At 34.9% G+C, this 57,671-nt stretch carries 58 protein-coding genes and 1 pseudogene (2 of these 59 cut by a window edge); 6 read left to right on the top strand and 53 right to left on the bottom strand.

Going from position 1 to position 57,671, the window contains the following annotated elements; translation table 11 throughout:
- The 5 genes from ehuB to JOD29_RS02240 form a co-directional block, all read right to left on the bottom strand.
- Positions 1-642, bottom strand: the 5' portion of a protein-coding gene (ehuB, locus tag JOD29_RS02260) for an ectoine/hydroxyectoine ABC transporter substrate-binding protein EhuB (RefSeq protein WP_124761809.1). The gene continues 252 nt to the left of window position 1, outside the view; 642 of the gene's 894 nt are visible here — the first part of the coding sequence; it begins with the start codon at positions 640-642; its stop codon lies beyond the left edge, outside the window.
- 258 nt (positions 643-900) lie between these two features.
- Complete coding sequence (locus JOD29_RS02255) at positions 901-1,971, bottom strand: homoserine dehydrogenase (RefSeq protein WP_124761811.1); 1,071 nt, start codon at positions 1,969-1,971, stop codon at positions 901-903.
- Between the two features lie 294 nt (positions 1,972-2,265).
- Entirely contained in the window at positions 2,266-3,474 is a 1,209-nt protein-coding gene (locus JOD29_RS02250; RefSeq protein WP_124761813.1) for a cystathionine gamma-synthase family protein, read from the bottom strand.
- A gap of 13 nt (positions 3,475-3,487) precedes the next feature.
- Positions 3,488-4,465, bottom strand: coding sequence for a cyclodeaminase (locus JOD29_RS02245; RefSeq protein ID WP_124761815.1), 978 nt, complete (start codon positions 4,463-4,465; stop codon positions 3,488-3,490).
- A 13-nt stretch (positions 4,466-4,478) separates the two neighbouring features.
- On the bottom strand, positions 4,479-5,666 hold the full coding sequence (locus JOD29_RS02240; protein WP_124761817.1) for a M24 family metallopeptidase: 1,188 nt from the start codon (positions 5,664-5,666) through the stop codon (positions 4,479-4,481).
- Positions 5,667-5,900: 234 nt separating this feature from the next.
- On the opposite strand from JOD29_RS02240, the gene eutB reads away from it, so the two are divergent.
- Together eutB and JOD29_RS02230 are read left to right on the top strand one after the other, a co-directional pair.
- On the top strand, positions 5,901-6,914 hold the full coding sequence (gene eutB / locus JOD29_RS02235) for a hydroxyectoine utilization dehydratase EutB (RefSeq protein ID WP_124761819.1): 1,014 nt from the start codon (positions 5,901-5,903) through the stop codon (positions 6,912-6,914).
- A 33-nt stretch (positions 6,915-6,947) separates the two neighbouring features.
- Positions 6,948-8,561: a PucR family transcriptional regulator gene (locus JOD29_RS02230; protein ID WP_124761821.1), complete on the top strand. Its 1,614-nt coding sequence runs from the start codon at positions 6,948-6,950 to the stop codon at positions 8,559-8,561.
- Between the two features lie 57 nt (positions 8,562-8,618).
- On the opposite strand, the gene JOD29_RS02225 is transcribed toward JOD29_RS02230, so the two are convergent.
- From JOD29_RS02225 to JOD29_RS02200, 6 genes are all read right to left on the bottom strand, one after another.
- Positions 8,619-9,098, bottom strand: a complete 480-nt coding sequence (locus tag JOD29_RS02225; RefSeq protein WP_124761823.1) for an SRPBCC family protein — start codon at positions 9,096-9,098, stop codon at positions 8,619-8,621.
- 110 nt (positions 9,099-9,208) lie between these two features.
- Positions 9,209-9,916 carry an ABC transporter ATP-binding protein gene (locus tag JOD29_RS02220; RefSeq protein ID WP_124762661.1) on the bottom strand — a complete coding sequence of 236 codons (708 nt, stop codon included), beginning with the start codon at positions 9,914-9,916 and terminating at the stop codon, positions 9,209-9,211.
- Positions 9,917-9,935: 19 nt separating this feature from the next.
- A complete protein-coding gene (locus JOD29_RS02215; RefSeq protein ID WP_124761825.1) occupies positions 9,936-10,706 on the bottom strand; it encodes an ABC transporter ATP-binding protein in 771 nt (256 codons plus the stop codon).
- A 10-nt stretch (positions 10,707-10,716) separates the two neighbouring features.
- A complete protein-coding gene (locus JOD29_RS02210) occupies positions 10,717-12,012 on the bottom strand; it encodes a branched-chain amino acid ABC transporter permease (RefSeq protein ID WP_124761827.1) in 1,296 nt (431 codons plus the stop codon).
- Between the two features lie 10 nt (positions 12,013-12,022).
- Entirely contained in the window at positions 12,023-13,003 is a 981-nt protein-coding gene (locus tag JOD29_RS02205) for a branched-chain amino acid ABC transporter permease (protein WP_124761828.1), read from the bottom strand.
- Between the two features lie 80 nt (positions 13,004-13,083).
- Entirely contained in the window at positions 13,084-14,298 is a 1,215-nt protein-coding gene (locus JOD29_RS02200) for a branched-chain amino acid ABC transporter substrate-binding protein (RefSeq protein WP_124761830.1), read from the bottom strand.
- Positions 14,299-14,585: 287 nt separating this feature from the next.
- On the opposite strand from JOD29_RS02200, the gene JOD29_RS02195 reads away from it, so the two are divergent.
- Positions 14,586-14,903, top strand: a complete 318-nt coding sequence (locus tag JOD29_RS02195; protein WP_124761832.1) for a MerR family transcriptional regulator — start codon at positions 14,586-14,588, stop codon at positions 14,901-14,903.
- Between the two features lie 85 nt (positions 14,904-14,988).
- Here the strand turns inward: JOD29_RS02195 and JOD29_RS02190 are convergent, their stop codons facing one another.
- The 17 genes and pseudogenes from JOD29_RS02190 to JOD29_RS02110 form a co-directional block, all read right to left on the bottom strand.
- A complete protein-coding gene (locus JOD29_RS02190; protein WP_124761834.1) occupies positions 14,989-16,152 on the bottom strand; it encodes an amidohydrolase in 1,164 nt (387 codons plus the stop codon).
- Positions 16,153-16,301: 149 nt separating this feature from the next.
- On the bottom strand, positions 16,302-17,072 hold the full coding sequence (locus tag JOD29_RS02185; protein WP_124761836.1) for an ABC transporter ATP-binding protein: 771 nt from the start codon (positions 17,070-17,072) through the stop codon (positions 16,302-16,304).
- A gap of 34 nt (positions 17,073-17,106) precedes the next feature.
- Positions 17,107-17,277, bottom strand: a complete 171-nt coding sequence (locus JOD29_RS02180; protein ID WP_158610504.1) for a hypothetical protein — start codon at positions 17,275-17,277, stop codon at positions 17,107-17,109.
- A gap of 34 nt (positions 17,278-17,311) precedes the next feature.
- A complete protein-coding gene (lepB, locus tag JOD29_RS02175; RefSeq protein WP_124761838.1) occupies positions 17,312-17,863 on the bottom strand; it encodes a signal peptidase I in 552 nt (183 codons plus the stop codon).
- Between the two features lie 91 nt (positions 17,864-17,954).
- Complete coding sequence (locus JOD29_RS02170) at positions 17,955-18,533, bottom strand: GNAT family N-acetyltransferase (RefSeq protein WP_124761840.1); 579 nt, start codon at positions 18,531-18,533, stop codon at positions 17,955-17,957.
- A gap of 92 nt (positions 18,534-18,625) precedes the next feature.
- Positions 18,626-19,168, bottom strand: coding sequence for an NADPH-dependent FMN reductase (locus JOD29_RS02165; protein WP_124761842.1), 543 nt, complete (start codon positions 19,166-19,168; stop codon positions 18,626-18,628).
- Positions 19,169-19,351: 183 nt separating this feature from the next.
- The gene (locus JOD29_RS02160) at positions 19,352-19,894 is read right to left on the bottom strand and encodes an NADPH-dependent FMN reductase (protein ID WP_124761844.1); all 543 of its coding nucleotides are present in this window, start codon (positions 19,892-19,894) and stop codon (positions 19,352-19,354) included.
- Positions 19,895-20,129: 235 nt separating this feature from the next.
- Complete coding sequence (locus JOD29_RS02155) at positions 20,130-20,561, bottom strand: MarR family winged helix-turn-helix transcriptional regulator (protein ID WP_124761846.1); 432 nt, start codon at positions 20,559-20,561, stop codon at positions 20,130-20,132.
- Between the two features lie 305 nt (positions 20,562-20,866).
- Positions 20,867-21,184 carry an ArsR/SmtB family transcription factor gene (locus JOD29_RS02150; RefSeq protein WP_124761848.1) on the bottom strand — a complete coding sequence of 106 codons (318 nt, stop codon included), beginning with the start codon at positions 21,182-21,184 and terminating at the stop codon, positions 20,867-20,869.
- 1 nt (position 21,185) lies between these two features.
- Positions 21,186-21,614 (bottom strand): SRPBCC family protein, encoded by a 429-nt coding sequence (locus tag JOD29_RS02145; protein WP_124762663.1) that lies wholly within the window; start codon positions 21,612-21,614, stop codon positions 21,186-21,188.
- 93 nt (positions 21,615-21,707) lie between these two features.
- Positions 21,708-23,642 (bottom strand): FUSC family protein, encoded by a 1,935-nt coding sequence (locus JOD29_RS02140; protein ID WP_158610505.1) that lies wholly within the window; start codon positions 23,640-23,642, stop codon positions 21,708-21,710.
- A gap of 196 nt (positions 23,643-23,838) precedes the next feature.
- A pseudogene (locus JOD29_RS02135) lies at positions 23,839-24,842 on the bottom strand (LLM class flavin-dependent oxidoreductase).
- A 124-nt stretch (positions 24,843-24,966) separates the two neighbouring features.
- The gene (locus tag JOD29_RS02130) at positions 24,967-25,419 is read right to left on the bottom strand and encodes a DUF4064 domain-containing protein (protein WP_124761852.1); all 453 of its coding nucleotides are present in this window, start codon (positions 25,417-25,419) and stop codon (positions 24,967-24,969) included.
- Between the two features lie 31 nt (positions 25,420-25,450).
- A complete protein-coding gene (locus JOD29_RS02125) occupies positions 25,451-25,930 on the bottom strand; it encodes a nucleoside 2-deoxyribosyltransferase (RefSeq protein ID WP_124761854.1) in 480 nt (159 codons plus the stop codon).
- A 55-nt stretch (positions 25,931-25,985) separates the two neighbouring features.
- Positions 25,986-26,330 (bottom strand): fluoride efflux transporter FluC, encoded by a 345-nt coding sequence (locus tag JOD29_RS02120; protein ID WP_124761856.1) that lies wholly within the window; start codon positions 26,328-26,330, stop codon positions 25,986-25,988.
- Positions 26,330-26,683, bottom strand: a complete 354-nt coding sequence (locus JOD29_RS20775; protein WP_124761858.1) for a fluoride efflux transporter FluC — start codon at positions 26,681-26,683, stop codon at positions 26,330-26,332. The genes JOD29_RS02120 and JOD29_RS20775 overlap by 1 nt, the downstream gene beginning before the upstream one ends.
- A gap of 61 nt (positions 26,684-26,744) precedes the next feature.
- On the bottom strand, positions 26,745-27,248 hold the full coding sequence (locus JOD29_RS02110) for a DUF1648 domain-containing protein (protein WP_124761860.1): 504 nt from the start codon (positions 27,246-27,248) through the stop codon (positions 26,745-26,747).
- 152 nt (positions 27,249-27,400) lie between these two features.
- Between JOD29_RS02110 and JOD29_RS02105 the strand changes: the two genes are divergently transcribed.
- Positions 27,401-28,063, top strand: a complete 663-nt coding sequence (locus JOD29_RS02105; protein ID WP_239585513.1) for a DedA family protein — start codon at positions 27,401-27,403, stop codon at positions 28,061-28,063.
- On the opposite strand, the gene JOD29_RS02100 is transcribed toward JOD29_RS02105, so the two are convergent.
- The 4 genes from JOD29_RS02100 to mce form a co-directional block, all read right to left on the bottom strand.
- Positions 28,060-28,575 (bottom strand): chemotaxis protein CheW, encoded by a 516-nt coding sequence (locus JOD29_RS02100; RefSeq protein ID WP_124761862.1) that lies wholly within the window; start codon positions 28,573-28,575, stop codon positions 28,060-28,062. The two genes, JOD29_RS02105 and JOD29_RS02100, sit on opposite strands and share 4 nt — an antisense overlap.
- 16 nt (positions 28,576-28,591) lie before the next feature.
- Positions 28,592-29,704: a M20/M25/M40 family metallo-hydrolase gene (locus JOD29_RS02095; RefSeq protein WP_124761864.1), complete on the bottom strand. Its 1,113-nt coding sequence runs from the start codon at positions 29,702-29,704 to the stop codon at positions 28,592-28,594.
- A gap of 164 nt (positions 29,705-29,868) precedes the next feature.
- Positions 29,869-31,416, bottom strand: a complete 1,548-nt coding sequence (locus JOD29_RS02090) for an acyl-CoA carboxylase subunit beta (RefSeq protein ID WP_124761866.1) — start codon at positions 31,414-31,416, stop codon at positions 29,869-29,871.
- A complete protein-coding gene (gene mce / locus JOD29_RS02085) occupies positions 31,417-31,833 on the bottom strand; it encodes a methylmalonyl-CoA epimerase (RefSeq protein ID WP_124761868.1) in 417 nt (138 codons plus the stop codon).
- Between the two features lie 126 nt (positions 31,834-31,959).
- Between mce and prli42 the strand changes: the two genes are divergently transcribed.
- Positions 31,960-32,052, top strand: a complete 93-nt coding sequence (prli42, locus tag JOD29_RS20535; RefSeq protein ID WP_158610506.1) for a stressosome-associated protein Prli42 — start codon at positions 31,960-31,962, stop codon at positions 32,050-32,052.
- A 44-nt stretch (positions 32,053-32,096) separates the two neighbouring features.
- Here the strand turns inward: prli42 and JOD29_RS02075 are convergent, their stop codons facing one another.
- The 10 genes from JOD29_RS02075 to JOD29_RS02030 form a co-directional block, all read right to left on the bottom strand.
- The gene (locus tag JOD29_RS02075) at positions 32,097-33,071 is read right to left on the bottom strand and encodes an aromatic acid exporter family protein (protein WP_124761870.1); all 975 of its coding nucleotides are present in this window, start codon (positions 33,069-33,071) and stop codon (positions 32,097-32,099) included.
- Positions 33,072-33,254: 183 nt separating this feature from the next.
- Positions 33,255-33,695 (bottom strand): BrxA/BrxB family bacilliredoxin, encoded by a 441-nt coding sequence (locus tag JOD29_RS02070; RefSeq protein WP_124761872.1) that lies wholly within the window; start codon positions 33,693-33,695, stop codon positions 33,255-33,257.
- 188 nt (positions 33,696-33,883) lie between these two features.
- Positions 33,884-34,969, bottom strand: coding sequence for a methylmalonyl Co-A mutase-associated GTPase MeaB (gene meaB, locus JOD29_RS02065; RefSeq protein WP_124761874.1), 1,086 nt, complete (start codon positions 34,967-34,969; stop codon positions 33,884-33,886).
- Positions 34,966-37,116 carry a methylmalonyl-CoA mutase gene (gene scpA, locus JOD29_RS02060; protein ID WP_124761876.1) on the bottom strand — a complete coding sequence of 717 codons (2,151 nt, stop codon included), beginning with the start codon at positions 37,114-37,116 and terminating at the stop codon, positions 34,966-34,968. Before scpA ends, meaB begins: the two co-directional genes overlap by 4 nt.
- Complete coding sequence (locus tag JOD29_RS02055) at positions 37,113-38,813, bottom strand: methylmalonyl-CoA mutase family protein (RefSeq protein ID WP_338088264.1); 1,701 nt, start codon at positions 38,811-38,813, stop codon at positions 37,113-37,115. Before JOD29_RS02055 ends, scpA begins: the two co-directional genes overlap by 4 nt.
- A gap of 118 nt (positions 38,814-38,931) precedes the next feature.
- Positions 38,932-40,263: a dihydrolipoamide acetyltransferase family protein gene (locus tag JOD29_RS02050; protein ID WP_124761880.1), complete on the bottom strand. Its 1,332-nt coding sequence runs from the start codon at positions 40,261-40,263 to the stop codon at positions 38,932-38,934.
- Positions 40,264-40,281: 18 nt separating this feature from the next.
- Positions 40,282-41,265, bottom strand: coding sequence for an alpha-ketoacid dehydrogenase subunit beta (locus JOD29_RS02045; RefSeq protein ID WP_124761882.1), 984 nt, complete (start codon positions 41,263-41,265; stop codon positions 40,282-40,284).
- The gene (locus JOD29_RS02040; RefSeq protein WP_124762667.1) at positions 41,266-42,216 is read right to left on the bottom strand and encodes a thiamine pyrophosphate-dependent dehydrogenase E1 component subunit alpha; all 951 of its coding nucleotides are present in this window, start codon (positions 42,214-42,216) and stop codon (positions 41,266-41,268) included. It lies immediately after the preceding gene.
- 168 nt (positions 42,217-42,384) lie between these two features.
- Positions 42,385-43,809: a dihydrolipoyl dehydrogenase gene (gene lpdA, locus JOD29_RS02035; RefSeq protein WP_124761884.1), complete on the bottom strand. Its 1,425-nt coding sequence runs from the start codon at positions 43,807-43,809 to the stop codon at positions 42,385-42,387.
- A 194-nt stretch (positions 43,810-44,003) separates the two neighbouring features.
- Positions 44,004-45,098, bottom strand: coding sequence for a Leu/Phe/Val dehydrogenase (locus JOD29_RS02030; protein ID WP_124761886.1), 1,095 nt, complete (start codon positions 45,096-45,098; stop codon positions 44,004-44,006).
- A 288-nt stretch (positions 45,099-45,386) separates the two neighbouring features.
- On the opposite strand from JOD29_RS02030, the gene JOD29_RS02025 reads away from it, so the two are divergent.
- A complete protein-coding gene (locus JOD29_RS02025) occupies positions 45,387-45,629 on the top strand; it encodes a DUF2627 domain-containing protein (RefSeq protein WP_124761888.1) in 243 nt (80 codons plus the stop codon).
- 325 nt (positions 45,630-45,954) lie between these two features.
- Here the strand turns inward: JOD29_RS02025 and JOD29_RS02020 are convergent, their stop codons facing one another.
- The 11 genes from JOD29_RS02020 to xseB form a co-directional block, all read right to left on the bottom strand.
- Positions 45,955-46,683, bottom strand: a complete 729-nt coding sequence (locus JOD29_RS02020) for a glycerophosphodiester phosphodiesterase (protein WP_124761890.1) — start codon at positions 46,681-46,683, stop codon at positions 45,955-45,957.
- Complete coding sequence (locus JOD29_RS02015; RefSeq protein WP_239585539.1) at positions 46,683-48,251, bottom strand: DUF342 domain-containing protein; 1,569 nt, start codon at positions 48,249-48,251, stop codon at positions 46,683-46,685. Before JOD29_RS02015 ends, JOD29_RS02020 begins: the two co-directional genes overlap by 1 nt.
- 266 nt (positions 48,252-48,517) lie before the next feature.
- Positions 48,518-48,775: a phage holin gene (locus JOD29_RS02010; RefSeq protein ID WP_124761894.1), complete on the bottom strand. Its 258-nt coding sequence runs from the start codon at positions 48,773-48,775 to the stop codon at positions 48,518-48,520.
- A gap of 300 nt (positions 48,776-49,075) precedes the next feature.
- Positions 49,076-49,867 (bottom strand): sporulation transcription factor Spo0A, encoded by a 792-nt coding sequence (gene spo0A / locus JOD29_RS02005; RefSeq protein ID WP_124761896.1) that lies wholly within the window; start codon positions 49,865-49,867, stop codon positions 49,076-49,078.
- A gap of 274 nt (positions 49,868-50,141) precedes the next feature.
- Positions 50,142-51,089, bottom strand: coding sequence for a SpoIVB peptidase S55 domain-containing protein (locus JOD29_RS02000; protein WP_124761898.1), 948 nt, complete (start codon positions 51,087-51,089; stop codon positions 50,142-50,144).
- A 220-nt stretch (positions 51,090-51,309) separates the two neighbouring features.
- Positions 51,310-53,004 carry a DNA repair protein RecN gene (recN, locus tag JOD29_RS01995; RefSeq protein ID WP_124761900.1) on the bottom strand — a complete coding sequence of 565 codons (1,695 nt, stop codon included), beginning with the start codon at positions 53,002-53,004 and terminating at the stop codon, positions 51,310-51,312.
- 58 nt (positions 53,005-53,062) lie between these two features.
- The gene (ahrC, locus tag JOD29_RS01990; RefSeq protein ID WP_124761902.1) at positions 53,063-53,512 is read right to left on the bottom strand and encodes a transcriptional regulator AhrC/ArgR; all 450 of its coding nucleotides are present in this window, start codon (positions 53,510-53,512) and stop codon (positions 53,063-53,065) included.
- 211 nt (positions 53,513-53,723) lie between these two features.
- Positions 53,724-54,542 (bottom strand): TlyA family RNA methyltransferase, encoded by an 819-nt coding sequence (locus JOD29_RS01985; protein WP_124761904.1) that lies wholly within the window; start codon positions 54,540-54,542, stop codon positions 53,724-53,726.
- Positions 54,539-56,440 (bottom strand): 1-deoxy-D-xylulose-5-phosphate synthase, encoded by a 1,902-nt coding sequence (gene dxs, locus JOD29_RS01980; RefSeq protein WP_124761906.1) that lies wholly within the window; start codon positions 56,438-56,440, stop codon positions 54,539-54,541. The genes JOD29_RS01985 and dxs overlap by 4 nt, the downstream gene beginning before the upstream one ends.
- Positions 56,441-56,636: 196 nt before the next feature.
- Positions 56,637-57,518: a polyprenyl synthetase family protein gene (locus JOD29_RS01975; RefSeq protein WP_124761908.1), complete on the bottom strand. Its 882-nt coding sequence runs from the start codon at positions 57,516-57,518 to the stop codon at positions 56,637-56,639.
- Positions 57,518-57,671 carry the 3' portion of an exodeoxyribonuclease VII small subunit gene (gene xseB / locus JOD29_RS01970; RefSeq protein ID WP_124761910.1) on the bottom strand. Its footprint extends 80 nt past the window's final position, so only the last 154 of its 234 coding nucleotides appear in the window; the start codon falls outside the window, past its right edge; it ends in the stop codon at positions 57,518-57,520. The genes JOD29_RS01975 and xseB overlap by 1 nt, the downstream gene beginning before the upstream one ends.

Below are 57,671 nucleotides of genomic sequence, written 5' to 3'. Positions count from 1 at the left end.
AGACTCTAAGGCCATCTTTACTGTCATTTCAGTACCAGTTGTAGCATCTGCACGTCCAGCTTGAATTGCAGAGAAAGTTGCTGGAATATCTGGAGCTGTCATAATTTGATCTGGACTTACCCCTTCTTCTTGTAAAAAGCCAATCTCAGTTGTACCTTCCATTACGACTACTTTTAAATCTGGGTTTGAAGCAATATCTTTATAACTTTGAATATTGTTAGGATTATTAGCAGCTGTTATTAATCCTTCTCCATATTTCATTTCAGGCTCACTAAATAATACACGTTCACAACGATCTGGCTTAATGGCCATCCCTGCTGTAATTACATCAAACTGACCTGCTTGTACACCTGGAATTAGTTGACTGAAGTCAGCTAATTGTGCATCAACATTTTCAATTCCTAATTCTTTAAACACAGCTTTTGCGATGTCTACATTCGCACCTTTTAGTTCACCGTTTTCTTCATAGGCATAAGGTTTTTCATTGGCGAACCCAATTTTCACAGTACCCGATTGTTGTAACTGTTCCAATTTACTTTTCGCAGGATCAGCAGATGTTTCAGTAGTTCCTTCAGATCCACCACAAGCTGCTAGAACAAGTAACATCAAACCTATCAATATAGTAAACAAGCCTTTTTTCATTTAAAAACCCCCTATTATATGTTTTCAATTTCAATATTTGATAGCTAAAAATTCTGTTTTACAATTATCAAAAACTATAAAAAATATACCTATCACATTTTTCTGAATTTACAGAAAATTTTAGTTAAACTAGAAACATACAACTATAGGTTCATCAACTCTTATATGGAAAAAGTTTTTTCTCTCTCTCTACAAATTCCAGATTGTTTAACCTACACCACAGTAACCGAACTAAAATAACTTATTATGTTCTCATCACTAATAGGATTGGGATACTTCAACTGAAGCTAGTGATTTTCGAAGATCGATATTAATTAAATCAATTAAAATAGAGAAACCAGTTTCTACTTTTCCAGCACCTGCGCCGATTAGCGTAATGGGACCAGCTAAATCGCATAGATACGTAATCGCATTTGTCGCTCCAGTAATATTAGCTAATGGATGATACAAGGAAACCATCTCTGGTTTTACAGAAGCAATCACGCGATCTCCCTCTTTTTTAAGTTTCGCAATCAGCTTCCACTTTTTCCCCTCAGCTTTTGCCATTTCAATATCCTCACTTGTTAAATGAGAAATACCCACTCGTTCTACGTCTGTAATTGTCAAAGGATGTTTAAGTATGACATTTGATAAGATGACAATTTTGTATAGTGCATCAAATCCTTCAACGTCACTTGTTGGATTTGCTTCTGCATATCCTAATTTTTGTGCTTCTTTTAAAGCTTCTTCGTAGGATAATCCTTCTTCCATTCGAGTGAGCATATAATTCGTTGTTCCATTTAAAATACCTTGAATTTCCGTTATATTGTTACCTGCTAGAGATGTTTCAGGCATTCTTAAGGCGGGTGTACCACTCATTACAGAACCTTCATACCCCCATTGGACATGTTGTTTTTCAGCCAAAGCCTTTAATTCACCATAAGCCAATGCGACAGGACCTTTATTACTCATAATGACATTTTTACCATGTTCAAAAGCACATTTACAATGATCGATTGCAGGTTGACCTGTTTGTATGTCTGTAAAAGTAACCTCTACAATCGTCTCTGCATTCGATTGTTTTATAGTTTCAAAACTGTTTAGCCCACGGACTAAACCGATTTGGTGTGGATAATTATCAAAATTCCCATTTTCTTTAATGCATCTTAATAATTCTTCAATTGAAAGTCCCTCTGGATGATAGATAGATCCCTTCATCATATCGCTTACTGCTACAATAGAAATATCTAATCCATACTGTTCCTTAAGAAAGCCATATTTCTGTTGTACAATTTCTGCGAATCCTTGACCAACAACACCAAAACCCAATAGTGCTATGCGATGTACCATACTTCTATTCACTTCCTTAAATGAGGATATTTTTTTCTTTTTTGCGGTAATACCACTTCTTAATGCAAAATTTTTGTAAAACCGTTTATTTAAAATATTGTGTGGAGATCTCATGAATATTAGTTGTATTCCAAAATTTGCTTAGTATTGTTGCTACTACAGTCAATTGAAATATGAGCGTCATGCCTATATGCATACATGACGCCATATTTTAGAGGAAAATGAATGAGATGTCTTTATATGATAGGAAGAGCATCCATATTTGTTAAAAAGGGATAGTTGCCCTTTCCCGTGTTATTTTCCGACAAGCACAGTTTGCTCTTTTAAGATCGCAAATGCTTGTTGAAGATCTTGAATTAAGTCTGCTGTATCTTCAATACCTGCTGAAATTCGAACTAACCCTTCTGGAATACCTACTGCAGCTCGTTCTTCTGGTGTACATTCAACATGGCTTGTTGTTCTAGCAGGACCATAAGTTGTCTCTACTGCACCTAAATTTGCAGCACGATTAGCATATTGAAGATTTGGTAATAAAATTCTTACAGCATCCATACCGCCTTTTACAGCAAAGCTTAGCATACCACCAAAGCCTTTCATTTGTTTCTTAGCGATATCATGATTGATATGTGACTCTAACCCTGGATAATAAACTGCTTCTACTAACTCTTCTTGTTCTAAGAATTGCGCAATAGCCAATGCATTTTTTTGTTGTTGCTCAACACGTAATTTTAATGTTTTCATTCCACGTAATAGTTGATATGCTGCCCACGGGTCCAACGTTGCCCCATTAATTTCACGGTAATGGTAAATTGGTTCAATCAACTCTTTAGCTCCACAAACGACACCACCAAGAGCATCTGCATGACCACCTAAAAATTTCGTAGCACTATGTAACACAAGATCTGCTCCAAGTTCAAGTGGATTTTGATTGATTGGTGTAGCAAATGTATTATCAACTACGACGATTGCTCCTGCTTCTTTACCTTTTCTTGCCATTCTTTCAATATCAGTAATTTTAACTGTTGGGTTTGTTGGTGTTTCCAAATAAAGAATTTTGCAACCTTTTTCAAGTTCTTTTTCAATCGCTTCGTGATTTCCTGTTTCACATAAAGCTACTTCAATGTTTAGTTGTGGTAAAAATTCAGTAAAAATTTTGTTTGTACCACCATAAGTATCTTTGATTGAAACGATTCGGTCCCCAGGTCTCAGGAATGTATAAAGTGTGTTACTAATTGCTGCCATACCCGTTGAGAAACTTGTTGCAGCCTCTGCACCTTCTAAAATTTTCACTTTATCTTCAAACGCTTGAACTGTTGGATTTGTATTTCTTCCGTAAATATGACCCTTCTTTTTACCTGTAGCTACTTCATACCATTCATCCATATCATCATAGTTATAAGCAACACTTACAACAACAGGTACTTGTGTTGCACCGTGTACTAATACTTCCTTTTCTCCAGCCCAAACTGCTTTTGTCCCAATATTTACATTTTCCTTTGTCATCTTTACCCCTCCGTTAAACTTGTAATTTTTTATATTCAACTAATTGACTATTTGCAAATCTCGCAATCACTGTATCTTGTACACCAGTTCCAGTTAAATCGCATACTGTAATTTGTTGATCATTTTGACGACCTTTTTTCAGTCCCGCTGTAAGCTCACCAATTTCTAAAATTGTTGAATCTTCAACACTTAAAATATTTTGTTCAAGTGCATGATGAAGTTCGCCTAATCGGAAGCATTGCTCCTTTACATCACAAACTACAATATCTGCTTGCTTAAAAATAGATGAATCTAGTTCTTGTTTATGCTCTGCATCCGAACCCATTGCTGTAATATGAAGTCCAGGATGTAACCACTCAGCCTTAATAAGTGGTTCTGTAGATGGTGTTGTCGTGATTACAATCTCACTTTCCTTCACTACCTCTTCTACACTTTTGGCTACGATTACTTTTTTTCCTAACTTCAATTCCATATCTTTTGCGTAACTTTGTACAGATTCTTCATTTCGCCCATAAACGTAAATAGTTCTAAAATCTCGCACATAGGATAGTGCTTCAATTTGATAACGCGCTTGTACGCCAGTACCAATAACACCTACACATTTCACTTGGCTTTTTGCCAAATATTTAGCTGCGACCGCACCAGCTGCTGCAGTTCGTACATCTGTTAGGTAACCGTTATCGAGTAAAATTGATTCAGTTAATCCAGTCCTTGTCTGGAACAAAATCATCATTCCACTCAAACTAGGTAAACCAAGTGAAGGATTATTAAAAAATCCTGAAGAAATTTTAATCGCAAATGAATCTAGCCCTTTTATATAGGCAGTTTTAACATCCACTTCACCGTGATGTTCTGGTAAATCGACTCTCATGATTGGCGGTAAAGTAACATTTCCTTTCGCAAGTGCCGAAAATCCATCTTCAACAATCTCAATTGCTTTTGAATTTACTTTGACAAAGTTTCGAATTTCTTCTTCATGAAATATGTTCATTGAAACCCACCCTTTAATACACTTTCGTCGAGTTTTTGACAAATAACTGGCGAGGGAAGTTTGCGAAAACTTCAATACCACTCTCTGTTACACGGAAAGATTCACTTAGTTCTACCCCATAATTGTCAAGCCAAATTCCCGGTATACAATGGAATGTCATATTTGGTTGTAAAACTGTTTTATCCCCAGGTCTTAAACTCGCAGTGTGCTCGCCCCAATCTGGTGGGTAGTTTAAGCCCATTGAATAACCAATACGGGATTCCTTTTCAAATCCACTCTTCGCAATTGTTTTTCTCCATACGGCCTCAACCTCTTCACAAGTTATACCAGGCTTGATTGCATCAAGTGTTGCATTTAAACCTTCTACAACTACATCCGCTAAGTATTTTACTTTTGGATCTGGTTCGCCGATAAATAGAGTTCTTGATAACGGTGAATGATATCGGTTGTAACATCCTGCTAATTCTAAAATAACGGGAATACCAGATTGATATTTTTCATCAGTCCATGTCAAATGAGGAGTTGATGTTCTTTCACCCGAAGGTAAAAGCGGCATAATAGCAGGGTAATCACCACCGAACTCTACTGTCCCACTAATTTGTGCATGCATGATTTTAGCAACAACATCACATTCTCTTACGCCCTCTTCAATAGCATCAATCCCTGTTTTCATTGCACTTTCAACGATTCTAGCAGCTCTTCTTATATATTCAATTTCTTGATCTGATTTAATAAGTCTTACATAGTTTACTAATGATGTGGCATCAACAAATGAGGCTTGAGGAAGTCCAATTTGTAATTGTGTGAAGCATTTTGCGGTAAAATAATAAGTATCCATTTCGACACCGACAGTCCCATTCGTTTGACCAATTTCTTTTAAAATATCGCAAACAAAGTCCATAGGATGTCTTTCTGTCGATTGAACGTAATGATCTGGGTAACCAATAATGTGGTTTTCTCCTAACCAAGTTGTAACTCTCGCACCGTTTGCATCTTGATTACGACCAATCCAAAATGGTTCTTCCTCATCTAATAAGACAATTAGCAATTGATGAACATAAAAAGACCAACCATCATAACCTGCCAAATAATTCATATTAGCTGGATCGGTTACTAGTAGAACATTTATCCCCTTTTCTGCCATCTTCTTTTTTGTCTTTTTCAATCTTTCCTTATATTCAGAAACTTCAAAAACTGCCATTTCACAAGCCTCCTTTGTTATGACAAATCACTATAAAACTTTATGATTTATTAGATAGAATTATAGAGTTTCTTGAACACCAAAAACAATCTGTCAACTTGTATGAAATTATTAGACAATTTTGATATATGTTTATTTTTAAAATTATTTTTATCTTTTATTTCATTTTTTGTAAAATTATAAATTATTATGTGTTAGAATATGTTACATATTAATTCGAAGGGAGTTTCATAGATGACCATTTCGATACCTACTTCAAAAATTAAAACGACAAATTCTAACATTACAGTTCAAAATGTTTGGGAAGCAAAACGTCTAATTTCCTCTGTAGTTAAAAAGACTCCTCTAATCTATTCAAAAGCAATTTCAAAGCAATTTGGAGCAGAAATATATTTAAAGTATGAACATCTTCATGAAAGTGGCGCTTTTAAATTTAGAGGTGCTGTCAACGCAATTTATCAATTAACCGACGAAGAAAAATCAATTGGTGTCACTACTTTTTCAACTGGAAATCATGGTTTTGCTGTAGCTTTAGCTGCAAAAAAATTAGGCATTAGATCCCGTATTTGCGTTTCGGAACATGTTCCAAAAGCCAAGATAGATGCTATTAAATCTTTAGATGCTGAACTTGAAATATTTGGCAACGGGCAAGACGATGCTGAACAACGTTGTTATCAATTAGAAAAAGAACAAGGACTTACTGTTATACCTCCTTTTGACCATCCACATGTAATCGCTGGCCAAGGAACGATTGCACTTGAGATTCTTGAGGATCTTCCTTCGATCAATTGTGTCATTGGTGGATTATCTGGAGGTGGACTACTTTCAGGAATTGGGTTAGTTATGAAAAATACTAATCCAGATATCGGTGTCATTGGAGTTTCAATGGAAAAAGGGGCCGCTATGAATGCAAGTTTAAAGGCAGGAAGACCAGTATCAGTAGTGGAAGAACCATCAATTGCGGATAGTCTTCTAGGAGGCATTGGCGAAAATAATCAATACACATTTAACATGGTGAAACAATTTGTAGATCAATCGTATTTAATTCCAGAAGAAACAATAAAAAAAGGTATGGCTTATTTATATAAAGAGCATCGAATTGTTGTTGAGGGCGCTGCTGCGATTGGGGTTGGTGCAATTCTCGACAATTTAATACCAGTTAAGAAAGATTCAAAGGTTGTAATTATTGTTAGTGGGAATAACGTAGATACACCAGTTCATGCAAATTCAATTAAACAGTATTTATAGTCATTAATGTTCTTCAGATAGGAGGAGATTTCATTGCAATATACTGTGAAAGATGTCTTATCTATTCCATTTTTTGCAACTGCTAAACTTCGCTCTGGTGAAAATATCATTTCAACTCAACTTGTAGATTCCGTTACTGTTATGGAAATACCCGTGGAAGATTTCGTAAGAAAAAATGAACTCGTCCTAACTACAGCTATCGGTTGTGGAAATAACACAGATTTATTTTTATCCTACGTAAAAGATATTTACCTTTCTGGTGCAGCAGCCCTGGGCATTGCAATAGGCAGACACGTAGATTGCATCCCACAAGAAATACTAGATTTTTGCGAAAAACATAATTTCCCATTAATTGAACTACCTTGGGAAGTCCGTTTTTCAGATGTGATCAAATACATTCTAGAACAACTAAATAAATGGGAAAAGTCAACAATGATTAAAGCAGATAGCTTACAACGAGAACTGTTAAAACTTTATTTAGATAATCATCCTTTAGAAGATGTCCTTATCTATTTATCTAAGGAATTTCAAATGGATACCGAACTTCATTATAATAGTGACATAATAAAGTTCATTAATAATAATCCTAATCAAAATACTATTCAAAATTTAAATGAAATCGAGAATCATACAATAATCCGACATCAAAATGGGCATTTCACTCAGATTATACCTGTCTTTATTGTTTCTCAAGAACCTTGCTATCTAATACTGAATACAAAAAGATTTAATTCTTCCCCTATTCCAAAGTCCGTCATAAATCAAGTAGTTGGAATATTAACTCTATGGATACAGAAAGATATTGCTATCTTAAACAATAAGAAAAAAGAATCAGAAGAATTTATTAAATGTTTGTTAAAAGGTAATTGGAGTGACAAAGAAGAGTTTATTAAGACAGGCAAAAAATTAGGCTACTCTATTCAATTACCCTACGTATGTATAGTTGGGCAACCCGAAAAATTAGAAGAGTTCTATCAACATAAAAAAGAAATAAAACAAGACATCGAAAAGGATTTTAGAAGAACTTTTTCAGAATTAGTAGAATCTACAGCTCAAAATATAAAGAAACAAATAATTTATACTTTTCACCGTGAGTTAGTCGTAATCTATCTAGAATGTACAGGTGATTATGTAGCAGAAGAAGTAAATGAATTTTTAGATGCGATTGACGTATTAGTTGAAAAGAAAAGGATCCCAACTTGTTCTTGGGGAATTGGGGAGAATCATGCAGGTAGATTTACGTTTCACTTGAGCTATAAAAATGCAAGAACAGCTTTAGAAATAGGTAGGAGTCATCAAGGACCTGGAGTTAGGAGTACATTTGCTAGTACTGGAATTTACCAATTACTAATTTCACTTTCAAATAATCAATTTTCTACAGAACTAATGCACTCAACAATTGGTGCTGTTGCTGCATATGACAAAAATAATGGTTTAGATTTATTACAAACCCTTGCAACCTATTTACACCATCAAGGAAATGTGAGTCAGACAGCACGCACTCTTTCATTGCATCGACAATCATTATTGTATCGTTTGCGTAAAATTGAGTCATTGACTAATCGATCTTTGAATGAACCTGATGATATTTTTTTACTCCAATTTTGTTTGAAACTTTGGACAGTTCGATTTGAACATATTGCCTAAGAAATAATACTAAAAAATAAACGAAGGATGTACTGAAAAGACACCTTCGTTTTTCTATTAAATTTCATTCATTAATTCTTTGTATTCTTCAAACCATTTTTCCCATTCATTTTCAGGATGTTCCAATGTTTTATTCTCCACCACTGCTTCGAATATGTTTAAACATACATGCCAACCTGCTAGATCTTTAGGTGTGTGATCTGTTAATTCCGAAATAAATTCTTTTAATATAAATAGACAACCGTCTCCCATAGGTTGTAGCTCAAATCTAACAATATCTGCTCCCCATTCAAACTCTAAAACAGCAGAATCAACAAAATCAGTAATCTTCATTTCTTCGTACCGATCCGTGCCATCATTATGATGAAATTTTATTAATCCATCTTTCCTTAAATCCACAATTTCTAAGTGACTCATCCATATTTTCAACTTATCATTTTCTGTAAGTACAGCCCAAACTTTTTCGATAGGATGATTAAATAGACGGTCAAATTGAGCTAAATAGCCTTTTTCAGCATTTACTATAGTAGCTAGCATGAACATTCCTCCTTTTGTAGAAATTGTAACATGCATTATAATCTGCACAAAAATATTTCCCCATAAAAGAACAGTTTAATTCGTCACTGACGCATTAAACTGCTCTAAAGTTACGCTAAATAAGCTTCTTTTATTTCATCATTCTCTATTAATTCAGTTCCCTTGCCACTTAGAACAATGGAACCGTTTTGTATGACATAACCACGATGTGCAATACTTAGTGCTTGGTACGCATTTTGTTCAACTAAAAGGATTGTAATACCCATTTTGTTTAATTGTAAAATAATTTCGAAAATTTGTTCCACAATTATTGGCGCTAATCCCATTGAAGGCTCGTCTAGCATTAATACATCCGGGTTCATCATTAAAGCACGGCCAATTGCAAGCATTTGCTGTTCCCCACCACTCATCGTTCCACCTTTTTGACTTAACCGTTCCTTTAATCTAGGGAAATGTCCAAAAACAAATTCCATTCTTTCTTCAATCACTTGTTTTCCTTTCACCGAGAAAGCTCCCATTAAAAGGTTTTCTTTTACTGTTAAATTCCCGAAAATTCTTCTACCCTCAGGAACATGTGCAATTCCTAATAGCGTCGTTTCATGAGGTGGTCTATTTGAGATTTCTTTATCTTTATAAAAAATTGAACCAGTCTTCACTTTTGCTAGTCCACTAATTGACTTTAATGTAGTAGATTTCCCTGCTCCATTACTCCCAATTAAGGTAACAATTTCGCCTTCATTTACGTCAAAACTAATCCCTCTTAAAGCTTGAACCGCTCCATAGTATGTTTCGATATTTTTCACTTCTAACATAGGCATCATTTCTCACTCCTTCACCCTATTGTACAGCTGCTGAACCTAAATAGGCTTCGATTACTTTTGGGTTTGTTCGAATTGCCTCCGGATTTCCTTCTGCAATCTTTTCACCATGGTCTAGTACAAAAATTTGTTCAGAAAGTTCCATAACAAGCTTCATATCGTGTTCAATTAGAAGAATTGTAACCCCGAACTCTTTTCCCATTCTTTTAATAATGTCTGTGAGTTCTTTTGTTTCCTTAGGATTCATTCCCGCGGCAGGTTCATCGAGTAATATTAATTTGGGCTGTGTGGCTAAAGCACGGGCAATTTCAAGTTTTCTTTGTGCTCCATAACTTAGGTTGTTAGCTTTTTCATTGATAAGGTGTGAGAGCTCAAAGTACTCTAATAGTCGATAGGCTTCTTGTTCTGCTTGTAACTCTTCTTTTTTTGTATTCGGTAAACTTAAAAAGATTCCAAACAAACTGGTCTTCAAGTGATTATGCATCCCTACCAGTACATTTTCAATGACAGACATTTCCCCAAAAAGACGTATATTTTGGAATGTTCTTGAAATCCCTTTTTTCGCTACCTCATCTGGTTTTAATCCTACTATTGATTGACCTTTTAGCTTTATTTCTCCTGCTGTAGGTTGATACACACCTGTAATCATATTAAAAAAGGTTGTTTTACCCGCTCCATTTGGTCCAATGACTGCTGTAATGGAACCTTCTTTCACATTCATAGAAACGTCTTTATTTGCTGTGAGTCCACCAAATTCTTTAGTTAAATTGGTTACTTCTAAAATATCCATGCCATCCCTCCTACACTTGGACTTTTTCATTTTCGACTACAACTGAATCCTTATTTTCAATATCTTCTGTTTTCTTTGAAACTTTTAATTTACTTGCATCAAATATTTTATTTTTTGAAGGGATTAAGCCTTTAGGTCGATACAATGCAAATAACACTAAAATAGCACCGAAGATAAACTTTTGCATTTTCGCAGGAGAAAGTGCATCTGGAATTGACACAATCCCATTTAAACTAAGTTGGTTTACCCAGTTTGTTAATTCTGTTAAAACTTGTAGATTTAAAACCGTTACTACAGCCGCGCCAAGAATAACCCCTGGCACACTACCCATACCACCAAGCACAACCATTACCAGTATCGTAAATGATTCCATCAATGTGAAACTCGTTGGATCAATAAAGGCTTGTTTGGCTGCAAACACAACCCCCATCATTCCTGAAAACGTTGCACCTAACGCGAATGCTAGTAATTTTGTTTTTACTAATGGAATCCCCATCGCTTGAGCCGCAATTTCATTTTCACGAACAGCTTTCCAAGAACGTCCTAATTTTGAGTGTTCTAGACGTAAAACTGCAAAAATCGTAAAAAGTAAAATAACTAAAGTAACAAAATAGAATTGATTTGGAAAAACTAGCTCTATACCAAAAATTTTTGGTGGCGTGACAGATGAAATACCCATAGCGCCGCCAGTAAAGTTAATTGGTCTATCTAAGTTATTGAAAACAATACGGATAATTTCACCGAATCCTAAAGTTACGATTGCTAAATAGTCACCCTTAACTCGAAGTACTGGAACCCCAATCAATACCCCTGCTATAGCAGCACATATACCACCAATAATTAAAAACGCCCAAAAACTTTCCCCACCAAGAGGGTAAACCCCAAATGGCATAAAGTTTGAAGCTTGAGGTGTTGCAAAAATACTATAGGAGTAAGCCCCAACAGCAAAAAATGCAACAAATCCTAAATCAAGAAGTCCAGCCATACCAACTACGATATTTAGACCTAATGCCATAGAAATATAGATTCCTACCATTGTTGCTACTTCCATATACGATTGAAACGCCGGCCCACCACTAGAAGCAAATGGAATAAGGAAGAATAACAGCCCTGCTGCAACAATCCATTTTGTCACCTTTTTTAAGTTCATATAATGAAGAACAAGTAACGAAGCAAGTAATAATAAAAATGATACAACTGATTTTTGAGAAAAATATAACGCAGAAGAAGTTACAGCGATGAAGACGCTAAAAAGAATAACTTGTGACCATTTATGTTGTAAAAATGATGAAAACTTTGCTTTCATAATCAGTCACCTACACTTTCTCAGCAGTTGGTTTACCAAGCAAACCTTCTGGCTTAAATATTAATACTAAAATTAAGATGGCAAATGCAAATACATCTTTATATTCTGCACCGAATATTCCACCAGTAAGTAAAGATAGATTAGCCGCTGCAAACATCTCCATTACCCCCAGCATAATACCACCTAACATTGCACCTCGAATATTACCAATTCCACCTAATACTGCGGCAATAAATGCTTTAAGACCTAATATAAAACCGATATAAGGATCAATTGTCCCGTATTGCAATGCAAATAAAACTCCTGTTGCACCACCTAATGCTGAACCGATAAAAAACGTAATTGAGATGACTTTATTTACATTAATAGACATCAATGCTGCTGTTTCTCGATCTAATGCTACTGCTCGCATAGCAGTTCCCCACTTTGTTCTATTAACAAAGAAGTCTAGTGTAATCATTAGTAAGATTGCAACGGTTAGTACAATTAAAAAAGAAGTTTTGAAACTTGCATCATTAAAAACACTCGAAATTGCTGAGGTCTTTAGGTTAATATTTTCCGAAAATAACGAAGGTCCTGTCACAATATAATTTCCACTTGTTAATTCGGCAATAAATCGAATAACATCTTGTAAAACAAAGGAAATCCCTATTGCCGTAATTAGAGGAATTAATCGTGGGGCATTACGAAGTGGACGATAGGCTATTCTTTCCATACCCACACCAATAAAACCAGTGATACTTGCTGTAATTACCAGTACGATAATAAGCAAAAGAATTTGAGGAATTGCTGATCCCCAACCCATAATCATGATAAAAAGAGCCGTACCAATAAATGCACCTGTCATAAAAATTTCACCGTGCGCAAAGTTAATTAACTGTAAGATTCCGTAAACCATCGTATACCCAAGTGCAACAACCGCATAGACAGCTCCTAATGTTAGTCCATCTATAAGTACTTGAGGCAAAGTCTGAAACATTTCTAGTAGCATAAAAACCCTCCCTTACTATAATTAATGAAAAAGTGTTGAGAAAAATTTCATCTCAACACCCTTTCTCAAAACTTCAAATCTTACAAACTAATTTCTCCTTGAAGCTTAGCTGGGTAGCTTGCTTCATCAAATTTGTATAAGTACACTTTTCCGTTAACATTATCGCCTTTTTCGTCAAATGTAACTGTTGTTAATACACCTTGATAATCTTTAATTGCACGTACTTCTTCAGCCACTTTTTCTTTTGGAGGAAGTTCACCATTATTTTCATTAATAGCCTTTTCTAAAGCATATAAAAACGCGCCCATAGAATCGTAACCATATACAGAGTATGATTCAGGATTTTTGTTAAACTTTGCTTTATATGCTTCAACAAATGCTTGACCTTCTTCTGTAGCAGTACTATCACCTGCAACAGAAGTAATATAAACATCAACAACAGATTCACCAGCGATATCAACTAGACCAGAAGAATCTAAACCATCTCCACCCATAATCGGAATATCTATACCTTTGTCACGGGCTTGTTTAATAATAATTCCAGCTTCCGCATAAATTCCACCGAAATAAATTAAATCCGGTTTTTTATTAGCTGCTAGGTTAATTACACCATTGAAGTCTTTTTCCCCAACAGTAATACCTTCATATCCAACGATTTCTGCACCTAATTCCTCCGCTTTAGCTTTGAATGCATCCGCTAAACCTGAACCATAAGCAGTTTTATCTTGAATAATAAAGATTTTCTTTACTCCTAATTCTTCCACTGCATACTTCGCTCCAGCTGGTCCCTGCTTATCATCTCGAGCAACGATTCGGTTTACAGTTTTTAAACCGCGCTCAGTTATTTCAACTGCAGTATTCGCTGGAGAAATACTTGCAATATTATACTTTTCATATACTTCAGTTGAAGGAATCGCTACACCTGAATTGTAATGACCGATTACGCCATAAATTGCTTCATCTGCTCCAATTAAGTTTGCATTGGAAACCCCTTTTTTCGGATCTGCTTGGTCATCATACGGTTCAAGTTGAAGCGTATAGCCCATTTCCGAAAACTTTGCTGCTTCTTCTTCAAGCTTCATTTGGGCACCTAATTTCATAGATTCACCAATAATTGCATTTCCACCAGATAGAGGTGTTTGAGTTGCAATTTTAATTACTTTAGAACCCTCTGCTGCCTCACCACCAGTAGTAGTGGATTCTTCTGTTGTTGTAGTACTCGAAGAACAAGCTGCCAACAGACCAACCGTCAATAAACTTGATAGAAATAAACTTGCACTTTTCTTTAGTTTCATAACCTAACCCCCTATTTCTATTTATCTTTTCAAAAACTAGTTGAACTACTAGTTTCTTCAAGTATAGAGATGTAGGCATAATTTCACAGCAAGTTTGTTAGAAGTTCTGACAAACTTTTTTTGATGAAGGTGATGAATAAGGCGCAACTTGTCATAATTCAACATATTTCGTGTTAGAAAAGTTAACACAAGATTAAAATTTTTATTGTCTTTACAAAAGTTAGTATGTAAAATATAGAAAAGGAATTTATTTTTTCTGAAAATTTAGAATGAAGGGCGGCGGATAAATGCCTTGGAGTGATGGCTCTTATAAAATCAAGAAGGTAATCTCAATTGGAACAGTAAGTGAATTAACAGGACTTTCTGAAAGGCAAATCCGATATTATGAAGAAAGGAAATTAATTTTTCCAGAACGATCGAAAACTGGTATTAGGAAATATTCCTTTCAAGATGTAGAAACTTTAATTGAAATTGCTAATCAACTTGAAGAAGGGGTTTTGACGCACGAAATCCGAAAAGAGCTTAAGCGACGAGAACAGCTGATAGACCCAAAAGTAGTACGCAATTCCTTGTTACAGGGGCAATTAAATGCACATTTTAAATAACAAAATCAAAGATACTCACTAACAAAAAAAGACTAACGAATTGTTAGCCTAAATCTTCACTTCTTCATAAAACTAATATTTTGATTTAAATCCCTAACCCATCAATCACAATTTGAACTTGCACTTTTACTCCATTTATTAGAGAAGCTTCTGATATATTAAAATTTGGATGATGATTCGTATAACCAAATCCTTGTTCTTCATTACCTGCACCGAGCCATAATAAACAACCCTTAATTACTTTTGTATAATTAGAAAAATCTTCGCTTAATTTTAATCGTGGAAGATCATACACAAAACCTTCGCCCAACACTTTTGTTGTGGCTTTTCTTGCTTTTACTACTAATTCCAGACTATTATTTACACTTGGATACCCTCGAACATACTTCAATTCGTACTTAGCATCATACAGAGCGGTAATATGTTCGATTGTGTTCTTAACTCGAATTTCAACTTGATCGCGTAAATTCTCATTCTTAATAACAATTGAACCGTTTAACCGTGAACTTTCCGGGATAATATTAGAATCATGATTTGAACGGTAATCACCAACCATGATTAATTCAATTTCATCTGGTTTAATGCCTCTTATCACATTTGTACCTAAAGATGCCTCAATTTTAGAACATACTTTATTTGGATCCACTTTAGTATCTGGGGAATTTAACTCTTTCCCTTTTATATTCAAGAAAAAACCATCTGCTGTAATGTTTGAATAACCAGTAGTTAACCCAATTGCTCCTTCCTTTAAATTAGGTATTAAATGTAATGCGTAAATTTCTTCGACTTCATTTATAGCCCCACTCTCAATTAATATCTGAGCACCACCCGGTTGTTGTTCCTCACCATCCTGAAAAATAAATTTCACTTTACCTCTTAGCTGATTTTTCATTTTTGATAGAACAAAAGCAGTTCCCAATAATATAGCTGTATGTGCGTCATGGCCACATGCATGCATGACACCATTTACTTTCGACTTAAACGGTAGATCTGTTTTCTCTTGAATTGGTAAAGCATCTATAGCAGCACGAAAGGCAATGGTTTTACCTTCCCCTGCACTACCCACTAATGTAGCCACAATACTTGTAACAGTTGGTCTGGATAACTCCAAGTTTGGGAAAGAAGATAAAATATCATAAATATAATTAGAGGTATTAAAGCCTTGAAACGACAATTCAGGATGTTGATGTAAATATCGCCTCCATTCAATTATTTTTTCATACGGTATTTCACTAGTCCAGTCGCCCATACTTTCCTCCGACGATTGATAAATTATTTATTATCTTTTACTAATTAGCTTTCTTTCTTCTTAAAAGATTATTCGTATTAACTGAGAAAAAATAAAAGAGCTGTTCATTGAGAATAATAATGAACAATCTCTTCTTAATTTTAATTATTTTATTTTAATGCAAGCCAAACTCGATTTTGTTCTTCATGTACAGAAATGGGACGACCATAAAATTCAGAAAGTGTTGATTCTGTTAGGAGTTCCTGCGATAAACCTTTTGCAAATACCTGTCCTTCTTTTATTAATAACGTATGGTTAAAACAAGGTAAAATTTCTTCTGTATAATGTGTAACAAGAATTAATGTTGGAGCATCTTCTCTTTCAGCTATTTTCCCAATAAAATGAAGCAGCTCTTCTCTTGATATTAAATCTAATCCATTACATGGTTCATCTAAAATTAAAATTTTTGGATTTGCCATTAATGCTCTAGATATTAGAACACGTTGTCTTTCACCTTGAGAAAGATACTCGAATTGTTCGTCTTCTAAATGACTACAATTTAATAGCTCCATATAATGTCGTGCTAACTCTACATCTTTTTTTTCAACCTCTTCATATAACCCAATTGAACCAAACTTCCCACTTAAAACAATACTTAATACACTATCAAATCCTCTTAATTGCTTTTGGAGTGAGGAACTTACTAATCCAATTTCTTCGCGAAGTTTAGGAATATAAGATTTGCCAAAGACGTGATCTAATACCTCAACATCGCCTTTAGTAGGAAAAATATATCCATTCACAATATTTAATAACGTCGTCTTCCCAGAACCATTTAATCCAAGTATTGACCAATGTTCCCCATTTTTCACTTGCCAATTGACATCTTTTAATATTTGCTTTTTATTTCGATAAACTGACACGTTTTCTAATGTAATCATTTTTTCTTCCCCCAATACATACGTTATTAATCTTTCATTTTTTCTTATATTGAACAATTAAAATAACAAATATGGTTCCCGCGCATAGAATATTTAAAATTGCTAGTACTCTTTCTTCATTCCAATACAAGAAGCTTTGGATGATGAAAATTATGATTAATCCAATGCCAATCAATCGCATTAGGCCAGGTGATTGTTTCAGCATTTTATTCACTCCAATATATCAAGTGCCAAACAACCTACCAAAATAGTTTCACATCTTGTAAAGGTAAAATTCTCATTTTAGATACCCCTAATACAGAATCTAATGGAATTAATCCAAAGTGACGACTATCTTGACTTCTTAAACGATTATCTCCAAGAACAAAAAGATATCCACTCGGAACCACATTTTCACCTGTAATTTCTTCCAAAGTGAAATTTTCAGTAATTCGATTTTTTATATTAAGGCTTGATTCTCTATTTACATATGGCTCTTCGTATTGTTTGTCATTTACTATTAAAATATCATCTTTCATTTCAATAGTATCGCCAGGAAGTCCGATCACACGCTTAATATAATACTCATCTTCATAAGGTGACTTGAACACTATTTGGTCAAAACGATCTATGTCACTAATTTTACTGACAATGATGACATCTTCACTTTCATATGTTGGCATCATAGAAGCACCTTTTACAACAATCGGCGAAAAAATATATTCACGGCATAAAAAAGCGATCATGATTCCAAGAAAAATGGCTTTAAACCAAGACATCAATGTTTTAGTCGTATTTATATTTTCGTTCATGTCACCACTCACCACCCCTTACAGAATATTTTGTATATTTTATATTTTACATCAATTGTTTGGACTTTGGGAAATAGTAAATTAAAAAACATCATGATAATAAACTTTTTAAATGCTTTTTAACTTCTGGCCATTCATCTGAAGTCACACTATACATTACTGTATGTCTCATAGATCCATCTTTTCTGATCATATGATTTCGTAATATCCCTTCATATGTTGCACCTATACGTTCAATCGCTTTTTGTGAACGCATATTCTCATGATCTGTTTTTATTTGAACTCGAAGCCAGCCAAGAGTTTCGAAACAATAGGTTAATAATAGAAATTTACAATTAGTATTAATTGGACTTTGCCAAACACTAGGAGTTAACCAAGTAAATCCAATTTCTCCTCGTTTATGATTTTTTGATATATCCATTAATTTAGTAGAACCAATTATTTTGTTAGACTTTGCACTAACGATAACAAATGGCAGTTCTGTACCTTCTTTTTTAAGTTGAAGTGAAGTTTCTACATACTTCCGTACATCCTCAACACTATTAATGGTAATCGACATGTGTGTCCAAATTTCTGGATGACATGCGACAGCATAGATCCCATCAACATCCCCTAATTCCATCGGTCTTAACCTAACGATCTCGTTTTCTAATCGAATAATCTCTTCCATCCCCTCACTCCTCCCACTAATAATTCTACTTTACCATGACTTTTCTTATTTATTCCAATTAAAAAGTGGAAGGTTTCCCCTCCACTTAAATATTATGTGTATTGTCTCATCCACATCATAAAATTGTTTACCACGGAATCAATAAACAATACAGTTGGTTCATCAATTAGATTCCCTTGTTCATCAAATTTTGTGTGACAAGCTCCTACATACACTTCATTCCCCATTAATACAGGTGAAGATAATCCTCCTGCGAATAAAATATCGCGTAGATGCATTTGAGCTTTTACTGTTCCTAAGTTACCCATGGACGCCCCCATAATCCACGAAGGTTTCCCAATCATGACTTTATCTACACGTGAAAGCCAATCAATTGCATTTCCTAATACACCTGGAATTGTTGCATTATATTCTGGTGTAACCCAGAGAACTGCATGAGATTCTTTTACTTTCGCTTTAAAGTCAACAATCTCTTGGGGAGGATTTTCTTCAATATCTTGGTTATACATTGGAAGGTTCTCTAAACTTAGAACCTCCATGTCAAAATGATTTTTATAACGCGATTGAATAAAGTTCGCTAATTTTTTGTTATAAGAATCTTTACGTATACTACCGACAATTGCCACAATTTTCATTTCGCCAATCTCCTTTTAGTAAACTGTTATCATTTTTGTTTTTCCCTTCTACCAAAAAAATCATGACTGTTATGTTGTACCATCCAATAAATCTCTATCTTTTAAGAAATTTTAATTCTATCTAACCTATTAATACCATTTAAAGAACCCTTTCTTCAATATGAGAAAGGGTTTGGTCAACACTTATTTGTTTCGAATTGTTTTTAATGCAGTACTCCAAGAGATCACTTGGTCTAACATATCTTTAACTGATTGTTCTTGTACTTCTTTTGGTTTGAACACGTTCCCATTTTCAAAATCAGTGAATAATGACAATGCTGGGTGTACTCTAACATCTGCAACTAACAATTCACCTAAAATTCCACGTAAATGTTCTGCTGCACGTGCTCCACCTACTGAACCGTATGAAACGATTCCAGCAGCTTTGTTGTTCCATTCTTCACGAAGTAAGTCTAATGCGTTTTTAAGCGCACCAGTAATTGAGTGGTTGTATTCTTGTACGATGAATACAAACCCATCACAACCTTTAACTTTTTCTTGCCATTGTGAAATACCTGAAGCGTCACCATTTGGATCACCTAAGAAAGGTAATTTAAAATCTGCAATGTCAATAATTTCGTAAGTTGCATCTCCACGGCTATCAGCTACTGTTTTAACCCATTCACCAACTTGAGGACTAACGCGACCTTCACGTGTGGAACCTAAAATAATACCAATTTTCAACATTTTTCTTCCTCCAGTTTTGAACATTAATAACTTCCTTAATATTACCAAGTAAATTACTTAAAAAGCCCTTGTAGCTTCCTGAGCCTTTAAGGACTATTTACAATATAGAAATTCCCAACATCTCAGAATAATATTCAATAGTAACTGACCTCAAGAAGTATTTTATACAATAAAGGTTGCTAAATATTTGGAGGGTATTATTACACATCTTCAAACCTCGAATGAAAATACCAATCTATAACTGATTTGCATGAAGTCCAACCTTTTTCAAATAATCAATTAAAGTACTTACTTCTTGATCTGAAAGCTTATCAAAAATCTCTTCAATTTTCTCTACATGTTCGGGAAAGATTTTATCCATTAGTTCTTTCCCATTCTCTGTGATTCCTGCATATGTGACACGTCTATCTGTTGGACAAGCACGTCGCGTTACATAATTCTTTTCCTCTAACTTATCAACCACATATGTAATACTACTACTAGCAATCAATATTTTTTTACCGATTACTTGGATAGGTTGGTCACCCTTATGGTACAACAATTCCAGAACAGCAAATTCTGTTTGATTTAAATTATATTTAGCAATATCTTTTTTTGTTGCATCTTGAACTGATTGTGCAGAACGAAGTAGGACAGTGAAAGCCTTTAGTTTTTCATTTATTTCCATTGTCAACTTCTCCTTCCCTCTTATTATCTCGAATGTAATTATCTTTAATTCGAAATAAATGATATCATTTGATTACTTACATGTCAAATAAAGTAGGGTCGAGCCCTACCCTACTAAAAAGATTCAAAGCCGACTTTTAGCAGGTAATAGTAACTTTAATATACATACTTGCACAAAATACATCGAGATTTAGAGGTAAACACTCGGAAAGCAAGACTTTTCTAACGACGAGGTGATGTTGTTGCTTGCCCATAGCATCATAAGGGGCTATTCACTTATTCAACAGCCCCTATAGACTATTTACTTCACTCGTTTTCCACAACAAATTTTAATTTCAATAGTTTATTGTTCCAAAATCTTTCATAGTAAGAAAGCCAATCTCTCAATTCAGTTAAAGGTTCGGGGTGTAATCTATAAATTTTCTCTCTACCGGATCTTGTCCCATTGACGAGATTTGCTTTCTCTAATACATGAAGGTGCTTGGCAATAGCCGTTCGACTCATATCAAAGTGTGATGTAATTTCAGCGATGGAAAGATTGTTATCTAATAATAAATGAAGGACTTCACGACGTGTCGGATCTGCTATCGCCTGAAATACATCATAGTTTTGAGCTGTAGACATATTACGCTTCAACTACTTCTTTAAATTTATGTTGTACAATGCCCACCCATCCTTTTGACATTGTATCTCTAATAACAGAGCTTGGTTTTTGAGCTTTCTCGATAATTTCCTCTCCTTCTTTCCAACCTCCATGAATGAGAGTAAATTCAGTTTGATCTCCAACTTCTTTTAAAATGAATGTCACAACCCAACCATCCGTATCCCATTGAAAGGATAGGCGATTAGGTTTATCAATTTCTAAAACCTTGCAAGGTGAAGGACCAAATGGAGATTGAATATGAAATTCAAATCCTTCTTCTAATATAAAATCATTTGGCATAAACCAAGATTCGATACCTTCTGCTGTAGAAACATAGTTCCAAACCTTTTGAATAGGTGCATTTACTAAAACCGTTTGTGTTATATCAGGTAATTTATTGTTCATAGCTATTCTCCTTAATTTAAATATAAAACCAATTAGTTTTACTTCTCGATTATATAAAACCAAATGGTGTTATGTCAAAGGTCAAAATTCACTAATAAATTATGATTGACTATAAGTTAACTTCTGAAAGTTTTTTTGAAGATCCTCAACTACATATTGTATACTTGGAAGCTCATTGATTTCTGGAATTTCCTTCTTTGTTACACTTGTTTGACGATTTGCAGCAATTGCCATTGTTTCAAATATAAAAAGTAATTGAGAAATCCCTTTCTCTGACAATATGGGACGATCCTTTATGTTGGAATACTTCTCCAATAAGAAACCTAACTGTTCAATAGAATAAACAATTGCCCAATAGTATTCAATTGCTTTTTTATTCACTGGTATTTCACCAGAAGCTGTATCATAAACCGTTTTTAAATTTTTAATATTCGTTTGCATTTTATTAATTTCTGTACTGTTTTTTAAATCGATTTTTTGTTCTTGACCCGAAAATAAGGCAAATAACACTTGAGCTTGACTACGTATTGTTTTTGATACTAAATGAGGTAATCTACTCGATGCAGACTTTTTCCCAACAACCCAAACACCTATTAGTCCAATTATTATGCCTATTGCAACGTCAATTAGTCTAGCTGAAGCGAAATAAGTAAATGCAAACTTTCCTTGTGAACCGCTTTCTGCCATTAATAACGCATTGGGGGTAAAGAAAAGAGCTGCTAATCCATAATTCTTTACAATAAACAATTCGGTTATAAAAGTTAAAAGGAATACTAAAAAGGGAATCACAAATCCTGATGGATGAAAAGCAAGAATGACGCTTGCAATTAAGATGCCCACTACTGTGCCAAAACTACGCTGTATCGCACGATGAAACGTTGCAACTGCATTAGCACCAGACATAACTGCTACACAAGATAACGGTACCCAGAAAGAACGGTTTAATTCATATTCATAGGCTAGTATAGCTGCAAGTACTATAAAAAGACCAAATCTTAAGGCATTGATCAAAATAATTGAATTTTTATCGAATGCTCCTAATAGAGTTTGTTTTGCAGATGGATTTAAAATATGCATTTGTTCTTTCAAAGTTAAACTACTTTCATTCAGACTATCTTTTGCAGCTGTTATTTCCATAAACAATAAAGTACTCTTTTCATCCATTTCATTCGGATGAGGTAAATTATTATTTAATGAATCATTAATTATAGAGCCCGATTCAATCAATGCAGCTATTATTCGAACTGCTTCGCCAAATTCAGAGGATAGACTCTTTTGGCATTCATCAAATTCATCTACAACATATAAGAATATTTTATTAGCATAAATATTTAAAACAATTAATCGCTTGTATATATCTTTTGTATGCCAGGGGTTGTTTCCCACCGTTAACGTTTGATCTGCTTCTTTTAATGAAGACATTACTTTATTTTTTGCATCATTAAATTTTTCTGTACCTATAGAATCAACTAGGTTTGCTAGATCTAAGTAAGTTCGTCTTACAACATCTTTTTCTGGACCATGTGGATTAAATAACCACCCACTCATGGCAATTATCCACGAAAGTACTCCCCCGAGGAATGTCAATCCTGCACGTAAAAAAGCTTCATTAGGTGCAGTTGGCATTCCCGTTGTCATCGCAAAAACTAAAACAAAAAAGATAGCAGATGGACCAATTAATTGAAATGCTCCAAAAATGAACATTGCTATACTTCCAATGATACCCATCAAGATTGCAGTGAAGATGGGGTATGGAGCTACTATTGTTCCAAGGAAAACACACGCAGTAATTCCTAGCACACAAAACGTTAATTTCCTTGCTAATTGAGCATAAGGTATCGGAAATACGTACAAATATGTAAATCCGCCTAACCCAGCAATAAGACCATACTCTAAATTACCGAATAATAAGCCAATACAAATAGGAAGACCTGCGGCAACACCTGCCAAAAAAGCTTTTAACCATGGGAAAGGCTTTTTATTTACTATAAGTGCTTGTTTAAAAATGGACGGTGTCTTTTCTGTTTTCCACATGTAATTTCCTCCTAATAAAAAACTGATACCTATTTCAACGTTCCTTTTTGAAACTAACATAATCAAGAAAATCACTTAGCCCAAAATATTAGCCCGACCCCAAACAGGTCGAGCAGATATACATTCTATGTGGATAACATAAATCAAGTTTTTGTTCTTTATAATTGATTAACTGCGTTTAGTATTCATTGTATTTTTAGGATTTATTCAATTCTCTATTAACTATCGGTACAACTTTTGTTGCAAGTAGTTCAATTGTCTTTGCAATTTGCTTAAACGGTATACCGCCTATATCTACTTGGGCTAAAAATCGTTCATGACCAAACAATTCATGTTGGTAAAGAATTTTCTCAACGATTTGATCGGGACTTCCAACAAATAGGGCACTTCTTTCACCCGTCATCCCCTCAAATCCTTGTTTTGTTAGTCTAAAACCCATACCACGTTGTTTATTTACATATGACCAATAATTTGTATAATAAGGATAAAATTCCTCACGAGCCTTTTTGATGCCGCAAAAGAAGCTGGCCATTCTTACGAAAGATTAAAAATTGGTGTTACCGGACATACGTATATTTCAGAAACGTTGGAAATAGCAAGCGCCATTCCGACCCCTAATCTCCCTGCTCGTAAAGCACTTTCGTAAGTTCCCCCTACCCCAATCCATAAAGGTAATTCTCTTTGAACGGGTCTAGGGGCAATTTCTGCATCATTCAATGATGGTCGAAATTTTCCTTCCCATGTTACTTTCTCATTTTTATTTAGCAAATTGAATAACTCAATATTTTCTTCAAATAATTGATCATAATCACGAGTATCAAAACCGAAAAGTAGGAATGATTCAATAAACGCACCTCGTCCAGCTAGTATTTCTGCGCGACCTCCTGAGATTAAATCTAGTAATGCAAAGTCTTCAAATAAACGAACTGGATCTAATGCGCTTAGAACTGATGTCGTACTTGTTAAACGTATATTTTTCGTACATTGTGCGATGGCTGCTAAAATGACAGCTGGAGATGAAACACCATAATCCAATCGGTGAAGTTCTCCAACACCAAATATATCCAGGCCTGCCTCATCTGCGAGTTTTGCCGCTTCTATAATTTCTTTGATTCTTTCTTTTGGAGTAATCGCTTCCCCTGTAATTGGATTTGGATCCATATCTGCTAGTGAATATATTCCGATTTCAAATTTTTTCATGTGAATCCTCCAAGGTTTTAATCACTTACTTTTTATAACTTAGTATATTAATATAAGTATCGAAGTGTCAAAAGTTTTACATAAAAAAAAAAACAGTACGAGGCTTCGTACCGTTCTAATAAACTTATATAAGTTCATGATCCGCAGATTGCAGTGTTGAATTCTTAGGTTTTCGCACAAAGCAAAGAATTGCTGCGATTATAAGTAATATCCCTGGGAGAGAAATTATTCCAGATAAAATTGCAGAAATAATAAATAAAACCCCTGCTGTTTTGGTACTTTTGTTAATTTTAATTGTACCAATTATTGTGAGAATAATAGTTATTATTATAACTGCCACTAAAATCCAACCAATTGTAGTCATAAATGTAATGATATCTTGTGTAGAATTCAAAGCCATATCGATATCGGCCTCAGTCAATTCCGAACCGTACATATTATTTCTTAATTCCTCTTCTATTAATGGATCATTTGAAACAAATTGACTACTCATTGTTAAAAAGATAACTAGCCCTAGTGCAATTACATTAAAAACGATCGAAATAATACTTAATACGACTTCTGCAGTTCTTTTCAAGAAAAAATCACCCTTCCTTCATTTTAATATTCTATCTATTTAATTTTTCTATTTGTTCAACAACTTCTTCTATTGAACTGACAATGACACCATTTTTCTTAATAATTCCAATAACAAACAAATTACGATAGATAAACTGATTTTCCGTTCCATCTGCAATTAGCGCATCAATCTTATTCTGATTATCGCGGCCTAACTGGCGAACATCAGAAAATAGTGCAACAATTGGACGATTAAATGTTGAAAATGCTCCAATTTCTGCAGCGACACCTGAATCTACCTCAATCCCATCTAATACAGCTATTAATACATCACTTTCTTCAAGTTTTTCCATATCTGCGTTTGCAATTGCTAAACTGTCTGCAAATGATTGTTTATCGTTTATTTCCGCATTTTCCTGAGGCACATATAAATCAATTCCAGGTATTGCAGCTCGTATTTTTATTGCTATTAATTCATTTACCAATCGATCTCCGATAGAAAATAGTCCATTTGCTAAATATGCTTTCATATGTATCCTCCGTTAACTAAAAAATTTAAGTATATGTTATATACCAATGTGTGCCTTATAATAACCAACCAAAAATGAATGCCAAAATTCCCCCTAATAAATTTATGACCATGTATATAGAAGTTGTTACCCATTCTTTTTTTTCGACTAATGTTACTAAATCAAAGGCGAATGTAGAAAATGTTGTGAATCCACCCAATACGCCAATAGTAAAAAATTGATGTAATTGGCTCGATATTAAAACATGATGCATAGTAATTCCCATAAAAAAAGAACCAATTAAATTGACAATTAGCGTTGCCCAAAACGTCTGAGATTGTATTTTTAAAATGAGTTGAATTACACTAAACCTTAAAACTGCACCAATTCCCCCACCCAGCGCTACCATAAACCATTCCATTAACGTTCACCTCTAAAAATACGAAAACCTAAAAATGCTACAAGTACACAAACAAGTGTCATTGTATTGCCATATAATACTCCTATCCAAAGTCTCTCCTGTAATAGAAAAAACCAATGCTGGGAGAATGTAGAAAATGTTGTAAATGCCCCAAGTAAACCCGTTGTAAAAAACAATTTATAGGACGTATCCGTATTTATTCTGTTATAGTACCCATTTAAACTTCCTAATAAAAAACTACCCAGTATATTTACTATCAAAAGAGATATGGTTGTGGTTGTCATTGTTTGGACAAAAAACCTTAAAAATGCCCCAACCATACCACCAAGAAATACTTGAATCCAATTGTGCAATTAACAATCCCTCGCTAACCATATTTATTTCATTTTATTTTACTATAACTAGAGGGTAGTTTTACTTTATTTTGGATTGTTTGATTATCCCAAAAATAATCGTTCCAAATATGATAATTAATATAATTGGTAAAAACCAGACACCAAGTGTATAAATTTCTCCCAATGAAACTCGAACGATTTGAATCGTTAAAAATGTAAACAGAAGCAAACAAATGTTTTTGATCATATTAAGCATTTTTCTACTCGCTAAATAAAACTGTTCAACATTTGATTCATTTAATCTTTTCGGATAATTATGCATGTGTGGTGCTTTTTCTAATAGACTTAGAAGTACAAATAAAAAAGCCCCAATCACAGGTAAAATAAGTATTTCAAATTTTGTACCCCAGCGATCTACTTCTCCTTTGCTATTGAAATGACCTGGAACTTCATTTGGAATATTTCCCCACATAATGATTATATAAAAAATTGCTACTAGGAATAAACTTATACCTACCCAATCTGCAACTTTTTCTAGTTTTGTTTTAGGAAAAATTATTATGGGACGATATGGTAATTTCACAAAGTTCACCTCAATTGGCTTTTGAGTATATTTACGTTAAACAAGAAAAAATGTTTCAAAAATGTATTCCACTTAAATTCAGGATGGTTTTCATTTTTATTTATGTTTTTATTTTAGTAAGATAGTACATAAAATGCAGTATAGGAGGAATGATGATTATCTCCGAAATTTTCGAATTTCTACAACTGCTCGATTCAGATCTTTATTACTATATAGAAAAGTTTGGTATTTATATATACTTTCTACTTTTTGCTATTGTTTTTGGTAAAACAGGTTTTGTTATTTTAACTTTCTTACCAGGAGATTCACTCGTTTTTGCTAGTGGTGCTATTGCCGCGATGGACCAGCTAAGCTTACTAAGCTTATTTTTCATATTTTTTATTGCAACATCCCTTGCCGATAGTAATAATTATTTAATTGGAAAAAGCATTAGGAACATACCTTCTGAAAATTCTCGTCTTATGAAGATTATTCCAATTCAAACACTGGATAAAGCTCGTATATTTCTCAATGATTACGATAAAGTCGCTATTACTTTTTCACGATTCATTCCTCTAATGCGAACTATGATGCCTTTTATCGCGGGTTTTACTGGCTATTCCTATCGAAGTTTTGTAAGCTATAATGTTTTAGGGGCATTTGTCTGGACTAGTATTTGGTTAGGCACGGGCTTTGCTTTTGGAAATATGTCATGGGTAAAAGGAAATCTATTGTTTACCCTTTCTTTTATTACAATAGTTATGTTTATTCCAAGTATTTGCGGCTTTGTAGTTTCATTTAAAAAGAATAAGTTAGAGACAAAAATGAAAAGCTAGAAAAACTGAAGAAATTCAGTAGTTCTAGCTTCCTTTTTATTTTTTTCATTTTCTAAGATTTGATGTAAATACTCGATAATTTCCCGAATCCCCTCTAGAGAGTTTACTAATACATCCGGGTCAACACAAGTAATCATGCGTTCCTGTAGATTGGCAATCGCTGTAAAGTATCTTGTTTTTGAATAATTGACCAGACCAGTTTGAATTAGTTCGCTTTCTTGAATATCTAAGATTTCCTTAGCTTCGTTAACAAACAAACCATAATTCACAACATTTGAGTTTAAGACAATCATTTGGGATGTTTTCAATTGGCTTGGTTTGTTATACAAAATTATACTAAAATCTAAAATAGGAATTAACTGACCACGGTTACGAGTAAATCCAATCAGGTAGTTCGGTAAATGTGGAATCGGTGTGATCTGTTCAATTTTTTCGATAGACACGACCCTTTCAACCGGTAAAGCATATTCTTCATTTTCGCAACGAAATACAACTGATTTTTCAAATGACATACAAATCACCTACGATTTACTTTGATGAAACTTTTATAATTTCTTCTAATAAATCAGCTAATTTTTCTAACTCTTCGATTGGCATACGTTCTTTAGTAGTATGAATGTTCTCATAGCCAACAGACAGATTTACAGTTGGGATACCGAAACCAGCAATAACATTGGCATCACTGCCCCCGCCAGAAATTCCTAGCTGTGGTTGTCGATTAATATTTTGAACAGCTTCCATTGCAACTTGTACAACTTTGTCCGTTTCAGATGCAGAATATCCTGGGTACATTATTTTTACCGTAACATCAGAAGAACCACCGAAATTACTTGCAACTTTCTCGAATGTTTCTTTCATATGAGCTGTTTGAGCATCTAATTTTTCTTTTTTTATGGAACGAGCTTCCGCTAAAATATACACTTCATCACAAACAATATTGGTTGCTTTCCCACCTTCAAATCGTCCAATATTTGCTGTTGTTTCTTCATCGATACGTCCCAATTTCATTTGGGAAATAGCTTTAGAAGCTAATGTGATAGCAGAAATGCCTTTTTCAGGTGCAACCCCTGCGTGTGCTGTTTTACCGAAAATCTTTGTTTCAATTTTAGCTTGAAATGGAGCGGCAGTAACAATCCCCCCTACCTTCCCATCACTATCAACGGCAAAGCCATATTTTGCAATGATTTTAGAGGGGTCTAATTCTTTAGCACCAACTAATCCACTTTCTTCTCCTGCAGTTATGATAAATTGGATTGTTCCATGTTCAATTGATTTTTCTTTTAATCTGCGAGCCATTTCAAATAATGCAGCCATACCTGCTTTATCATCTGCGCCTAGAATGGTAGTGCCATCCGAATAAATATATCCATCCTCACGAATTTCAGGTTTAATCCCAACACCAGGTACAACAGTATCCATATGAACAGTAAAGTAAATTGGATCTACTTCGAGCGTACCTTTTAGTGTAGCAATAATATTACCTGCTCCATGTCCATTTCTTGTATGTGCATCATCTTGATAAACTTCAAAGCCTATTTCTTTTAACTTTTCAATAATAATCGGTGCGATTACTTCTTCATGCTTTGTTTCGGAATCAATTTGCACTAATTCTATAAATTCATTTACTAAACGGCTTTTCATAGTATCAAAACTCCTTATTACAATCATTTCATTACCCAAATAATTCTACGCTTCATCTGTTATAAATACAAGAAATGTCCAATTTCTCATATTCTAGTAAAAAAAGGAGTTATCCAAATTCGGATAACTCCTTTAAAAACTTTATTTTTAGAATTCTTTAAGAATTATAGTGGTATGTTTCCATGCTTTTTATGAGGGCGAGATTCCTCTTTATTTGATAACATATCTAACCCTTGGATTAATTTAATTCGTGTGTCCCTAGGGTCGATTACATCATCAACCATACCGCGTGATGCAGCTACATATGGATTTGCAAATTTTTCTTTATACTCTTCAATTTTAGCTGCACGTGTGCTTTCAGGATCTTCTGATTTAGCAATTTCATTAGCAAAGATAATATTTGCTGCTCCAGCTGCTCCCATTACGGCAATTTCCGCGTTTGGCCATGAAAATACTAAGTCGGCCCCGATAGATTTAGAGTTTAATGCAACATAAGCGCCACCATATGCTTTACGAAGAATAACAGTGATTTTTGGAACCGTTGCTTCAGAATAAGCATAAAGGATTTTCGCACCGTGTCGAATAATTCCACCATGTTCTTGCTTAACACCTGGGAAGAAACCAGATACATCCTCAAACGTGATAATTGGAATATTAAATGCATCACAAGTTCTAATGAAGCGAGATGCTTTATCTGATGAATCTATATCTAAACCACCCGCAAGTGCCTTAGGTTGGTTACATACTAATCCAACTGATTCCCCTGCAATACGAGCAAAACCAACTACTATGTTTTTCGCAAATTCAGCTTGAACTTCCATAAATGATCCTTCATCCACAACTTGTTCCACTACTTTACGAATATCATACGCTTTTGTCGGCTCAATTGGTACATAGTCGATAATATCGGGACGATAATCATCACCTTCTGGACGTGGTAATTTAGGCGCTTTCTCCTTATTACTTTGTGGTAAATAGCTTAACAGTTTTCGTATTTGTTCAATAGATTGCTCTTCAGAAGGTGCTCGGAAATGCGCATTACCACTAATTGAGTTATGTACTTTCGAACCACCTAAATCCTCAGATGATATTTTTTCACCTGTTACTGTTTCAATTACTTTTGGTCCTGTTATAAACATTTGTGATGTTTTATCGACCATTAAAATGAAGTCAGTAATAGCTGGAGAGTATACCGCCCCTCCTGCGCAAGGACCCATGATAACAGAAATTTGTGGAATCACTCCTGAATAGATTGCATTGCGATAGAATATGTGTCCGTAACCATCTAAAGATAATACCCCTTCTTGAATACGTGCACCACCTGAATCGTTAATGCCGATAAATGGAGTACCATTTTTAGCAGCCAAATCCATAACAGCCGCAATTTTCTTAGCATGCATTTCCCCTAACGCACCACCAAATACTGTAAAGTCTTGAGCAAATAAATAAACATTTCGCCCATTTACTTTACCGAAACCTGTTACAACACCATCTCCAGGTCCTTTTTGCTGATCCATGCCAAAATCAGTTGTTCGGTGTGTAATAAAAGGATTAATTTCAACAAAAGTTCCTTCATCTAGTAATAATTCAATACGTTCACGAGCAGTGAGTTTCCCCTTTTCATGTTGCTTATCTATACGCTTGTCCCCACCACCAAGCTCGATTTCACGTTTTCGATCATACATTTCATTAATTTTGTCGAACATATCCATTTACTTTGCATCCCCTTTTTTACTTTTATCACATAATTCATAAAGAACACCAAATGAATCTTTTGGATGTAAGAAAGCTACTTCCGCACCACCAGCTCCTGGGCTAGGCTCGTCAGAAAGAATTCGAACTCCTTTTTCTTTGAGCTCAGCCATTCGTTCACGAATTCCAGTTACTCCAAACGCGACATGTTGAATGCCTTCTCCTCTTTTTTCAATATGTTTATAGATTGCACTATCTTCACTTGTTGGTTCAAGTAGCTCAAATTTAACATTTCCCGCATCAATGAAAGCAACACGGACATTTTGAGAAGGCACTTCTTCTATCTTTAGTAGTTTTAAACCTAATGTTTGAGTATAATATGTAATACTTTCTTCAAGATTTTTAACCGCAATGCCTATATGATCAACTTTTTCCATTTCAGAACACCCCTTCTGTTATAGTACATATATATTGTATCGAAAATAAAAAGAAAGCGCTACGTACTTGAGAAATTTTTTAGATTTGTTAAACTATTTTTAAGAAAAAAAGGAGCGAACGAGAAAATGAGTAATAAAAAAATTCAGAAAATAGTAGTTTATTTTATGATTGCAATCATGGTTATCTCAACTCTAGCATTTGGACTATCATTCTTTTAATAACGAAAAATTGCGCGATTACTTTATGTAATCGCATTTTTCGCTTATTCCCCATCTTCATTTATTTTTAACCCTTTGAATGTCTGTTTAATAGCTAAATATTCGTCCATTTCCTCTATAAACTGATAAAGTGAAGCCATTGCTAAAAAATTTTCATGATTTTTTGGTAATGGCATTTTCGCGAATTCTTCCTTTACGATGTCTAATTTATTTCGAAATCGTATAGCCGTATTTCCTGGATGAATGTTTTCAGCCAATTCTTCCATAAAGTCAGCAACTAGATCAACCTGCTGTACCATAACAGGAAGTGTTGTAATTTTAGGTAAAATACGCTCAATAATTTCTAATTGTTTTTCACGCATATCGAAGTAAACATAATATTGATTTTCTTTACGCGTAATATGATTTTCAACGTCTGTAAAGGCTAGTGATTTGGCCTTATCTAATACATTTGCAGCGCTAATAATCTCTTTTCCATCCCAAGATGTATCACCATTCCTCAAATATTTAGTAATTTCAGAAAATATAGATCGGAATAATTCCTCAACTTGAATTCGATAATTTTCCAATTCTTTTTGAAAATCACCCATATACATATTCACAACTAATGCTGTACCAAAACCTACAGTCATTAGAGCTATTTCATTTAACAATAAATCTGATGTAAAATTTGCAACAGAATAGATATGCATAATGATCACCACGCTAGATATAAACCCTGCCTCCACATTTAGTGATACAAGTGTAGGAATAAAGAGTAAAATCATGATTCCTAATACTAACGGGTTATAACCAAACGTTTCAAAAGCAATAAATCCATATGCGATACCAATTAAACTAGCAATAATTCTAGTATAAACAGCATGTAAAGATTTTTTCCTTGTTGTTTGAATACAAAGTATAGTTAGGATTGCAGCAGATGAAAAGAAGTCTAAGTTAAAAAAAGCTGCAATTGCTACCGAAAGTATAGTACCTACTGCTGTTTTTATAGTGCGATAGCCGATTGAAAACTTTTTAATACTAACTGCCCCTTTCTATTAATTAAGCCTCGGCTAATCCGAAAAAGTAAAAGAAAAAAGCAAATGAAAAGAAATGTCTTGAAATATGTTTTCCATACTTCAAGACTAGTTCTTTAATGTATTATTGATCAAGCCTTCCCTAAGGGGGATATTCCTATAAACCTTTATTGGAACAGCGTTAAGTTAAATTTCGTCACAATGCTCTTCAAAGTTTGCTTGCAAATTTGTAATGACAGACACAGGATCATGTCCTTCAATTTCATGACGACCAACTTCAGCTACCACATTACCATCTTTCATTAAAACAAATGAAGGTGAAGAAGGGATGTGATCTTCTCCAAAGAAATGACGAGCTGCTGCAGTTGCTTCTTTATCTTGACCAGCAAAAACCGTTACTAAATGATCTGGACGTTTATCATAGTGAACAGCATTTGTAGCAGCTGGGCGTGCGATTCCACCTGCACAACCACATACTGAATTCACCATTACTAATGTTGTACCAGGACGGGCAAATGCCTGTTCCACCTCTTCAGGTGTACGTAATTGCTCATATCCAGCAGCATCCATTTCTCCACGAGCTGTTGTAACGATTTCTTGCATAAACAAATCATAATCCATGTTCATATTTCATAACTCCTTTCAACTTTCCACTTAATAATAGCAAGACAAAATGCATTATGCAAAAGACTTAATTTAAGGTTACTACGAATCAAGTAATATTTTGGAAATACTTGTAGGAATCCGCTTTTTTATAAGCACTTCAAAAACTACTTACTTCGTTAACATAAATAAAAGTTTCGTAGCATAAATAGCTATTCTCGAAATAACTTATTAACACCCTGTGTCACTGTTAGTTCCCCTTGCAAAATGGCAGACTCAATAACTTTTACTTGAGTTTTCTTTTCAGGGTTATTGAAAAATGAATCTATTAAGAAATCTGTAATCATGGAATGATACCAGTCTCGTGTTTGCCCGTTTCTTCGCTGTTCCCAGTAGTTAGAGGCCTTAATCGTTTGTTCAAAATCACAAATCATCTTCCAAACTTCATCAAGCCCAACTTTTTCAAGTGAAGAAACAGGTAATGCTTTACTCATCCACCCTGGAGTCGCAGGTTGAAGGAAATGGAGTATTTGCTTATATTCACGTACTGTTCTTTTCGCATTTCGAACATTATCTCCGTCACATTTATGAACAACGATACCATCTGCTAATTCCATAATTCCCTTCTTCATCCCTTGTAGTTCATCACCAGCACCAGTTAAAACGAGTAGTAAGAAGAAATCAACCATTCCCCTAACATAAGTTTCACTCTGACCAACACCAACGGTTTCAATCAGAATCACATCATAACCAGCTGCCTCACATAAAAGCATCGTTTCCCGAGTTTTTTTATGGACGCCACCCAATGTCCCAGCACTTGGAGAAGGACGTACAAATGCACGTTGGTCACGACTTAACTCTTCCATCCTTGTTTTATCACCAAGAATACTGCCACCGGAAAGAGATGAGCTAGGGTCAATCGCAAGAACTGCTACACGTTTCCCCATGTTACAAAGCATCATTCCAAATGCTTCTATAAAAGAGCTTTTACCGGCACCTGGAACCCCTGTAATGCCTATTCTGATACTTTTTCCGGTATAGGGTAACAGCTCCTGTAATAACGCTTGAGCCAATTCTTTATGCTGATTGTTTGAGCTCTCAATCAATGTAATTGCTTTAGCAAGAGAATTGCGTGAACCGCTTCTCAATTCATTTGCTAACTTTACAAGATCCAATTCCTCTTGATTCTTTTTTCTAAACTTTTTCTTTGAAGAGACATTCATACCATCATGCCCTCCCTTTACACCATCCATTACGAACAAAGCACTTTCCTTTGTGCTTTTTAATTCGTTATTCATTCAGACACTTCCTCGTAGCCTAAACGTTTATAAATTTCTTCGATAATTTTCATTGCTGAAATTGGAATCACCGTACCTGGTCCGAAAATAGCAACAGCACCAGATTCATATAAAAATTCGTAATCTTGAGCAGGAATTACGCCACCAACAATAACAATAATGTCTTCGCGGCCAAGCTTTTTAAGTTCTTCCACTAACTCAGGCACTAACGTTTTATGACCAGCTGCAAGTGAAGATACTCCAACACAGTGAACATCATTTTCTACTGCCATTTGTGCTGCTTCCTCTGGCGTCATAAATAATGGTGAAATATCCACGTCAAAGCCTAAATCCGCATAGCCTGTAGCAATAACTTTTGCTCCACGGTCATGTCCGTCTTGCCCCATTTTTGAAACTAAAATACGTGGGCGACGACCTTCATTTTCTAAAAATTCCTCTGTCATTTGTTTTACTTCTGAAATTAATTCATCGTCCGAGAAATTCGAAGAATACACACCAGAAATTGAACGAATAATTGCTTTATGGCGACCTGATACTTTTTCTATAGCGTCTGAAATTTCACCTAATGAAGCGCGTGCGCGAGCTGCGTCTACAGCAACAGCTAATAAGTTTTCTTCTCCTGTTTCTGCTGCTTTTGTTAAACGAGCTAGATGTTTTTGTACTTCCTCTTCATTACGTTCCGCTTTCATCTTTTCAAGTCTTTCAATTTGTTTTTGACGAACAATTGTATTATCAATATTTAGTATATCAATTGGCTCTTCTTCATCTAGTAGATATTTATTAACCCCAATGATTGTTTCTGTTTTAGAATCAATTTTCGCTTGGCGCTTCGCTGCAGCTTCTTCTACTTTCATTTTTGGTAAGCCCGTTTCAATCGCTTTAGCCATACCACCAAGCTGTTCAATTTCTTCGATTAATTCCCATGCTTTTTCTGTCAATTCAGCAGTTAATTTTTCCACGTAATATGCTCCGCCCCATGGATCAATCACTTTAGTCATTCCTGTTTCTTCTTGTAAGAATAATTGGGTATTACGTGCAATACGCGCTGAGAAATCAGTTGGCAATGCGATTGCCTCATCTAGAGCATTTGTATGAAGAGATTGGGTATGTCCCATTGCAGCTGCATTTGCTTCAATTAAAGTACGAGTCACATTATTAAATGGATCTTGTTCTGTTAAAGACCAACCAGATGTTTGTGAGTGAGTACGTAGTGCAAGACTCTTCGGATTTTTTGGATTGAAAGTACTCATCATTTGAGCCCAAATTCGACGTGCTGCACGCATTTTTGCTACTTCCATATAATAGTTCATTCCAATTGCCCAGAAGAATGATAAACGTGGTGCAAATGAATCAATATCAATTCCCGCTTTTAATCCTGTACGAACATATTCAAGTCCATCTGCAAGCGTGTATGCAAGCTCGATATCATTTGTAGCCCCCGCTTCTTGAATATGGTAACCAGAAATAGAAATTGAATTAAATTTCGGCATGAATTTACTTGTATATTCAAAGATATCTGCAATAATTTTCATCGACATTTCTGGTGGATAAATGTAAGTATTACGCACCATGTATTCTTTTAATATGTCATTTTGTATTGTACCAGCTAATTGTTCAGGAGTTACTCCTTGTTCTTCAGCAGCAACGATATAAAAAGCCATAATTGGAAGCACTGCACCATTCATTGTCATCGATACAGACATTTGATCTAATGGAATACCATCGAATAAAATTTTCATATCTTCAATGGAATCAATAGCAACTCCAGCTTTCCCGACATCCCCTTTAACTCGAGGATGATCCGAGTCATAACCACGGTGTGTAGCTAAGTCAAAGGCAACAGATAAACCTTTTTGCCCCATTGCAAGATTTCTGCGATAGAATGCATTTGATTCTTCAGCAGTCGAGAAACCAGCATATTGACGAACTGTCCAAGGACGGGCAACATACATTGTTGGATAAGGTCCACGAGTATTTGGTGCTATTCCGGCTACATCGTTTAAATGTTTGACTTCTTTAAGATCTTTTTCTGTATAAAATTCTTGAACTTCAATTCCTTCATTTGTCATAAATGAACGATTTGATGTTAAATTCTCCTCTACTAACACTTTCGCTATGTCTACGGATTGAAAATTAGGTTTGCTCATCGTTGTACCTCCTTTAAGCTTTCAGCTAACGTGCCCAGCTTTTCTACAATGTCTTGTCCTGCAAAAATAAAGCCGTTTAAGCCTGTTGACTTCCATTCTGCTTCTTGTTCTTTGTATTTTCCAGCAACATCTAATAAAAGTCCGTTACGTTTAGCATTTAATAAAGCAGGTACGATTGATTTTGTATCTTCGTCTTTCGCTGCCAATACAACATAAGACGCATCTGTATTATTCAGCCATTCAATTGCTGCCTCGATTGATTCGATTTCTCCAGATTGAGATGGAACAATTCCTGCTGTTGCAAAGAAGCCCTTAACAAAATCTGCGCGAGGTTTAAAATCCTTTAACTTACCGAAAGTTAAAATACCAATTATCGGTTTACTTTCACTATATTGTTTACGTAAATTTTCAAATGGTATTGCTAAACGTTTAACATCTGAAAATAACGGATTTGTTTCGGAAGGTAATTCATCTTGCGGATCCGCATAAATGTTTGTCCCTATTAATGAATGTTTACGAGTTTTCACTGCTTGTAAACGCTGTGTATTTACTTCCTCAATAAGAGATCCTAATTTGTTCGCTTGATTATATTGATCTATTCCACCTGCATCCTCAATCTCTAAGAATAAACTCCAGGCTTTCTCAACATATTCTGCTGTTAAAGATTCAATGAAATAAGAACCACCAGAAGGATCTAATACATTTTGAACATTCGATTCTTCCTTTTGTACAAGTACAACATTACGAGCGATACGTATTGATTTATCTGTTGGTTTTATTAATACATCATGTGGATGAACCGTAAATACATCAGCCCCTCCAATTAGTGCTGCAAATGCTTCATTTCCTGCACGCAAAAGGTTTACATAAGCATCTAGTTTTGAAAAACTACGCAATGAAGTTTCTGCAACGATTGGAACGGCAATATTCTGTTCTTCTCCGTAGGCCGTAATAAATGCCTTCCACAGTACTCTAAAAGCACGTAATTTAGCGATTTCCGAGAAAAATTGCGTATCAACTGCAAAATTAACAAAGAATTTATTAATAAAAGAATTAAAACTTTCTTCTTGTTTTGATAACTTTGAAGCAATCGCTAGGACAAGCGCCAATTCCTGAATAGCATTAGCACCTTCATAATGATATGGCGTTGTGTTAGCTACTAATGTTCGTATATTTGGATATTCATCAAGCGTAATAGATTCTTCTGAAACGACATACCCTTTAACATCTGCACGCTCTTCTTTAGCGATTAAATTAAAGACTCCTAAAATCGGATCGTTCTGTTTTTTTACGATTAATTTAAAAGAATTTACAGTAAGATACTGAGCCAATTTAAATAGATGATCTTCATCCCATCCAAAAGTAACCCGGCTATCAATTGTAAGAACTTTATTCCCCTTATTTACACTATCTTGTAAATTTTCAAAAAATTGTTCAGCTGTTTCACCAAAGATTTGTTGAGCTGGTTGAAAGTTATTTGTTTCTTGCATTGTTCTAACTGTTGCGATCTGTTTTTCAAGCTGATCCCCAATTTGCTCAACTAACATTTCTTTCGTATAAAGAGGATTAAGAGTAATCCCTTCTAATGTTTGTGTGAATAGTGATTCAAATGGTCTCCCTTTTAAAGCTTTTATTGCTTGTTCCTTCCATTCGTCAAAATTGACAATTGGAAATTCAATTGTTTTCATGTTTGGCATGATGAGCGCTAAATGCTTCCCCCTTTAACCTTTGGATAAATATATTTTACAATAGAAACCGGTTTCAATAAAGCTAAAAAAAAGAAAGAAGCCTTTTATATCAAGGCTTCTTTCATTATTAGTAGACTGACATTTGTTCATAATTCGTGTTTTCGAGAATATCTTTCACCCTTTTTAGAAAATTCCCGCAAATTAGCCCATCTAAAATTCTGTGGTCTAACGATAAACATAAATTTACCATATCCCGGGCCGCAAACATTCCACCATTTACAATGACAGGTCTCTTAACAATGGCTTCTACTTGCAAGATTGCAGCTTGCGGATAATTTATAACCCCCATTGATTGAACTGAACCAAACGAACCTGTATTATTTACGGTAAAAGTTCCACCTTGCATATGCTCAGTTGTAAGCTTTCCTTTTCGGACTAATCCAGAGAGTTCCTGAATCTCTTTTGCAATGCCTTTAATTGATTTTTCATCTACATTTTTAATTACAGGAACGTATAAAGCTTCTTCCGTTGCAACAGCTATTGAAAGGTTTATATCCTTTTTCTGAATGATTTTATCTCCAGCCCATACCGAATTGATTAATGGGAATTCTTTCAAAGCTTGAGCTACTGCTTTCACAAAAAATGCAAAATAAGTAATATTGAATCCTTCTTTTTGTTTAAAATCATTTTTAATACTATTGCGATATTCTACAAGATTCGTTACATCTACTTCCATCATCATCCAAGCATGTGGTATTTCATGCTTACTTTGGACCATTTTATTCGCAATTGCACGTCGAACAGCTGTTATAGGGATTTCAATATCACCATTTCCGGCTGTTATAGCAGCTGTACTTACTTTTTTCTCAGGTATAGCTACATCTTGTAACGACTGAGTCTGAGTAATTGTCTCTTGTACACTTTTATCTTGAACCATTTGAGTTGATGGTGTATTACCTGATTCTATTAACTTCATTAAATCTTTTCGTGTAATTCGCCCCTCAAATCCAGTACCTTCCACAAGTTCTAAGTTAATATTATGTGTATTAGCAAGATTTAAAACAGCCGGAGAATATCTTGACTTAGAACCTGATCCAACCTGTTTTTTCTGCTTTGAAGCAGTTACATCTTGTTTGAGGTCAGATTGAGCATCTGTATTACCTATAGTCACACTTAAATTGGAAGGTGTTTTTGGCTCTGAAGGTTTTACCACATTTCCTTCCACTTCAATCGTACATACGATTGCTCCAACCGGTAAAGTCTCACCTTCCTTGGCTATGAGCTCTTTGATTGTTCCTGAAAATGAAGAAGGAATTTCAGCATTTACTTTATCAGTAATCACTTCTGCTAAAGGATCGTATTTATTGATTTGATCACCGGGTTCAACAAGCCATCTTTCAATTGTTCCCTCGGTAACACTTTCTCCAAGTTGCGGCATCAATATATTTTCAATTGGCATGAATGAAGTACCCCCTTCTTAGAAATTTGCAAGGTCACGCATTGCACGTTCTATTTTTTCAGGATTAATCATAAAGAATTTTTCCATTGTAGGTGAATATGGCATTGCTGGGACATCTGGACCCGCAAGTCTACGAATTGGAGCATCAAGTTCAAATAAACAGTGCTCTGCAATGATTGCAGCAACCTCACTCATGACGCTACCTTCTTTATTATCTTCCGTTATCAAAAGAACTTTACCTGTTTTACTAGCTGCTTCAATAATCGCCTCTTGATCTAGAGGATAAACGGTTCTTAAATCTAAAATATGTGTTTCAATCCCATCAGCTGCAAGCCTTTCAGCTGCTTGCAATGCAAAATGGACTGCTAACCCATAAGTAATTACTGTTATATCATCCCCTACACGTTTTACATCTGCTTTTCCAATAGGCAAAACGTAGTCTGTTTCAGGAACTTCACCTTTGATCAGACGGTAAGCTCTTTTATGCTCGAAAAATAATACAGGATCTTCGTCACGAATAGCGGCTTTCAGTAATCCTTTTGCATCGTAAGGTGTAGAGGGAATTACAATTTTAAGCCCAGGTGTTCCAGCGAATAACGCTTCGACTGACTGAGAGTGATAAAGCGCACCATGAATCCCTCCACCAAAAGGAGCACGTACGACTAGCGGGCAATTCCAATCATTGTTTGATCGGTAACGAATTTTCGCTGCTTCTGAGACGATTTGATTGACTGCAGGCATGATAAAATCCGCAAACTGCATTTCCGCGATTGGTCGCATTCCATACATCGCAGCACCAATTGCAACCCCGGCAATCGCACTTTCTGCAAGAGGTGTATCTAAAACTCGCTCCTCGCCAAATTGGTCAAATAGGCCTGTAGTAGCTTTAAATACACCACCTTTACGACCAACATCCTCTCCTAATATAAAAACACGCTCATCGCGTTCCATCTCCTCTTTCATCGCTAAGTTGATGGCATCAATATATGAGATAACTGCCACTTATGCCTCATCTCCTTCCGCGTAAACATATTTCAGAGCATGTTCAGGTTCAGCGTATGGTGCTTTCTCTGCATAATCTGTTGCTTCATTAACTTGTTCCATCACACGTTGATTGATATCTTCTAATAATTCATCTGTTGCAACTCCCATTTCTTTTAAATAATTTTGGAAATGGATTATAGGATCATTTGCTTTCCCTTCCGCAATATCTTCTTCAGTTCGATATTGGCGATCATCGTCATCAGAAGAATGTGAAGTTAAGCGATATGTTAATGCTTCTATAAGAGTTGGTCCTTCACCACTACGAGCACGATCAGCAGCCTCTTTTACTATTTTATATACCTCTAGCGGATTTTTACCGTCAACTCTGACACCTGGCATACCATACCCAATCCCACGATCTGAGATTTTAGCCTTACCTACTTGAAGCTCAACCGGTACTGAAATGGCATATTGATTATTCTCAACCATTATAATGACAGGTAAATTGTGAACCCCTGCGAAATTTGCTCCTTCATGAAAATCCCCTTGATTTGATGAACCTTCGCCAAGTGTTACGAATGAAATAAAATCTTTCTTCTGCATTCTTCCCGCTAGCGCTACTCCTACTGCATGTGGTACTTGTGTAGTAACAGGAGAAGAACCAGTTAGAATACGATTTTTCTTTTGCCCAAAATGCCCAGGCATTTGACGTCCACCGGAATTTGGATCTTCCGCTTTTGCAAAGGCAGATAGCATCAATTCTTTAGGTGACATGCCAAAGTGGAGAACTATTCCTAAATCTCGATAATAAGGAGCAACATAATCTTTTGTACGGTCTAGTGCAAATGCAGCCCCAACTTGTGTAGCCTCATGTCCTTGGCACGAAATAACAAAAGGTATCTTACCAGCTCGGTTTAAAAGCCACATTCTTTCATCTATTCTTCGTGCCATAAGCATCGTTTCATACATTTGCAACACATCTTTATTGGATAAACCTAATTGTTCATGGTGTAGCTGATTAGTCAAATGATCATCCCTTTCTGTATTGCGAGCTATAAAAATTCAATTACAAAGATATATGACGGAAATGTAGGATATCTGAAGTTACCCTCACCAACAAATCCTATTTATTAGTTATTAAAAGTGTATGGCAACTCCATCAACAGCTAAGGCTGCTTCTCCCATCACTTCAGAGAGAGAAGGGTGTGGATGGATTGTTGAACCAATTTCCCAAGGTGTGGCATCAAGTAAAAGACCTAAAGCTGCTTCTGAAATCATATCTGTTACATGAGGTCCTACCATGTGGACACCTAAAAGGTCATTTGTATCCTCATCTGCTATCATTTTAACAAATCCTTCAGAGTCCCCGTAAACTAGTGCCTTTCCTATAGCCTTAAATGGGAATCTACCAACTTTAATTTTGAAACCTTGTTCTAATGCCTGTTTTTCTGTTAAACCTACACTTGCAACTTCGGGATATGAATAGACACAGCGCGCAATATTCTCATACTTCATAGTATGTTTCTGCCCAGTAGCAATATGTTCGACTGCACTAATTCCTTCATGTGATGCAACATGTGCTAGTTGCATACCACCAATAACATCACCTATTGCGTAAATATGTTTTTCTTTTGTTTGGTAAATTTCATTAACCTTTATAAAACCTGAATCTAGTTCAATTTCAGTATTTTCTAGCCCTATACCTTCACTATTTGCAACTCTTCCAACCGAAACTAGCAATTTTTCTGCTTCAAATATTTCTAACTTGTCCTTTATGTTTGCTTGAATTGAAATTTTGTTTGTTTCTTTTTGAAGCGATTCTGCTTGAATTCTAGCATTCTTAACAATTTGAATTCCGCGCTTTATTAGCTGTTTTTCAGCTTCTATCGCAATATCTTCATCTTCTGTTGGTAAAATACGTTCACCATACTCTAGAACAGTTACTTGAACACCGAAATCATTTAACATTGAGGCCCACTCAATTCCTATTACGCCACCACCAATAATTAAAATGGATTTAGGAAGTTTGTCCATTTGTAACGCATGGTCAGAATTAAGAATTATATGACCGTCAACTTGAATTCCTTCTAAATCTCTAGGTTTAGACCCTGTAGCAATTAAAACATTATTAGGAATTAACATTTCATTTTCAGTTCCATCTGCCATTTCAACAGAGATCGTTCCTGGCATCGGTGAGAAAATAGACGGACCTAAAATACGCCCATACCCGTAATAGACATCAATCTTACCCTTTTTCATTAAAGCTTTAACACCATTATGTAGCTGTTCTACGATGGAATGTTTCCTTTTTTGAACTTCTTCAAAATTTAAACTAATCCCACTTATTTCAACGCCAAATCGACTTACATCTTTTGTATTTCTAAATACTTCAGCACTTCGAAGTAATGCCTTACTCGGAATACATCCTTTATGCAAGCATGTTCCACCAAGTTGTCCACTTTCAACAATTGCAGTTTTTAGTCCAAGCTGAGCAGCACGGATTGCCGCCACGTAACCACCTGTCCCACCACCTAAAATGACTAAATCATATTCAGTTGCCAAATGAATCCCCCTTTTCTACAAATAAAGCTGTCAGAATGTAAATATATCTGGACAGCCTTTTTCAACACTATAAGTATCACAAAGTAGTGCTCCTGCAGTGGTCCACCGAAATGTCATCCACACCTAGTTGAAAGGGGATGTCTCAAAGACTTTTCAGACATCCCCTTTACTTTCCGCATTTTTCATGAAAATAACTAACGACCGTTTAAAATATTTCTCTCCTGACGTAAAAACTGACTTCGTGATTTCGAAACTTGAGCTATTCGCTGTTCAGCTAAACGATTAGCAGCTAAATATGTTGGTATTTTTTCATCTTTCGATATATCAAAAATTTTAGCTATACTATCATAAATTGTTTCAACACGTTTCATTGCACGTTCTCGATTATAGCCATAGAGTTCGTCAGCAACATTAATAACGCCACCTGCATTAATGACATAATCAGGTGCATAAACAATTCCTAGTTCATGTATCATATCTCCATGTCGAGATTCTTTTAATTGATTATTCGCAGAACCAGCAATTACTTTTGCTTTTAGTTGTGGAATTGTTTCGTCGTTAATGATAGCTCCTAGGGCACAAGGTGAGAAAATATCGACATCTTGTTGATAAATTTCATTAGGATCTACAGCCATAGCTTCGAAATCTTTTACAACACGTTCCACCGCTTTTTTATTAATATCTGTAACAACTAATTTAGCACCTTCTTTATAAAGGTACTCACATAAAGTATATGCAACATTTCCTAATCCTTGAATTGCGATTTTGCGGTCTCTTAAGCTATCGTCTCCAAAAGCTTCTTTTGCAGCTGCCTTCATTCCTAAATAAACACCGTAAGCGGTTACAGGGGATGGGTTCCCTGATGAGCCAAAGGTTGGTGAAATACCAGTTACATAATTTGTTTCTTCATGAATGATATCCATATCTGTAACAGTTGTACCAACATCCTCGGCCGTAATATAACGACCATTTAGTCCTTGAATGAAGCGTCCTAACGCACGGAACATCGCCTCATTTTTATCTTTGAATGGATCTCCAATAATTACTGTTTTTCCGCCGCCAAGATTTAACCCAGCAGCAGCATTTTTATAAGTCATGCCTCTTGCAAGACGAAGTGCATCTTCAATTGCTAAATCTTCATTCGCGTATGTCCACATACGTGCTCCCCCTAAAGCAGGTCCAAGCGTAGTATCGTGAATGGCGATAATGGCCTTTAGTCCAGAGGCCTTATCTTGGCAAAAAACTAGCTGTTCATAATCATATTTTTCCATATACTTAAACAGTTCCATCATGCGTCCCCCTTTTGTGTATATGTTAAAATTAACTCGAAAAACAACATTATTACTTAACAAATACTTGAAATTTCTAAAAATATTATCTTCCTACTTTTACAATACTTACAATTTAATCGATAATCAACTATAAAAACTCAATTCCCTAATGATTAAATATTCTAACTATTCTTTTTAATATACTTCCTTTATTAGTAGATTGAAGACTATGAAAATACATGTCATTTCTTGACATTCAATTCGCTCACTGTACAATTAAAGTAATTGTAAGGAGGACAAAATCTAATGGCCCGTATGCTAGCGTTTATCGTCCTGCTCATTCCGGCAATTATGGCGGGTGCAGGAATTAAATTTATGAGAGATACTCTATTTGATAAATTAATTTCACCTTTTCCTTGGTTATGGCTCCAATTTGTAATAGGAGTAATCTTTTTTATTGTTGGATTAAGCTTTTTTGCAGGATTCTTATTGCATAGAGATCGAAAAAATGGACGAGTTGCTTCTAAATATCAAAAGCCACAAAAATAAATTTATCGAAGTTAAAGTTCTTCTACACTTATTAAAAATAAGTTTTTGACACTTCACTTTCGTACAATTACATGATTTCGTTTTTACATAACTTTTATTCCAAGACCTATTTTGCTAACTTGAGTTTGAATGGGTTCAGAGTAGAAAATTTGGTGATACTTTCAAGATGCACTTGATTGCATTGCGACTTAGTGAAGATTTCCAACAGCTTTTTCCTCGAATAATCGCAGAAAGCAAAAAATTGCGAATAAAGAGAGTACTGTATCTTTACGGTATATAAATAGACGTTCAATCTCAGGGACAAGTTTTCCTGTAGTTGAACGTCTTATTTTTGTAGTTTTTTCTGTATTTTTACTAGGCGATCTGGATAATCTGTAATCCAACCAATGACAGATGAATGTGCTTCGAATAAAAAGGGTTCCATTCCATCTATTGAATAAAAACGGATACCTTTTTTTGCATCTTCACATTGCTGTAAATATTGCTCTTTGTAATACCTTTTATGTGCGTGAACTGAGTCGATATATGAATAAGTTGATAAATTGTTCCAATTAAATTTTTTTGTTACTAAAATTGCCGTTTCAAATTCCGGTCGTTGTATTTTAACTTCTTTAAGTAATTCTTCATGAAAAGAAGAAAAATGACTTCCCTTTGGTAATGTCAATTTATATAACAAATCTTTTAAAAGTTCCCTATTTGTTTCTAACGATTCTTTCAGTTCAATATTGAGTGGAAATTGATTTGTATTTGCCCATTCAACTACTTCTAACAAATTCGGAATTCTCTGAGATGAAAATTTTCTTAAGATTGGCTTACCTATTGGATACTTTTTCAATTCCTCTTCCGTACAATCTGTAATAAATTTACTCACTCCTGTAAGTCGAAACAAATTTAAATCATGAAATACAACTAAAACTCCATCTTCCGTACATTGTACATCGAGCTCAATTCCATTAGCACCGAGCTGTTTTGCTTTTAAAAATGCTTTAAAGGAGTTCTCCACTGCATAGGCAGATGCACCACGGTGTGCAAAAATAGGAATATTTTGATTCATTAAACATTCAACTCTCCAAACTCTATAAGGAATGTACCTTTCTGCTTTTTCGTTAAATGAGAAGATTTAAACCCAATGTCAATAAAAGTACCGGGGAAAGCTTCCTTCCTTACAACTATTTTCTCTTTCCCAACCTGTTGATAGCCCTGCATTAAATGCTTAATTTCTTGATCTAATTTTTCAGCACTTTTCTTTAAATCGTTTAAGTATAATATTTTTTCATCAACTACAGCAAGTTGTTGCCCTGTAAGCTGTTCTTTATATTGTATTAATGGATTGAGATGAGTTGACAATTGAATGATCTCTTCATGAATTATTTTTAAGTTTGCTGCTTTTTTTTGAATAACTTCAAGTGCTTTTTTCTTATCTGAATTATTAATAATTAATTCTGTTCTTCTCTCTAAATGATTGCCTGCAATTGCTGTGACAATTGTATTTAACGCAACAGCTTTTCCACCAATGATTTTTCCTTTCCGTTCATCAACTAGAATTTTTGCGGCCTCAAGATTTGAACCTAGAGAGTAAGAACCTATAATTATTTCATTTCCTGCGGATAAGTTCGCATCATTTACATGTTTCACAAAAATATTTCCACCCGCAATTACTTGCGTTTCGTTATTTCCGAAAATCCCTCCACGAATATATATGTCACCTTCTATAGACTGAATTAATTTAGCACCTGTTACCCCATCTATTCCTTCAATCGAAATATCGCCATTTGCTGTCACTGAGTAACCATTTTGTACCGTTCCACGGATAGAAATTGAACCGTCAAATTGAATATTTCCGGTTTCAATTCCAACATCCCCTATAATGGGTAAATGCCTGTTTACTGAAATTAATCCTTGGCGATGTTCAACGACACCAGTTGTTTTTGCACGAATTACAACTTTACCATCTTCTTCAACTTCATAAGCTGAGTGTGGATCAAATTTAATTGATACATCTTTACCTGGAGGAGCAGCTACTGGATTTCCAAATATATTAATTCCTTCTATCCCTTCACTGGCAGGTGTTTTTTCGCCTAACCAAGCACCTTCCTTAATCTCAAAAATAAAATTCATATCAAAAAAATCTGCTCGTCCATCATCCCTAATAATTGGTTTACGTTCTGGAATTTCTAAATACTCTACTTTTGCGTCATTACCCTTTACAGGTTGTGTGCCAACAGCTATTTCGTATGGTTTACCAGTTATTAAACTGACTACATCGAGTTCTTTAATACCATGTATTACGTGATTTTCCTTAAGGACATCCTTAATTAGTTTCTTTATAGTTTCAATATTATTTTGGATTGTATTATTCGTTTCATGGACAATGATATAAGCTGACATTCCATCTTTTGAAATATCGATTTCACAAACAGGTAACCATTCACCAATTTGTACAGGTTGATCCATTTCGTTTAATAGTGATTTTTTTAGTAATGCAAAATGAGATAGTTTTATTCTTGGGTATTGTCTTAAAATGATCTCAAACTCTTTTAATGCTAGTCCTTTCTTCAAGGTTTGTATGTATACTTTCTCATCACTTTCTGTCAACTTTACAAACTGATTAGTAAAAATCATCACCTAGGAACACCCCCTACATTAATTTAGTATACCAAATGGTTAATAATCGATTAGTATTCTTTATTGCATAGTCATTATATGTAATTAACTTATACTATTAAAGTTCTTTAAAAAAGAAAGAATTCGCTAGTCCATAGATAAAGTCTCAGCCCCAGTTTTCGTTTCACCTCAAAACGAGCTGTGAGGTTTGGCTAGTTCTATATTTACAGATTTACACGAATTCTTCTTTAATAGGCATTTTTGAAAATGTAATTTATATTTTTTTATTTTTTCGATTTTGGTTTCTTATAGGTCAAGGCCTGCTTACTATCAGACAAACCCTCAGTTGTAGGGTCGACAATAATCCCTGCCATTACAAAAATCATTAATACTGTTCCTAAAATTTCTTCAACCTGTTCACTAATTAAGGTAATGTCATACCCAAATAGTGCGCCAACTTGATTTGCTAAAATTATAAGCAAAGAAATGATAGAAAGCCAAAATTGACGATGTTGTAATCGAACTTTCCAGTTAATATTCAAATAAATTCACCTCCACCATTATTAGTAAAATGCTTAAAATATTAGCATTTGACTTATTCTATTCGTAACAAACAATAGATATTTAGAAAGATAGCCTATTACTTTAGGAATATAGTTTAATAATTTTTAATTATTATTTTTCAACAAAAAAGTGTACTTAATCTTCGTTTTCAAAGATTAAGTACACTTTTCATTTAAAAATATGGCCTTTTTTAAATAATATTGCTGAAAGGGCAATATAAAACTGCTTTTCTATAAAAAATTCATAACTATAAAGATTCAAATTTGTGATACTAACGTTTAAGAAGCAACAAGTTCAATACGAATTTTGTCAGCGATCATCGCGATGAACTCTGAGTTTGTTGGTTTTGATTTTAAATGATGGACTGTGTAACCAAACATTTGTGAAATAGATTCATAGTTTCCACGATTCCAAGCAACTTCAATTGCGTGACGAATTGCACGTTCCACACGTGAAGGAGTTGTCCCGAATTTTTTAGCGATTTCTGGGTACAGAATTTTCGTTACCGAACCTAATAATTCGATATCATAGTAAACCATTTGAATGGCTTCTCTTAAATAAGAGTACCCCTTGATATGTGCAGGTACACCAATTTCTTTTATGATTGCAGTAATTGTCGTGTCAAGCTGACGTTGATTAACTTTTGCTGAAACTTCAGGTTGTAGTATACTTTGACGTTTTGGAGCTTCCGTTTTTTGTCCAGCACAATGTAATATTTTTTGCACTAATTGATCGAATTCAAAAGGCTTAAGCATAAAATATGATGCACCATATGTTACAGCTTGTTTCATGACATCTTCTTGTCCAAATGCAGTTAACATGATGACTTGAGTATTTGAGAACTGACCATCTCTATACATTGCCTCTAAAACACCTAAGCCATCTAAATGTGGCATGATAATATCCAAAAGTAAAACATCTGGGTGATGTTCTTCTAGCATTTTAAGACACAATTTACCATTTGGAGCTGTACTTACTACTTCAATTTCAGAATGACCTTCAAAATATTCCTCCATTGTTCTCACTAAATCTCTGTTATCATCGGCAATTGCCACTTTTACTTTCGCCAAAAAAATTCCCCCTTTTATTTTAAAATCTAGAATTCTACTTATTTGTATGTGTTAACCATAATTGCCACAGTTTTTTTACACCTCGACAAAGATATTTTCGACATATCAATTGAAAAACCTTTCTAAATATTAAAAATAATTCAGTAGTAACACAAATAACTTCTTTATCGACAAAATTAGCTATAGTCTTATTAAGACTTTATTACGATTACCTTATTTTAATAAAAAAATGAATAAAAGACTACACCCTTTTCAAAGTGTAGTCTTTTATTCCTTAATTAGGTGATTTTTTTAACATTTCGGTTACGGAAATTGCTGCTCCTTTAGAAGGCTGTTCAACAAACATGTGCGTGACAGCACCAACAAATTTCCCATTCTGAATAATTGGACTACCGCTCATCCCTTGTAAAATGCCGCCCGTTTTCTCTAATAGTTCTTTATCCGTTACAACAAATTGCAGAAAATTCTCTTCTATTTTAGTGAGTTCTATTTCAAACGCTTCGACTTCAGAGCCTTCAATTGCAGTAAAGAGTTCTGCTTTACCCAATTTCATTTCATCTTCCTGCATAATATCAATAGGTTCACGTAAACTTTCACTTATATTGGTTTCCCAATTTCCAAAAATACCGTACAACTCATTTGATTTGACATTACCAAGTCGAATGTTATCTTTATCAATTACTGAAATTTTATAACCTGGTTGGCCTGGCGTACTTTTTTTGATTTGTTCAATAGATGCTAAAAAGATAGAGCCAGTAGTAAATTCTGGTGGTTCGTTCAAAACACCATCAACTATTTGATGGCCAAGTGCACCATATTGGTTTGACTCCGGATCGATAAATGTTAACGTTCCAATGCCATCTGTTTCATCCTTTAAAAAAGGGAGGATGTTATTTGCTTGTTCATTCGTAAGTTTAATTTCACGGGGTTGAGATTTCTGCTCAATTGTAAACGTCAATTGATTCCCAGATAAATTTTGTTCGACTTTTTCTACAGAATTAATTGGTTCACTGTTTACTTCAGTTATAATATCCCCTTTTTTGAGCCATTGTCCATTTGGGAGTAATACATCATGTGCTACATAAACAAATGGTAATTCTAACTGTATTCCGATCGATTCACCCATTGGTATTAATTTTTTAGCGGCAGCAAATGTAGTTGGGGTTAAAAGAAAAACAGTTAGCAACAATAACGTCAACAAATTACGCGAATGGCATTTCATAGTCCACCTCCTTCAGATTTAGTAACATTACTATGTGTCAATTTCACATCATTAATGAGAGGTAAATATTTGTCGTTATATTAAAAATCATTTGCAAAAAAAAGGTCATGTTATTGATAATACTGAATTTTGTACAAGGTTTTTATTCAAAAGGAAAAAAAATTGCCGACAAATCCATATATTTAGTATTTGTCGGCGATTTCCATATTATTTATAAAATTTAAATTTTCATTTCACTTTTTCGCAAATAAGCTAAATCAATTAATTCCTTTGCATGCTGCAATGTTAAATCTGTAATTTCAGCACCACTCATCATTCTACTTACTTCAACAATTCGTTCATCCATATCAATGTCTTTAACAGTGGTGTATGTACGATTATCTTCGACTTTCTTTTTAATAAAATAGTGATGGTCTGCCATTGCTGCAACTTGCGGTAGATGTGAAATACAAAGAACTTGTGATTGAATTGAAATTGCTGCTATTTTTTCTGCAATTGCTTGGGCAACACGACCACTAACGCCGGTATCAACCTCGTCAAAAATAATAGAAGTGATTCCAACTGAAGAAGAAAATATTGTTTTTAACCCAAGCATGATTCTCGATAATTCGCCACCAGAAGCTATTTTAGGTAAAGATTTTGGAGGCTCGCCTACGTTAGTTGATATATAAAATGCCACATAATCCTTTCCATTTACATCAAAAGATTTTAATGGCTCAATATTTACGATGAATTTGGCTTTTTCCATATGTAAATCACGAAGCTGTGTCATTATGGCTTCACTTAATTTAACTGCACATTGTTTACGTATGATTGTTAACTCATTAGATAACTCTTCTAGCTTATTTTCTAACTGAATTAATTCTTGTTCATAACGCTGAATTGATTCATCCCGATTTAAAAGTTGTTTTAATTCTTCTTGAATCTTCTCATAATAAGTTAAGATCTCTTCCACAGTAGACCCATATTTACGCTTCATTGTTTGATATAGGGCTAAACGATTTTCAACATCATTTAACCTTTCAGGGTCAAATTCAAGATCATCTAAAATGCTTTTAATAAGATGGGCTGAATCTTGTAATGCATAAAAAGAAGAATTTACTGCTTCTGAAGCATCTTTAAATTGTTCATCGAGTGCTACGATATCATCTAGTGCACTCATTGCGTCTCCAACCCAATCGAGGCCTTTTAATTCGCCTGAAATGGACTCATATGCAACATTCGCGCGTTCAAAAATTTTATGGAAGTTTAAAAGACGTTTTCGTTCATCAAGAAGAGCATCTTCTTCTCCAACTTTTAATTTTGCTTCTTCTAGTTCGTTAATTTGGAACTGATATAAATCTATTCGTTGTGCTGTACGCTGTTCATCTATATTTAATGTTGAAATTTCCTTTTTTAATTCTCTATATAAATCAAAGGTTTCGTTGTAAGCTTCTTTAACTGGTGCTAGTTGATTTGCTGCAAAGTAATCAAGCATATTGATATGTCTTTTTTCATCCATCAATTCTTGATTTTCATGCTGTCCATGTATATCAATTAAAGTTGAACCAATTTCTCTTAATATAGATAGTGGGACAAGCTTACCATTTACTCGACATACACTTTTTCCTTTTTCATTGATGTCACGACGTAGTATAACCGTATCTTCCTCGATTTCAATCCCTGTGTCCAAAAGTTTTTTGTGTATAGGATGGTGTTCATTATTAATTTGAAACAGTCCCGTCAATTCTGCCCTTTTTGCTCCATGCCGAATAAATTCTTGTGAAGCACGTCCTCCTGCCAACAGATGAACTGCATCGATAATTATGGATTTTCCAGCACCTGTTTCACCTGTCAGAACAGTCAAACCCTCAGAAAAATTTACCGTCAAGTCATCGATTATTGCAAAGTTACGTATACTAATCTCTTTTAACAAACAACACACCTCTTAATCATTGTCATCTATCCAAAATTTCGGTAGATTTTAACCCATTTTATAGTAAATCTAAAATTCGTTCTTTTACGATTTCACGATCTTCTTCACGACGACAAATAATTAATATCGTGTCGTCACCAGAAAGTGTACCTAATATTTCTTTCCATTCTAAGTGGTCTAATAATACTGCAATCGCATTCCCATTACCCGGTAGTGATTTTAACATTAAAAAGTGAGCAACACCGTCAATACTTACAAAAGCATCAGATAAAGATCTTTGTAATTTCTGTAAAGGATTGAAGCGCTGATCGGCAGGCAAACTGTATTTATAGCGTCCATCAGGTAACGGAACTTTTACTAAGTGTAATTCTTTTATGTCTCGTGATACAGTTGCTTGAGTTACATTGTATCCTGCATCCTTTAAGCGTTCTACTAGCTCATCTTGTGTTTCAATTTCATTATTTGTGATTAATTCACGAATTCTCATATGGCGTTGCCCTTTTGTCATCCCGTTCACCTCTTATGAATAAATATGTATATTTATACTAACACTTTCATCCTAAAAGCACAAGAAAAAGAGGGTATCTCGAAAGAAGAGACACCCTCTAATTGTTAAAAAGGCTAGATATTTCAATACAATTAAGGCTAGAATTATTGTTATTTTTTTAAAGTAAAATATTCAAAAGTGAATTTTTAATATTCATTTTTAAACTAATTAATTATTTTAAGTCGTTATGGGCTGTATCCACAATCTCCCTAAAATTGGAGAATGATTCAATTTGCTCTCCATCTTTTGGGTTACATAAGTGAAATAAAAACTCTATATTTCCTTCACCACCTGTAATTGGAGAATAAGATGCGGCTTTTACAACAAACCCCACTTCTGTAGCCATTTGCCCTGTTTTTTCTAGAACTTCTAAATGAACTTTAGGATCTCGAACAATCCCCTTTTTTCCCACTTTTTCTTTCCCTGCTTCAAATTGAGGTTTTACTAGTGCAATGACATCTCCCCCGGGAATTAAAATCGTTTTTAATACCGGTAAAATAAGTGACAATGATATAAAGGAAACATCTATTGTTGCAAATTCGGGTAAACCCTCAATAAAATCTTCCGGTTTTGAATAACGGAAATTTGTTTTCTCCATCACAGTAACACGGTCGTCTGAGCGAATTTTCCAAGCAAGTTGATTGGAACCTACATCTAATGCATAGCAATGCTTGGCTCCATTTTGTAATGCACAGTCGGTAAAACCACCTGTGGATGAACCGATATCTAACATTAATTTACCTTCAACCGACACATCAAAAACTTCTAATGCCTTTTCCAGTTTCAACCCACCGCGGGATACATATTTTAATTGATTTCCTTTTACTTGAAGAGGTGCATCGATTGCTATCTTTTCTCCAGCCTTATCAATTCGTGTTTCATTAGAATAAACAAGTCCTGCCATAATAGATCGTTTGGCCTTCTCTCTTGTCTCACACAAACCTCTATCTACAAGTAAAATATCTACACGTTCTTTTGGTTGTTTAGTCATACTGATTTCGTTCCTAATTTTTTTGTGCTCACTAATTCTTGTATACGCGCAACCGCATCTTTTTTTGTTAAGTTTATTTCTTCTAATAGTAAATCTACACTACCATGTTCAATAAATTGATCTGGGATTCCCATCCGTTCAATCTTTACATGATGATATTCATGCTCATGTGCAAATTCCAACACCGCACTGCCAAAGCCGCCTTGAAGAACACCTTCTTCAATCGTTAAAATCGGCATATTTTTCCCCATAAGATCATGCAACATTTCATAATCCATCGGTTTAATAAAACGAGCATTCACTACTTTCACTTCAATTCCTATTAATGCCAATTGCTCTGCGGCTGACATGGCCATTGGAATTGTAGTTCCAAATGTTAGAATAACCGCATCTTGTCCATCACGTAATAATTCCCAGCTACCAATAGGAAGAGCATGCATTTCTTCATCCATCGCTACACCAAGGCCATTACCACGTGGATATCGCATTGCAATAGGCCCCTCATTATAGTCAATTGCAGTTTTGACCATATGTTGCCCTTCATTTTCATCTTTTGGCATCATTAAGACAATGTTCGGAATATGGCGTAAGAAATTGATATCGAATACACCTTGGTGTGTTTCGCCATCTGCTCCTACTAAACCAGCTCGGTCTATTCCAATAAAAACATTCAAATTTGGACGTGCAATATCATGTAATACTTGATCATAAGCACGTTGTAAGAAAGTTGAGTAAATCGCAAGGAACGGTTTCATATTTTGAGTTGCTAACCCTGCTGCCATCGTTGTGGCATGTTGTTCAGCAATCCCTACATCGAAGAAACGATTTGGAAATTCTTTTTGAATTCCTTCCATTTTAGAACCAACTGGCATTGCCGGTGTAATGGCAACAATACGCTTGTCGTTTTTCATTAGTTTGCGCACTGATTCCGAAACAAGGCTACTCCAAGCAGGACCTTTCACATTTGATTTTAGGAATGCACCTGTTTCCATTTTATATGGACCCGTACCGTGCCATGTCCCTACAGTATCTTCCTCTGCAGGTTTATAACCTTTACCCTTTTTGGTAATCACATGTACAATTACTGGACCATTTACTTTTTTCGCATATTCTAGTGTTTTTTCTAAAGCCTCAAAGTCATGTCCATCTATTGGTCCTAAATATTTAAAGCCCATTTCCTCAAAGAAGACGCCAGAAACAACTAAATATTTTAAACTGTCTTTCACTCTTTCTGCCGTTTGAGCCATTTTCCCACCGAGTACTGGAATTTTCTTCATTAATCCTTCAAGTTCTTCTTTTGCCTTTGAGTACTCTTTTGCTGTACGAAGGCGACCAAGAATACTATGAAGTGCACCAACATTCGGGGCAATCGACATCTCATTATCATTTAAAATAACAATCATGTTCGTTTTTTCATGACCAATATGGTTTAGTGCTTCTAGGGCCATACCACCAGTTAATGCACCATCACCGATAATTGGAACAACATAATTTTTATCCCCTTTGACATCTCGGGCAATTGCCATACCCATTGCAGCAGATAGAGATGTAGAACTATGGCCTGTCTCCCATTCATCATGTTCACTCTCACATCTTTTAGGGAACCCACTCAATCCTTTAAATTGGCGAAGAGTATCAAACATACTTGCACGGCCAGTTAAAATTTTATGCACATATGCTTGATGTCCAACATCCCATAAAAATTTATCAGTAGGACTGTTAAAAACACGATGCAGAGCAATCGTTAATTCGACCACACCTAAGTTCGGACCAATATGCCCACCAGTAATAGAGCATTTTTCGATTAGAAATGTTCGAATCTCTTGTGCTAATGCTTCTAGTTCTCTTCTATTTAATTTTTTTAAAAAGGATGGACCAGTAATTTTATTTAAATCCATCTCTTCACACACCTTTTCATTTTTATTCACTAAACGTAAATTACACTGTTTATTCATCCACAGAGCTAATCATTACTAATTTTGCCACTCACCAATATTGCTTTGAGTCTTACTGAATGATGAAAACTTGTCTAATTTCTAAATATCTTACTATTATAACAGTGTAAACCCTGACACAAAAGTAATATATCTCTTTTTAATGATTACGGTGAACAATATACTCTGTAATTTCACGTAATAATGTCGTGTCAAGTTGTATTTTTGATAATGCAGCAAGTGCTAGTTCATAATGTTCGGATAATTTTTGCCCCGCACCTTCTAGTGTAAGTAGTGCTGGATATGTGCTTTTATTGCTTTCTATGTCTTTACCTGCTGTTTTCCCTAATTGCTCGGAAGTTCCTAAAATATCTAAAATATCATCTTGTATTTGGAACGCTAAACCAACATGGTGTGCATATTCCACTAAAGCATCGCGCTGATCTTTTTCTGCATTCGATAAAACTGCACCTGACTCAATGCTAAAGCGAAGTAATGCTCCTGTTTTATTCACATGAACATTTTCAAGTTCAGCTAAGTTAAGCTGACGTGATTCTCCATCCATATCTAAAACTTGCCCACCGACCATGCCTTCTGCTCCAGCGGCAATACTCATTAGATTTATTAATTCTAGACGAATTTCAGCTGGAACATTTTCCATTCGAGCTAACAGACCAAAACATAATGTATTTAACGCATCTCCTGCCAAAGTCGCTAATGCCTCACCATATACTTTATGATTTGTTGGTTTTCCGCGGCGTAAATCGTCATTATCCATACTAGGAAGGTCATCATGGATTAACGAATATGTATGAATCATTTCCACAGCAGCACCAATTGTATAAGCTTCTTGTTGTTTATTATTAAACATTTCGCAAACTGCTAATACAAATAATGGGCGAATTCTTTTCCCACCTGCTTTTAATGAATATAGCATGGAATCTTTCAGTTGCTCTGGTGCTTCAATTTTTCCTACTTGGTGATAAAGTTCATTTTCTATTTTAGGCACTTGTGCATCTATGAATTGTTTGAAGTTTGTCATTATAGTGATCCCTCTCCGTTTGTAGGTTCAAATGGTTGTTTTTCACCATTTTCATTTACAATTGAAATTAGTTGTTGTTCTGCATTCTGTAATTTCTCGTGACAAAACTGTGATAACTCCATGCCTTTTTTATATAAATCAATGGCTTCCTCT

The organism is Lysinibacillus composti, from assembly GCF_016908465.1.
In the GTDB taxonomy this organism is placed as follows: domain Bacteria; phylum Bacillota; class Bacilli; order Bacillales_A; family Planococcaceae; genus Ureibacillus; species Ureibacillus composti_A.
Note: the sequence above shows the minus strand (reverse complement) of the source record. Positions and strands in the feature narration are given on the sequence as shown.

Excerpts from the sequence above, each read along its gene's own strand:
- JOD29_RS02000 (WP_124761898.1), bottom strand. The coding sequence starts at position 51,089 with ATGAAATGCCATTCGCGTAATTTGTTGACGTTATTGTTGCTAACTGTT.
- JOD29_RS02255 (WP_124761811.1), bottom strand. The coding sequence starts at position 1,971 with ATGGTACATCGCATAGCACTATTGGGTTTTGGTGTTGTTGGTCAAGGA.
- JOD29_RS02025 (WP_124761888.1), top strand. The coding sequence starts at position 45,387 with ATGGCCCGTATGCTAGCGTTTATCGTCCTGCTCATTCCGGCAATTATG.
- JOD29_RS02015 (WP_239585539.1), bottom strand. The coding sequence starts at position 48,251 with ATGATTTTTACTAATCAGTTTGTAAAGTTGACAGAAAGTGATGAGAAA.
- prli42 (WP_158610506.1), top strand. The coding sequence starts at position 31,960 with ATGAGTAATAAAAAAATTCAGAAAATAGTAGTTTATTTTATGATTGCA.
- JOD29_RS02030 (WP_124761886.1), bottom strand. The coding sequence starts at position 45,098 with ATGGAACTGTTTAAGTATATGGAAAAATATGATTATGAACAGCTAGTT.
- JOD29_RS02055 (WP_338088264.1), bottom strand. The coding sequence starts at position 38,813 with ATGCCAAACATGAAAACAATTGAATTTCCAATTGTCAATTTTGACGAA.
- JOD29_RS02100 (WP_124761862.1), bottom strand. The coding sequence starts at position 28,575 with ATGTCATTTGAAAAATCAGTTGTATTTCGTTGCGAAAATGAAGAATAT.
- JOD29_RS02070 (WP_124761872.1), bottom strand. The coding sequence starts at position 33,695 with ATGAACATGGATTATGATTTGTTTATGCAAGAAATCGTTACAACAGCT.
- JOD29_RS02095 (WP_124761864.1), bottom strand. The coding sequence starts at position 29,704 with ATGAAAAGCCGTTTAGTAAATGAATTTATAGAATTAGTGCAAATTGAT.
- JOD29_RS02245 (WP_124761815.1), bottom strand. The coding sequence starts at position 4,465 with ATGAACATATTTCATGAAGAAGAAATTCGAAACTTTGTCAAAGTAAAT.
- scpA (WP_124761876.1), bottom strand. The coding sequence starts at position 37,116 with ATGAGCAAACCTAATTTTCAATCCGTAGACATAGCGAAAGTGTTAGTA.
- eutB (WP_124761819.1), top strand. The coding sequence starts at position 5,901 with ATGACCATTTCGATACCTACTTCAAAAATTAAAACGACAAATTCTAAC.
- JOD29_RS02120 (WP_124761856.1), bottom strand. The coding sequence starts at position 26,330 with ATGGAATGGTTTATGGTAGCGCTGGGTGGGGGAATTGGTGCAGTTTTA.
- JOD29_RS02225 (WP_124761823.1), bottom strand. The coding sequence starts at position 9,098 with ATGCTAGCTACTATAGTAAATGCTGAAAAAGGCTATTTAGCTCAATTT.
- JOD29_RS02050 (WP_124761880.1), bottom strand. The coding sequence starts at position 40,263 with ATGCCAATTGAAAATATATTGATGCCGCAACTTGGAGAAAGTGTTACC.
- JOD29_RS02200 (WP_124761830.1), bottom strand. The coding sequence starts at position 14,298 with ATGAAACTAAAGAAAAGTGCAAGTTTATTTCTATCAAGTTTATTGACG.
- JOD29_RS02205 (WP_124761828.1), bottom strand. The coding sequence starts at position 13,003 with ATGCTACTAGAAATGTTTCAGACTTTGCCTCAAGTACTTATAGATGGA.
- JOD29_RS02240 (WP_124761817.1), bottom strand. The coding sequence starts at position 5,666 with ATGGCAGTTTTTGAAGTTTCTGAATATAAGGAAAGATTGAAAAAGACA.
- dxs (WP_124761906.1), bottom strand. The coding sequence starts at position 56,440 with ATGGATTTAAATAAAATTACTGGTCCATCCTTTTTAAAAAAATTAAAT.
- JOD29_RS02165 (WP_124761842.1), bottom strand. The coding sequence starts at position 19,168 with ATGAAAATTGTGGCAATTGTCGGTAGTATACGTAAAGATTCTTATAAC.
- JOD29_RS02190 (WP_124761834.1), bottom strand. The coding sequence starts at position 16,152 with ATGGGCGACTGGACTAGTGAAATACCGTATGAAAAAATAATTGAATGG.
- lepB (WP_124761838.1), bottom strand. The coding sequence starts at position 17,863 with ATGAACGAAAATATAAATACGACTAAAACATTGATGTCTTGGTTTAAA.
- JOD29_RS02250 (WP_124761813.1), bottom strand. The coding sequence starts at position 3,474 with ATGACAAAGGAAAATGTAAATATTGGGACAAAAGCAGTTTGGGCTGGA.
- mce (WP_124761868.1), bottom strand. The coding sequence starts at position 31,833 with ATGGAAAAAGTTGATCATATAGGCATTGCGGTTAAAAATCTTGAAGAA.
- JOD29_RS02125 (WP_124761854.1), bottom strand. The coding sequence starts at position 25,930 with ATGAAAGCATATTTAGCAAATGGACTATTTTCTATCGGAGATCGATTG.
- JOD29_RS02220 (WP_124762661.1), bottom strand. The coding sequence starts at position 9,916 with ATGCCTATGTTAGAAGTGAAAAATATCGAAACATACTATGGAGCGGTT.
- JOD29_RS02185 (WP_124761836.1), bottom strand. The coding sequence starts at position 17,072 with ATGATTACATTAGAAAACGTGTCAGTTTATCGAAATAAAAAGCAAATA.
- JOD29_RS02105 (WP_239585513.1), top strand. The coding sequence starts at position 27,401 with ATGATTATCTCCGAAATTTTCGAATTTCTACAACTGCTCGATTCAGAT.
- JOD29_RS02140 (WP_158610505.1), bottom strand. The coding sequence starts at position 23,642 with ATGTGGAAAACAGAAAAGACACCGTCCATTTTTAAACAAGCACTTATA.
- JOD29_RS02170 (WP_124761840.1), bottom strand. The coding sequence starts at position 18,533 with ATGGAAGAGATTATTCGATTAGAAAACGAGATCGTTAGGTTAAGACCG.
- JOD29_RS02020 (WP_124761890.1), bottom strand. The coding sequence starts at position 46,683 with ATGAATCAAAATATTCCTATTTTTGCACACCGTGGTGCATCTGCCTAT.
- JOD29_RS02090 (WP_124761866.1), bottom strand. The coding sequence starts at position 31,416 with ATGGATATGTTCGACAAAATTAATGAAATGTATGATCGAAAACGTGAA.
- JOD29_RS02040 (WP_124762667.1), bottom strand. The coding sequence starts at position 42,216 with ATGTATGAAACGATGCTTATGGCACGAAGAATAGATGAAAGAATGTGG.
- JOD29_RS02195 (WP_124761832.1), top strand. The coding sequence starts at position 14,586 with ATGCCTTGGAGTGATGGCTCTTATAAAATCAAGAAGGTAATCTCAATT.
- meaB (WP_124761874.1), bottom strand. The coding sequence starts at position 34,969 with ATGAATAACGAATTAAAAAGCACAAAGGAAAGTGCTTTGTTCGTAATG.
- JOD29_RS01975 (WP_124761908.1), bottom strand. The coding sequence starts at position 57,518 with ATGACAAACTTCAAACAATTCATAGATGCACAAGTGCCTAAAATAGAA.
- ahrC (WP_124761902.1), bottom strand. The coding sequence starts at position 53,512 with ATGACAAAAGGGCAACGCCATATGAGAATTCGTGAATTAATCACAAAT.
- JOD29_RS02215 (WP_124761825.1), bottom strand. The coding sequence starts at position 10,706 with ATGGATATTTTAGAAGTAACCAATTTAACTAAAGAATTTGGTGGACTC.
- JOD29_RS02160 (WP_124761844.1), bottom strand. The coding sequence starts at position 19,894 with ATGTTGAAAATTGGTATTATTTTAGGTTCCACACGTGAAGGTCGCGTT.
- JOD29_RS02155 (WP_124761846.1), bottom strand. The coding sequence starts at position 20,561 with ATGGAAATAAATGAAAAACTAAAGGCTTTCACTGTCCTACTTCGTTCT.
- JOD29_RS02180 (WP_158610504.1), bottom strand. The coding sequence starts at position 17,277 with ATGCTGAAACAATCACCTGGCCTAATGCGATTGATTGGCATTGGATTA.
- JOD29_RS01985 (WP_124761904.1), bottom strand. The coding sequence starts at position 54,542 with ATGACTAAACAACCAAAAGAACGTGTAGATATTTTACTTGTAGATAGA.
- JOD29_RS02150 (WP_124761848.1), bottom strand. The coding sequence starts at position 21,184 with ATGTCTACAGCTCAAAACTATGATGTATTTCAGGCGATAGCAGATCCG.
- JOD29_RS02210 (WP_124761827.1), bottom strand. The coding sequence starts at position 12,012 with ATGAAAGCAAAGTTTTCATCATTTTTACAACATAAATGGTCACAAGTT.